The organism is Pseudomonas sp. S30_BP2TU TE3576 (assembly GCF_050436025.1).
Classification (GTDB): domain Bacteria; phylum Pseudomonadota; class Gammaproteobacteria; order Pseudomonadales; family Pseudomonadaceae; genus Aquipseudomonas.
Map to the genome: position 1 here is coordinate 288,357 of NZ_JBNDLK010000001.1, position 56,420 is coordinate 344,776.

General features: G+C 58.9%; 55 protein-coding genes (2 of these 55 cut by a window edge). 33 read left to right on the forward strand and 22 right to left on the reverse strand.

Translation table 11 applies throughout. The features are described from left to right. A protein-coding gene (locus tag ABIA48_RS01155; protein ID WP_429486615.1) for a tetratricopeptide repeat protein crosses the window boundary here: on the forward strand, positions 1-72 show its 3' portion. 984 nt of this gene lie to the left of the window's left edge; the window shows 72 of its 1,056 coding nt (coding positions 985-1,056); its start codon lies off the left edge, out of view; the stop codon is at positions 70-72. 191 nt (positions 73-263) lie between these two features. Here ABIA48_RS01155 and ABIA48_RS01160 read toward each other — a convergent pair whose 3' ends face one another. The 6 genes from ABIA48_RS01160 to ABIA48_RS01185 all read right to left on the reverse strand — a co-directional run bounded on the left by ABIA48_RS01160 (position 264) and on the right by ABIA48_RS01185 (position 9,795). Beyond that, on the reverse strand, positions 264-3,137 hold the full coding sequence (locus ABIA48_RS01160) for an RHS repeat-associated core domain-containing protein (protein WP_429486616.1): 2,874 nt from the start codon (positions 3,135-3,137) through the stop codon (positions 264-266). A 116-nt stretch (positions 3,138-3,253) separates the two neighbouring features. Then, positions 3,254-3,631 (reverse strand): response regulator, encoded by a 378-nt coding sequence (locus ABIA48_RS01165; RefSeq protein WP_007983728.1) that lies wholly within the window; start codon positions 3,629-3,631, stop codon positions 3,254-3,256. A 77-nt stretch (positions 3,632-3,708) separates the two neighbouring features. After that, positions 3,709-4,890, reverse strand: coding sequence for a hybrid sensor histidine kinase/response regulator (locus tag ABIA48_RS01170; protein WP_429486619.1), 1,182 nt, complete (start codon positions 4,888-4,890; stop codon positions 3,709-3,711). After that, complete coding sequence (locus tag ABIA48_RS01175; protein ID WP_429486621.1) at positions 4,884-5,477, reverse strand: chemotaxis protein CheB; 594 nt, start codon at positions 5,475-5,477, stop codon at positions 4,884-4,886. The genes ABIA48_RS01170 and ABIA48_RS01175 overlap by 7 nt, the downstream gene beginning before the upstream one ends. Then, positions 5,474-6,307, reverse strand: coding sequence for a CheR family methyltransferase (locus ABIA48_RS01180; RefSeq protein ID WP_429486623.1), 834 nt, complete (start codon positions 6,305-6,307; stop codon positions 5,474-5,476). Before ABIA48_RS01180 ends, ABIA48_RS01175 begins: the two co-directional genes overlap by 4 nt. Continuing rightward, positions 6,307-9,795 (reverse strand): response regulator, encoded by a 3,489-nt coding sequence (locus tag ABIA48_RS01185; RefSeq protein ID WP_429486625.1) that lies wholly within the window; start codon positions 9,793-9,795, stop codon positions 6,307-6,309. The genes ABIA48_RS01180 and ABIA48_RS01185 overlap by 1 nt, the downstream gene beginning before the upstream one ends. A 257-nt stretch (positions 9,796-10,052) precedes the next feature. On the opposite strand from ABIA48_RS01185, the gene ABIA48_RS01190 reads away from it, so the two are divergent. From ABIA48_RS01190 to ABIA48_RS01250, 13 genes are all read left to right on the forward strand, one after another. Beyond that, positions 10,053-10,415, forward strand: a complete 363-nt coding sequence (locus ABIA48_RS01190) for a response regulator (protein WP_429486627.1) — start codon at positions 10,053-10,055, stop codon at positions 10,413-10,415. 75 nt (positions 10,416-10,490) lie between these two features. Beyond that, positions 10,491-11,783: a glycosyltransferase gene (locus tag ABIA48_RS01195; RefSeq protein ID WP_429486628.1), complete on the forward strand. Its 1,293-nt coding sequence runs from the start codon at positions 10,491-10,493 to the stop codon at positions 11,781-11,783. A 120-nt stretch (positions 11,784-11,903) separates the two neighbouring features. Beyond that, positions 11,904-12,770, forward strand: a complete 867-nt coding sequence (locus ABIA48_RS01200; protein ID WP_429486630.1) for a phospholipase — start codon at positions 11,904-11,906, stop codon at positions 12,768-12,770. Between the two features lie 73 nt (positions 12,771-12,843). After that, a complete protein-coding gene (locus ABIA48_RS01205; protein WP_429486631.1) occupies positions 12,844-13,749 on the forward strand; it encodes an AraC family transcriptional regulator in 906 nt (301 codons plus the stop codon). Between the two features lie 340 nt (positions 13,750-14,089). After that, the gene (locus tag ABIA48_RS01210) at positions 14,090-15,400 is read left to right on the forward strand and encodes an ABC transporter substrate-binding protein (RefSeq protein ID WP_429486633.1); all 1,311 of its coding nucleotides are present in this window, start codon (positions 14,090-14,092) and stop codon (positions 15,398-15,400) included. A 157-nt stretch (positions 15,401-15,557) separates the two neighbouring features. Beyond that, complete coding sequence (locus ABIA48_RS01215) at positions 15,558-16,484, forward strand: carbohydrate ABC transporter permease (RefSeq protein ID WP_429486635.1); 927 nt, start codon at positions 15,558-15,560, stop codon at positions 16,482-16,484. A gap of 8 nt (positions 16,485-16,492) precedes the next feature. Continuing rightward, on the forward strand, positions 16,493-17,323 hold the full coding sequence (locus ABIA48_RS01220; RefSeq protein WP_429486637.1) for a carbohydrate ABC transporter permease: 831 nt from the start codon (positions 16,493-16,495) through the stop codon (positions 17,321-17,323). A gap of 102 nt (positions 17,324-17,425) precedes the next feature. Further along, the gene (locus ABIA48_RS01225; protein ID WP_429486639.1) at positions 17,426-18,529 is read left to right on the forward strand and encodes an ABC transporter ATP-binding protein; all 1,104 of its coding nucleotides are present in this window, start codon (positions 17,426-17,428) and stop codon (positions 18,527-18,529) included. A 16-nt stretch (positions 18,530-18,545) separates the two neighbouring features. Then, positions 18,546-20,018, forward strand: coding sequence for a mannitol dehydrogenase family protein (locus tag ABIA48_RS01230; protein ID WP_429486641.1), 1,473 nt, complete (start codon positions 18,546-18,548; stop codon positions 20,016-20,018). Between the two features lie 165 nt (positions 20,019-20,183). Next, on the forward strand, positions 20,184-21,689 hold the full coding sequence (gene xylB / locus ABIA48_RS01235) for a xylulokinase (protein ID WP_429486643.1): 1,506 nt from the start codon (positions 20,184-20,186) through the stop codon (positions 21,687-21,689). Between the two features lie 6 nt (positions 21,690-21,695). Continuing rightward, complete coding sequence (locus ABIA48_RS01240; RefSeq protein ID WP_429486644.1) at positions 21,696-22,640, forward strand: carbohydrate kinase family protein; 945 nt, start codon at positions 21,696-21,698, stop codon at positions 22,638-22,640. Between the two features lie 295 nt (positions 22,641-22,935). Next, positions 22,936-23,205: a DUF2790 domain-containing protein gene (locus ABIA48_RS01245; protein WP_429486646.1), complete on the forward strand. Its 270-nt coding sequence runs from the start codon at positions 22,936-22,938 to the stop codon at positions 23,203-23,205. Positions 23,206-23,295: 90 nt separating this feature from the next. Beyond that, complete coding sequence (locus ABIA48_RS01250) at positions 23,296-23,691, forward strand: hypothetical protein (RefSeq protein WP_429486648.1); 396 nt, start codon at positions 23,296-23,298, stop codon at positions 23,689-23,691. Here the strand turns inward: ABIA48_RS01250 and ABIA48_RS01255 are convergent. Beyond that, positions 23,688-23,954 (reverse strand): DUF1652 domain-containing protein, encoded by a 267-nt coding sequence (locus ABIA48_RS01255; RefSeq protein WP_429486650.1) that lies wholly within the window; start codon positions 23,952-23,954, stop codon positions 23,688-23,690. The genes ABIA48_RS01250 and ABIA48_RS01255 overlap by 4 nt on opposite strands. 284 nt (positions 23,955-24,238) lie before the next feature. Between ABIA48_RS01255 and eco the strand changes: the two genes are divergently transcribed. Beyond that, a complete protein-coding gene (gene eco, locus ABIA48_RS01260) occupies positions 24,239-24,721 on the forward strand; it encodes a serine protease inhibitor ecotin (RefSeq protein WP_429486652.1) in 483 nt (160 codons plus the stop codon). A gap of 54 nt (positions 24,722-24,775) precedes the next feature. On the opposite strand, the gene ABIA48_RS01265 is transcribed toward eco, so the two are convergent. The 3 genes from ABIA48_RS01265 to lpxO all read right to left on the reverse strand — a co-directional run bounded on the left by ABIA48_RS01265 (position 24,776) and on the right by lpxO (position 27,387). Continuing rightward, complete coding sequence (locus ABIA48_RS01265) at positions 24,776-25,927, reverse strand: PQQ-dependent sugar dehydrogenase (RefSeq protein WP_429486654.1); 1,152 nt, start codon at positions 25,925-25,927, stop codon at positions 24,776-24,778. Positions 25,928-25,992: 65 nt separating this feature from the next. Beyond that, positions 25,993-26,340, reverse strand: coding sequence for a hypothetical protein (locus ABIA48_RS01270; RefSeq protein WP_429486656.1), 348 nt, complete (start codon positions 26,338-26,340; stop codon positions 25,993-25,995). A gap of 147 nt (positions 26,341-26,487) precedes the next feature. Then, complete coding sequence (gene lpxO, locus ABIA48_RS01275; RefSeq protein WP_429486658.1) at positions 26,488-27,387, reverse strand: lipid A hydroxylase LpxO; 900 nt, start codon at positions 27,385-27,387, stop codon at positions 26,488-26,490. 489 nt (positions 27,388-27,876) lie between these two features. Between lpxO and ABIA48_RS01280 the strand changes: the two genes are divergently transcribed. Both ABIA48_RS01280 and ABIA48_RS01285 read left to right on the forward strand, forming a co-directional pair. Continuing rightward, positions 27,877-29,463 (forward strand): ABC-F family ATPase, encoded by a 1,587-nt coding sequence (locus ABIA48_RS01280; protein ID WP_033052720.1) that lies wholly within the window; start codon positions 27,877-27,879, stop codon positions 29,461-29,463. 270 nt (positions 29,464-29,733) lie between these two features. Continuing rightward, on the forward strand, positions 29,734-30,921 hold the full coding sequence (locus ABIA48_RS01285) for an MFS transporter (RefSeq protein ID WP_429486660.1): 1,188 nt from the start codon (positions 29,734-29,736) through the stop codon (positions 30,919-30,921). 105 nt (positions 30,922-31,026) lie between these two features. On the opposite strand, the gene ABIA48_RS01290 is transcribed toward ABIA48_RS01285, so the two are convergent. Further along, positions 31,027-32,064, reverse strand: a complete 1,038-nt coding sequence (locus tag ABIA48_RS01290; protein WP_429486662.1) for an alpha/beta hydrolase family protein — start codon at positions 32,062-32,064, stop codon at positions 31,027-31,029. A gap of 168 nt (positions 32,065-32,232) precedes the next feature. After that, positions 32,233-32,844, reverse strand: a complete 612-nt coding sequence (locus ABIA48_RS01295) for an FMN-dependent NADH-azoreductase (RefSeq protein WP_429486664.1) — start codon at positions 32,842-32,844, stop codon at positions 32,233-32,235. A gap of 131 nt (positions 32,845-32,975) precedes the next feature. On the opposite strand from ABIA48_RS01295, the gene ABIA48_RS01300 reads away from it, so the two are divergent. Continuing rightward, entirely contained in the window at positions 32,976-33,884 is a 909-nt protein-coding gene (locus ABIA48_RS01300) for a LysR substrate-binding domain-containing protein (protein ID WP_204928733.1), read from the forward strand. Further along, positions 33,881-34,240 carry an MmcQ/YjbR family DNA-binding protein gene (locus ABIA48_RS01305; protein WP_429486666.1) on the forward strand — a complete coding sequence of 120 codons (360 nt, stop codon included), beginning with the start codon at positions 33,881-33,883 and terminating at the stop codon, positions 34,238-34,240. The genes ABIA48_RS01300 and ABIA48_RS01305 overlap by 4 nt, the downstream gene beginning before the upstream one ends. 11 nt (positions 34,241-34,251) lie before the next feature. On the opposite strand, the gene ABIA48_RS01310 is transcribed toward ABIA48_RS01305, so the two are convergent. Beyond that, positions 34,252-34,680, reverse strand: a complete 429-nt coding sequence (locus ABIA48_RS01310; RefSeq protein ID WP_429486668.1) for a DUF1294 domain-containing protein — start codon at positions 34,678-34,680, stop codon at positions 34,252-34,254. After that, positions 34,677-35,507: an undecaprenyl-diphosphate phosphatase gene (locus ABIA48_RS01315; RefSeq protein WP_277528805.1), complete on the reverse strand. Its 831-nt coding sequence runs from the start codon at positions 35,505-35,507 to the stop codon at positions 34,677-34,679. The genes ABIA48_RS01310 and ABIA48_RS01315 overlap by 4 nt, the downstream gene beginning before the upstream one ends. Positions 35,508-35,793: 286 nt before the next feature. Here ABIA48_RS01315 and pnuC point away from each other — a divergent pair, with 286 nt between their 5' ends. From pnuC to ABIA48_RS01355, 8 genes are all read left to right on the forward strand, one after another. Next, entirely contained in the window at positions 35,794-36,357 is a 564-nt protein-coding gene (pnuC, locus tag ABIA48_RS01320; RefSeq protein ID WP_429486670.1) for a nicotinamide riboside transporter PnuC, read from the forward strand. After that, positions 36,354-36,878, forward strand: coding sequence for an AAA family ATPase (locus ABIA48_RS01325; protein ID WP_429486672.1), 525 nt, complete (start codon positions 36,354-36,356; stop codon positions 36,876-36,878). The genes pnuC and ABIA48_RS01325 overlap by 4 nt, the downstream gene beginning before the upstream one ends. A 350-nt stretch (positions 36,879-37,228) precedes the next feature. Next, positions 37,229-37,657: a hypothetical protein gene (locus ABIA48_RS01330; protein ID WP_429486674.1), complete on the forward strand. Its 429-nt coding sequence runs from the start codon at positions 37,229-37,231 to the stop codon at positions 37,655-37,657. A 1-nt stretch (position 37,658) separates the two neighbouring features. Then, the gene (locus tag ABIA48_RS01335) at positions 37,659-38,249 is read left to right on the forward strand and encodes an adhesin (protein WP_429486676.1); all 591 of its coding nucleotides are present in this window, start codon (positions 37,659-37,661) and stop codon (positions 38,247-38,249) included. A gap of 65 nt (positions 38,250-38,314) precedes the next feature. Further along, positions 38,315-39,154, forward strand: coding sequence for a heme utilization protein (locus tag ABIA48_RS01340; RefSeq protein WP_429486677.1), 840 nt, complete (start codon positions 38,315-38,317; stop codon positions 39,152-39,154). Positions 39,155-39,215: 61 nt separating this feature from the next. After that, positions 39,216-39,896, forward strand: a complete 681-nt coding sequence (locus ABIA48_RS01345) for a C39 family peptidase (RefSeq protein WP_429486679.1) — start codon at positions 39,216-39,218, stop codon at positions 39,894-39,896. Between the two features lie 26 nt (positions 39,897-39,922). Next, on the forward strand, positions 39,923-40,684 hold the full coding sequence (locus ABIA48_RS01350) for a hypothetical protein (RefSeq protein ID WP_429486680.1): 762 nt from the start codon (positions 39,923-39,925) through the stop codon (positions 40,682-40,684). Between the two features lie 45 nt (positions 40,685-40,729). Then, positions 40,730-42,037, forward strand: coding sequence for a hypothetical protein (locus ABIA48_RS01355; RefSeq protein WP_429486682.1), 1,308 nt, complete (start codon positions 40,730-40,732; stop codon positions 42,035-42,037). A 59-nt stretch (positions 42,038-42,096) separates the two neighbouring features. Here ABIA48_RS01355 and ABIA48_RS01360 read toward each other — a convergent pair whose 3' ends face one another. Further along, complete coding sequence (locus tag ABIA48_RS01360; RefSeq protein WP_429486684.1) at positions 42,097-43,422, reverse strand: sigma 54-interacting transcriptional regulator; 1,326 nt, start codon at positions 43,420-43,422, stop codon at positions 42,097-42,099. 341 nt (positions 43,423-43,763) lie between these two features. Between ABIA48_RS01360 and ABIA48_RS01365 the strand changes: the two genes are divergently transcribed. The 3 genes from ABIA48_RS01365 to nhaB all read left to right on the forward strand — a co-directional run bounded on the left by ABIA48_RS01365 (position 43,764) and on the right by nhaB (position 47,186). After that, positions 43,764-44,030, forward strand: a complete 267-nt coding sequence (locus ABIA48_RS01365; protein ID WP_007983639.1) for a hypothetical protein — start codon at positions 43,764-43,766, stop codon at positions 44,028-44,030. A 285-nt stretch (positions 44,031-44,315) separates the two neighbouring features. Further along, on the forward strand, positions 44,316-45,605 hold the full coding sequence (locus ABIA48_RS01370; RefSeq protein WP_429486686.1) for a hypothetical protein: 1,290 nt from the start codon (positions 44,316-44,318) through the stop codon (positions 45,603-45,605). 78 nt (positions 45,606-45,683) lie between these two features. Next, entirely contained in the window at positions 45,684-47,186 is a 1,503-nt protein-coding gene (nhaB, locus tag ABIA48_RS01375; protein ID WP_429486688.1) for a sodium/proton antiporter NhaB, read from the forward strand. A 115-nt stretch (positions 47,187-47,301) separates the two neighbouring features. Here the strand turns inward: nhaB and zwf are convergent, their stop codons facing one another. Both zwf and gnd read right to left on the reverse strand, forming a co-directional pair. Further along, positions 47,302-48,825, reverse strand: a complete 1,524-nt coding sequence (gene zwf / locus ABIA48_RS01380; RefSeq protein ID WP_429486690.1) for a glucose-6-phosphate dehydrogenase — start codon at positions 48,823-48,825, stop codon at positions 47,302-47,304. Next, positions 48,822-49,802 carry a phosphogluconate dehydrogenase (NAD(+)-dependent, decarboxylating) gene (gene gnd / locus ABIA48_RS01385; protein WP_429486692.1) on the reverse strand — a complete coding sequence of 327 codons (981 nt, stop codon included), beginning with the start codon at positions 49,800-49,802 and terminating at the stop codon, positions 48,822-48,824. The genes zwf and gnd overlap by 4 nt, the downstream gene beginning before the upstream one ends. Positions 49,803-50,075: 273 nt before the next feature. Between gnd and ABIA48_RS01390 the strand changes: the two genes are divergently transcribed. Together ABIA48_RS01390 and ABIA48_RS01395 are read left to right on the forward strand one after the other, a co-directional pair. After that, a complete protein-coding gene (locus ABIA48_RS01390) occupies positions 50,076-50,240 on the forward strand; it encodes a DUF6026 family protein (RefSeq protein WP_007983628.1) in 165 nt (54 codons plus the stop codon). A 418-nt stretch (positions 50,241-50,658) separates the two neighbouring features. Next, complete coding sequence (locus ABIA48_RS01395) at positions 50,659-50,868, forward strand: hypothetical protein (RefSeq protein ID WP_007983626.1); 210 nt, start codon at positions 50,659-50,661, stop codon at positions 50,866-50,868. A gap of 81 nt (positions 50,869-50,949) precedes the next feature. On the opposite strand, the gene ABIA48_RS01400 is transcribed toward ABIA48_RS01395, so the two are convergent. The 3 genes from ABIA48_RS01400 to zapE all read right to left on the reverse strand — a co-directional run bounded on the left by ABIA48_RS01400 (position 50,950) and on the right by zapE (position 53,274). Then, a complete protein-coding gene (locus ABIA48_RS01400; protein WP_108228272.1) occupies positions 50,950-51,441 on the reverse strand; it encodes a GNAT family N-acetyltransferase in 492 nt (163 codons plus the stop codon). 117 nt (positions 51,442-51,558) lie between these two features. Further along, positions 51,559-52,140, reverse strand: coding sequence for a DinB family protein (locus ABIA48_RS01405; protein WP_007983622.1), 582 nt, complete (start codon positions 52,138-52,140; stop codon positions 51,559-51,561). A gap of 15 nt (positions 52,141-52,155) precedes the next feature. Beyond that, complete coding sequence (gene zapE, locus ABIA48_RS01410) at positions 52,156-53,274, reverse strand: cell division protein ZapE (RefSeq protein WP_429486695.1); 1,119 nt, start codon at positions 53,272-53,274, stop codon at positions 52,156-52,158. Between the two features lie 159 nt (positions 53,275-53,433). On the opposite strand from zapE, the gene ABIA48_RS01415 reads away from it, so the two are divergent. Continuing rightward, a complete protein-coding gene (locus ABIA48_RS01415) occupies positions 53,434-54,486 on the forward strand; it encodes an aldo/keto reductase (protein WP_429486696.1) in 1,053 nt (350 codons plus the stop codon). Between the two features lie 115 nt (positions 54,487-54,601). On the opposite strand, the gene speB is transcribed toward ABIA48_RS01415, so the two are convergent. Together speB and ABIA48_RS01425 are read right to left on the reverse strand one after the other, a co-directional pair. Next, entirely contained in the window at positions 54,602-55,561 is a 960-nt protein-coding gene (gene speB / locus ABIA48_RS01420) for an agmatinase (RefSeq protein ID WP_429486698.1), read from the reverse strand. Between the two features lie 16 nt (positions 55,562-55,577). Continuing rightward, positions 55,578-56,420, reverse strand: the 3' portion of a protein-coding gene (locus ABIA48_RS01425; RefSeq protein WP_429486700.1) for a polyamine ABC transporter substrate-binding protein. Its footprint extends 249 nt past the window's final position; 843 of the gene's 1,092 nt are visible here — the last part of the coding sequence; its start codon lies off the right edge, out of view; it ends in the stop codon at positions 55,578-55,580.

Consider the following 56,420-nt stretch of genomic DNA (forward strand, 5'->3'; position numbering starts at 1 on the left):
AACGTGCAGATCCTGTTGGCGCAACTCGAGCAGATGAATCCCGATGATCCGGCGTTGCAACAAGGGCTTTAACCCCGACTGATATAACCGCGCCTTCGCCTAATGCCAGTCAGTCAAGCGTTTGAATACCGCAAACCTTGTGGGAGCGAGCCTGGTCCGGGCGGCGCTCCGACGATGACTGCTGGACAGTCACACAAGGGGTGCCTGAGAGTCCGCCATATCCGGGGGGGATGCAGCACCACGACACCCCAATGTCCCCACAGTCATACCTGCATCGTCGTAGTTGAGCGTTTTTTATGCTCCGTGATCCCCTGCCCGTTTCTCTGCTCGTTGTACAGGTAGGTACCGATAGCTGCGACCTCATTAACTGGTTTCAACTTGCTGACCCCGGCCCGCCATGCCGACTCTGCGGCCTGCGGCCCCAAAACAGCCGTCAGCCCGTTGTCGACTTCGGTATTACCCAGCCTGTAAACCGACTGTACCGCTGCATCGTGAATCAACGATTTCCCCGTTTCTATCAAATCCCCGCCCGTTGGCAATGTCATCAATTCGCGATGCCTGCTTTCCTTGAGTCGAGAGTCCACTCCTCCAACAAAGCGAACCGCGTCGCCCACGGCAATTTTCATTACGACACCGGCAACGGAATTCAATATCGGATGAACGCCGTCAGGCGCTGCCCCGGACCACATGCCCTTAGCCATATTGCCGCTTAAATTGGCAATGGTGTTTACGGCCAGAGCACCTCGGGTGTTGATGCCAGGAGCAATGGAAGGTCCTACTCGGGAAATTACCCGCCCAACCGCTTTCGAACTCATTGATTTAACAACCCCTTCAACAATACCGATTGGGTCGGGTGCTGTTAAACCCAGGGTGAAACCCACACCGAAGCTGAAAATTGCCACACCCGCCACGGCCAGATTCTTGCGGATACCGCTGTCACCCTGGCGATCCAGGACATGGACCATCGTCGAGCCACCGACATAGCCCGCCGCCACACCTGACATGATTGCAGCGGGGTAACTTGCCATTCGCCCCAGCGATGCGTTCAGTGCCTTTTTTACCAGTTGCTTTGCACCATATCCTGCGGCCCGTTTGACAGTTCCGCGACCAATTGCAGCGAGGGTCGCCGTGATGCGTTTCACATTCCCAATCCGGGTTTTGGCCAATCCGAGCCAGTCGACATGTCCGGCCGGATTGCCCCCCACCACCCGATACAGGTTCAACCCATCTATCGCTCCAGCCGGATCGGCACTCAACCAACGCTGTCGCCACGGCATGTAATACCGAAATCCGTAGTAATACAGCCCTGTCGCGTCCCGCTCCTGCCCTGAATAACGAATGGTCTTGTAGCTGGCCTCAACCCTGTCCCGACCTGCCCACCAGGCTGTGCCGCCGTAGGGGTAGTAGCTTTCCTGGCTGATGATCCTGGCGTCTTGATCCAGTTCCAGCGTGCTGGATTCCTGATGATCGGCAAGACAGTAACGCAACTGATGCCGGGCACCGTCCGGTGGCGAGCCCCTTTCCCAGTGCAGGATCCGCACGGTACATCTACCGCTCTGGACACTGATGACATGCAGGGTCTCATCCGGAGTTGTACGAATCTCGACCCCCGGCAAGTAGCGGGTTTCATGGGTCCGGGTCAATGTGCCAGTATCCGCCGTACGGATTTTTCGCACACGCTGGTCATCGCCGTCATAGATATAGATCTCCGAGTCAGCCGGTTCATTCTCCCGCACCACCTGATCGACCTGCCGCAAGCGGTTGCGTGCGTCCCAGTGCAGAGTCTGTCCCCATTGAAGCACGTTGAGATTGCCGCAGGCGTCATAAGCTGCATCAATTTCACTGTTCCCGGGTGATTCGATGCCATCGCCCCAAGGCAAACTTCGGTTGCTCAAGGTTGCAACGGCCGTTCGCTCGGTTCGATTTGCGCTGTCAGCGTGGTGATGCAGAACCTCCAGATTGCCACCGGCGTCGTAGTCGAACGTCTGGAGATAGTTCTCAAGCTGGCCAGGGTCCGGTGGCGAAACGAAGGCCGGCAAATGGGGGCCGCCGGGGGCATTGCATCGCTGTCGGCCGCTGGCTTCGATGAGTTGGCCGAGGGTGTCGTACTGCCAGGTATTGATCGCAGCAACACGTTGATTGCGCGAGTAGCGAATCGACTGGGTGTCGTCAGCACTGCGAATCGGGTTACCGACTGGATCATAGGCATACGTCAGACTCTGCAACGGCGGCTGACTTGCCAGCTGCGCTTGCAGTGTTGCCAGCCGCCCATCCTCGGGATCGAAAACGGCGCGCGTTACCACGCCGTTGCCGGCCGTTTGCTGCACGATTTGTCCGAAGGCGTTGTATTGAATGTCCCCCGCCAGGGTGATTTCATCATCGGTGTTGGCCAGCCTGATGCGGGTTTCGAACAACTCACCGGCAACGGTCTGACGCTGCTTTTGCTCGTTGCCCAAAGCGTCAACATGCCGTACCCACTCACCAACGCTGTTAAAGCTCATTTGCGTGAGCGCTCCTTGAGGCTCGAGCAATTTGTCACGTTCGGTTTCGTCCTCCGGCCAGTCGGGTAACTGAAGGTGCGCCAGAAAACGTCGGGTTTGATGCAGAGGTGCACCGAGCACACCGAACTCGGTGAAGTACTGAGTACCCGCACAGTCATCGTGGCGGATCAATTGACCGCAGCGATTGTGTCTGGCGGACTCCTCCAACCCGTCACCGTATGCAAAACAAGCCGTTTGCCGCTCTTCGCCCATCGCTGACTCAAAACCGCGCGCAGGGCGCAGTGATGAATCGTAGGTCATGCGCAGATAATTACGTTTCTGATCCCAATCTTCCAGCCTTTGCCCGGCAGCACCGTAAAGACTCAACCGCCACCCGGCATCCACGTTGATGGAAAGCAGGGGCAGTCCCGTCAGGGTGCTGAGGGTGGTCTGATTGGCGGGTGTATCCCTATCGTGTTCACGCAGGGCAAAAAGCCGCGGATCGCGGCTATGACTGGTACGGTTGCGGATGCTGTAGATATGTTGGGTGATACGCGCTTGAGGGGTTTGCTGGTCCGAGCGCCGATGATAGGCGACTTCACGAACCACGGCGCGGCGCGGATCAATCACTGAGAGTGTTGGTGTATGTCTGTGCATGACCCCGCTCCGGATTGACATGCAGGGATGAGCCACATGACGTCCGAAACGTTATCTGCTGATACAACACTCCAGTCAACTGTCAGAAATTACAGGTACGAGAACCAACGGCGCACTTACGAAAGCATGTCTTGCATCAGTTCCTGCAATTTATCCAGATCGAACGGCTTTTCGAGAATCGGCGCCTTGCGCGTGATCGGGCTGTCCGTCTCGCGGATTTCCTGGGCGTAGCCGCTGATGAAAATCACCTTGAGTTCCGGTCGCAGCTTCACGGCCGGCTCGGCGATTTGCACGCCGGAGATGCCACCGGGCAGGCGGAAGTCGGTGATCATCATGTCCAGGTGCGGTTTGCTCGCCAGGATTTCAAACGCCTGCTCGCCGTTTTCGGCCTGCAATACGCGGTACCCCTCACCCGACAGATAAGCGGACAGCACCATCAGAATCGAGGGATCGTCCTCGACGACGAGTACTACATCTTGTGCATCTTCGCTCATGGGAAGCCTTTGTTCGGTCAATTGCTGCTGATACGACCGTGGGGTCGATCAGAGGTTGCGTTTATCTGGCTGTTTTCCTACAGCGGCAGACAAACGCGAAACAAGGCGCCTTCGCCAATCCTGCTCTGGACGGTAATAGTACCGCCATGGGCGGTCACAATCTGTTCTGAAATAAACAATCCCAGGCCCAGTCCGGCGACGGCGTGTTTGGCCGATACCCGTTCGAACTGCTGGAATATCCGCTTCTGGTTTTCTTCGCTGATGCCGATCCCCTGGTCCTGCACCTCCACCAGCGCCCGGCCCTCCTCACTGTATACCTTCACCGAGATCGGGCCTTTGGCCCCGTAGCGCAAGGCGTTGGTCAACAGGTTGGACATGACCTGCTCTATACGAAACTCGTCCCAATTTCCGATCACCGGTTGCCCGGCATCGAGTGTGACCGACGACTCGGCGGCGTCGATCTGCTGGGAAAAATTTTGCAACATACCCCGAACCAGCGCCGAAAGATCAAAGCACGTCGGCCGGATCGACAACTTGCCGGTGCGAATGCGCGAGACATCCAGCATGTCTTCGATCAAACGTATGAGGCTTTTGATCTGCCGCTCGTCGCGGTCGACCATGGCGTGCATTTTGTCCAGGGTGAAGGCGGCAGCGTTGTCCCGGGCCAGGTGCATCTTGCGCAACTGGGTTTCAAGGATCAGGCCGTTGAGCGGCGTGCGCACTTCGTGGGCGACGATGGACATGAAATCATCGCGCATACGCACCGCCTGCTCCAGTTCCAGCTGGGTGTCTTGCAGCTGCTTGAGCAGAGCCTCCTGTTCGCGGCGACTGTGCTCCAGGGCCAGCACTTGTTCCTTCATCGCCTTGCTCTGGCGATACAGGTCGACGAACACATTGACCTTGCTCTTGACCGCGTGGATGTCCAGCGGCTTGTGCAGGAAGTCCACGGCACCGCTTTCGTAGCCTTTGAACGCGTAGTTCAGTTCGCGTCCGGCGGCACTGACGAAAACGATCGGGATGTTTTTGGTTTTTTCCATACCACGCATCAACTCGGCCAGCTCGAAACCATTCAGGCCGGGCATCTGCACATCGAGGATGGCCATGGCGAATTCGTGTTGCAACAGCAGGGACAAGGCTTCGTCGGCGGACAGCGCCTTGTACACGATTCGGTCTTCACGCTTGATCAGCGCTTCGAGCGCCAGCAGATTCTCCGGCAGATCGTCGACGATCAGCAGTTTGGCCTGGATATTACTTAGCATGCGATTCGTTCCAGCTCGACAAGCAAACGGCCGATGCCGCGTACAGGAAGTATGTGATCCGGCTGGTGCAGATCCAGCGCAGCCTGGGGCATGGTGGCGACTTGGGCCGATTGCGGGTCTTGCACGATGGTCATGCCTCCGCGCTTTTTGACCTGGGCCAGCCCGCGCGCGCCGTCACGGTTGGCACCGGTGAGCAATACCGCGGCCAGATGGGCTCCGTATGCATCGGCGGCCGATTCGAACAGGTAGTCGATGGCGGGACGCGAATGATGCACTCGAGGCTCCAGGCTCAGGGAGAAGCTGCGGTCCTGCTCCACCGACAGGTGATAACCGGGCGCGGCGAAATACAGCGTGCCGGCCTCGACCGGGGTTTTGTCGCACGCCTCCAGCACCGGCAGGGCAACCCGGCGGGAAAACACCTCCGCCAGTTGGCTGCAGCGCTCATCCGGCAGGTGCAGCACGACAATGACCGGTAGTGCGAAACCCTCGCGCAGCGGGCCGAGGATGTTCAACAGCGCCTCGACGCCACCGGCGGAGGCACCGATCACGATCGCCTCGATCGCCGGCAGGTTCGTTGCACTGTTCATAATTTTCGGTAGATCCGTTCTTGTTTGACCAGCGGCTCGAACTGATTGCCGAAGGCTGAGAAATTCGGGGTTTCCTTACTGCCCAACACCAAAAAACCGCGATGGCAGAGGGACTCATGAAACAGTCCAAGCGCTCGATCCTGAAGTTTTTTATTGAAATAAATCAATACATTACGACATGAAATTAATTGAGTTTCGGAAAATACACTGTCCGTCGCCAGGCTGTGATCGGCAAAGGTCACGTTCTCGCGCAACGTCTTGTCGAAAATGGCGTACCCATAAGCCGCCGTATAGTAGTCGGCAAATGAACTCCGGCCACCGGCCTGCTGGTAATTAGCAGTGTAGGCGCGGACATTCTCCATCGAGAAAATCCCTTGCTTGGCTTTTTCCAGGGAGCGCGGATTGATGTCGGTAGCGTAGATGATCGTGCGGTCGAGCAGGCCCTCTTCGCGCAGCAGAATGGCCATCGAATACACCTCTTCACCGGTGCTGCATCCGGCGATCCAGATCTTGATCGAAGGGTAGGTCCTGAGTAGCGGCACCACTTCCTTGCGAATGGCCAGAAAGTGCGAAGGGTCGCGAAACATCTCACTGACCGGAATGGTCAGCAATTGCAGCAATTGCATGAACGCGGCGGGATCGTGCAAGACCTTTTCCTGCAACGCCGAGATGGTATTGCACTCGAACTGACTCAACGCATGGTTGACCCGGCGCTTGATCGAAGCTGCAGAGTAATCGCGAAAATCGTAGCTGTACTTGAGGTAGATCGCCTCGATCAACAACCGCAATTCGATTTCGCTGTTTCGCTCCCCTGAATAATTGCGCTCCACTAGATACGTTCCATCTTCGGTAACCAGACACGAATCAGCGAAAACAGGCGGTCCAGGTCGATGGGCTTGGCCAGGTAATCGTTGGCGCCAGCCTGCAGGCAGCGCTCCTGATCGTCCTTCATGGCCTTGGCCGTCACCGCAATGATCGGCAACTTGCGCCAACGCGGGTCCTTGCGAATTTCTACGGTAGCTTCAAAGCCATCCATCTGCGGCATCATCACGTCCATCAACACCAGATCGATGTCTTCCACCTCATTCAATCGTTCAATCGCTTCGTGGCCGTTGCGGCCAATGACCACGACCGCGCCCTTTTGCTCCAGCGCGCTGGTGAGGGCGAAGATGTTGCGCACATCGTCATCCACCAGAAGCACCTTGCGGCCCTCGAAGACCTTGTCGCGACTGCGGGCGACCTTGAGCATTTTTTGCCGCTCATGGGACAAGCGTGATTCGACTTTGTGCAGAAAAAGCGTCACCTCGTCCAGCAGCCGCTCCGGCGAACGTGCGCCCTTGATGATGATCGAGCGCGAATATTTGCGCAGTTCGGCCTCTTCATCCCGGGTCAGGTTGCGCCCGGTATAGACGATGACGGGAGGAAAGGAGCAGATGTCTTCGGTGGACATACGCTTGAGCAGGTCATTGCCGAGCATGTCCGGCAGTTTGAGGTCGATGATCATGCAATCGAAGACGCAGGCCCGCAGCAGGTCCAGCGCCTCCTGCGCCAGGCCAACGGCGGTGATTTCGATGTCATCGTCGCCGATCAGGCGGGCAATGCTGTCGCGTTGCAAATCGTCATCTTCGACCAGCAGCACGCGCTTGACCTTTTGGGTCAGCTTGGCCTCAAGGCGGCCGAACACGTCCTTGAGTTCCTCGCGGGTGGTCGGTTTGACCGCATAGCCAATGGCGCCCATGTGCATTGCCGCTTCAACCCGGTCCTCGACCGAAATCACATGCACCGGGATGTGCCGGGTTTCGGCGTGTTCCTTCAAACGTTGCAGCACGGTCAGGCCGGAATGATCCGGAAGCCGCATGTCCAGCAGGATCGCATCGGGAATGAACGCCTTGGCCAGGTCATAACCTTCGTCGGCGCCATGGGCCACCAGGCATTGGTAACCCAGTTCATGGGCAAGGTCGTAGAGGATGTGCGCAAAGTTCGGCTCATCCTCCACCACCAGAATGCAGCGGCTGGTGAACGGACCGTTGTGGCGATCGTCGTCAAAACGCGGAATGTCGACGTCGGCAATCAATGGCGACAACGTGGGCGGCGCTACAGGTGCAGCCGCCACAGGAACGGCTCGCATCGGTTCGACAGGCACTTCGCCCGGTTCCACGTACTGCTGCGGCAAGACCAGAGTAAACACACTGCCCTGCCCCGGCGTGCTGCTCACGCTGATGGAGCCGCCGAGCAAGGCCGCCAGATCACGGGAAATCGACAACCCCAGCCCGGTGCCGCCGTAACGCCGATTGCTGGTGCCATCGGCCTGACGGAACGCTTCGAAGATGCTTTCGTGCTGATCCACCGCAACGCCGATGCCGGAATCGCGCACGGTAAACGCAATGCCCTCGTTTGGCGCCATGGCGACAGCCAGGCTGACGCTGCCTTTTTCAGTGAACTTCACGGCGTTGGACAGCAGGTTCTTGAGGACCTGCTCCAGGCGTTGACGGTCGGTGAACAACATCTGCGGTGCACCGTCCTGCATATCCACCTGGAAATCCAGCTGCTTGTCCGTGGCCAACGGCTGGAACAGGCCACGCAGGCCCTCCACCAGACGCGCCACGCTGGTGCTCTCCGGGCGGATTTCCAGCTTGCCGGCCTCGACTTTGGAAATATCCAGAATGTCGTTGATCAGGTTGAGCAAGTCATTGCCGGCGGAGTAGATCGATTCGGCGAACTTGACCTGCTCGGCGCTGAGGTTTTCCTCCGGGTTTTCCGCCAGCAGCTTGGCCAGGATCAACGAGCTGTTGAGCGGCGTGCGCAGCTCGTGGGACATGTTGGCGAGAAATTCGGACTTGTACTTGCTCGAACGCTGCAATTCCAGCGCGCGCTCTTCGAGCTGGATCCGGGCCTGATTGAGCTCGATATTTTTCAGGTCCATGGCGTCACGTTGCTCGGCCAGTGCTTCTGCCTGCCCGGCGAGTTGTTCGTTGGTCTGCTCCAGCTCCACCTGCTGGGTTTCCAGGTGCGCCTGGGACTCCTTGAGAATCCGCGACTGTTCTTCGAGCTCTTCGTTGGCGGTCTTGAGCTCTTCCTGCTGCACTTGCAGCTCTTCATTGAGCTGCTGGGATTCAGCCAGCACTTCCTGCAAGCGCTGGCGATAGCGTGCGGCCTCGATGGACGTGCCGATATTGCTGGCAATCAATTCCAGCAACGCGACATCGCGGTCGGTCAATGGACGCAGGAAACCCAACTCAATCACGCCATTGACCCGGTCGTCGTCGCTGGTTGGCACCACCAGCACACTGCGCGGCAAACCTTCGCCGAGGCCGGAGCTGACCTTGAAATAATCACCCGGCACCTCGTCCAGGCGAATCAGCCGCGCCTGTTGCGCCACCTGGCCGACAATGCCTTCGTCGCTGTAAATCTGCTGCTCGCGATCTTCCTGCTCACGAGAGAAGCCGTAGGTCGCGATGCGTTTGAGCCCGCCATGGTCTTCACGGACATAAATGGCTGCCACGGCGGAGCCAAGGTACTGCGCGCAAAATTGCAGAATGTTGCGACCCAGCATGTTCAAGCTCAATTGCCCCAGCACTTGCTCAGCCAGTTCGGTCTGGCCGTTGCGCAGCCAGGCCTGCTGCTCCAGACGAAGGGCGCTGGCCTGCTGGGCAGCGAGGTTGACGCTGTAGTTTTGCGAAAGACTGAGCAAATCGCGACGCCCGACATACGCCAGCAACCCACTGACACCGGCAATGAACAACAGATAGAGGCTGATGCTCATGACCGTGGTACGTCGCACTTCTTCATTGCGCGATGTGCGCAATTGTTGTTCGGCGTCGATCAGGTCCTCGAATTGCTTGCGAATTTCATCGGTCAGTCGCTTGCCACGGCCGGCCTTGACCACGGCGCGAAAGTCACCGCTGCTGCGCTGCAAATCGATCAGCGATTGCGCGTAATGGACCCACTCCTGTTGCAGTGCCTGCAACCGCAGCAAACGGTCGGCCTGCACCGGGTTGTCGGCGGTCAGTTCGAGCAAGGTATTGAGCGCCACGGCAATTCGCGGCTTGGCGGTTTCGTAGGGATCGAGGAAATGTTCGTCGCCACTGAGCAGGAAACCACGCATCCCGGTTTCCAGGTCCACGGTCAGCTTGACCGCTTCATTGGCGTTATTGATCACCCGGTCGGTGTGTTCCACCCACTGGATCGTCGACAGTAAATAGGTGATCAGCGAAACGAAAAACACTGCACTGATGAGGCCCAGACCCAAGGGCAGGCTGATGTTGCGGCTCAGGAGTTTACGAAATCGTTGCTCATCAACCGAGGACGCAGGGGTCATGGGGAAGGCCTTGTCGAACTGTCAGAGTGCAAGGAGTTTGCCCCAAAAATCGCACACTGATCCAATTTTCTGACATGTTATCGCGCAAGGTCCTACATTCCACCGCGCTCCCCAAAGCAGCGGGTTATCCTTGCCTGACCTGCGCCGCTATTCTTTTTTCCATCGCGTTGGGAACTTGTCGGGATCCGTCACTTACTCATGCAAGAGGCCGCTGATTTCGAGCGATCGGCAACGCCAATTTTTTCGGGAATCTCACTATGTCATCCGACCATGCCTCCATCATCCTCGTCGTCGAAGACGATGCCATCGTGCGCATGCTGATCGTCGACGTGCTGGAGGAACTGAAATTCCACGTACTGGAAGCCGATGGCAGTGAACAGGCGCTGGAGAGGCTCAAGGACTTGAGCCAACCCATTGATCTGATGATGACGGATGTGGGCCTGCCGATCATGGACGGCCGCGAACTGGCCAATGAAGCACGTGCTTTGCGTCCAACCCTTCCGGTCCTTTTTGCCAGCGGGTATGCCGAAAGCATCGATGCACCGGCAGGAATGCATGTGATCGGTAAACCGTTCTCCATCGATCAGTTGCGCGACAAAGTTAAAAGCATTCTCGGCTAACCCTGCGCCCTGCTGTGGTTTAATGCGCACCGTTTTTCATCCCTGCCCTGTATCCGCTTCAAGGAATTCCCGTCAATGATTCAACCCCGCGCAACCAAAGTCCTGGTCATTGGTTACGTCTGGCCCGAGCCCCGCTCTTCGGCAGCCGGTGGGCATATGATGCAAATCCTTGAAACGTTCCTGCAAAAAGGCTGGGACATCACCTTCAGCAGCCCCGCCGGTACCGGCGAGCACCGCGCCGACCTGGCGCCGCTGGGCATTCGCGAAGTGCCCATCGAGTTGAACAACAGCAGTTTCGACACGTTCATCAGCGAGCTCGCCCCGGATGTGGTGCTGTTCGATCGCTTCATGATGGAAGAACAATTCGGCTGGCGCGTCGAAAAACACTGCCCGAATGCCATGCGGGTGCTGGAATCTTCCGACCTGCAAAGCTTGCGAGACGCCCGTCATCAGCGCCTCAAGGACCGCCTGAAGGCCAGCGACGACAACAACGACTTCAGCGAAATGTTTGCGCCCGCGTTACGCGAAGAGTTCGAATTCATGGCTGATACCGACCTGGCCAAACGGGAGATCGCGGCGATATATCGATGCGACTTGACCCTGATGGTTTCGCAGGTGGAAATCGAATTGCTGGTCGAGCAGTTCAAAGTGCCGCGCAACCTGTTGCACTGGTGCCCGCTGATGGTCGAACTGCCGACCCGGTCGCCCGTTCCATTCGAAGACCGGGCGAACTTTCTGCACATCGGCAATTTTCGCCATGCACCGAACTGGGATGCCGTGCTCTGGCTGAAAACCACGATCTGGCCGTTGATCCGCGCACAGCTGCCCACGGCGCAACTGCACATCTACGGCGCATACACGCCGCCCAAGGCCACCGCGTTGCACAACGCAGCCCAGGGGTTTCACATCATGAACTGGGCCGAAGATGCGTTGCAAGTCATGTCGGCCACGCGGGTGTGCCTGGCGCCGTTGCGTTTCGGCGCCGGTATCAAAGGCAAAATCGTCGATGCGATGCTCTGCGGCACGCCCAATGTCACGACCCCCATAGGCGCCGAAAGCATGTGCGGTGAGATGGCATGGCCCGGTCATGTGGCCCGCTCTGCTCAAGCCCTGGCAGATGCGGCCATCAAGCTGAACCAGGATAAGTTGCAGTGGACTCAGGCCCAGCAGGCGGGTGTTGAGTTATTGAACAAGCGTTATCGTCAAAATATCCACGGCCCGGCATTAATAGAACGTTTAGAGCACTGCCGTAAAAACTTGCAAAGTTTGCGCAACGGAAACTTTACCGGCAGCATGTTGCGTCATCACCTGCACAAGAGCACGCAATACATGTCGCAATGGATAGAGGCGAAAAACAGCCAGCAATAACAATATCCCGAAAACACTAATTGCTTGTGCAGCCCCTGACCTGCAACCAAGAATAAATCGCCCGATATCAACTCTGATATTCGGGCGTTTCTTTATTCTTAAATAGCAACGGACTGCACAATGACAAATACTTACCCCCATAAAAACTGGATGTCGGCGACACCTTCCATTGACAAGTTAACCCTCTTGGAGCTGGTCTGGCCCGGCGCCCATAACGCGGGAGTGGATTATGACTTCTCATACCCAATCGACGTTCAACCGGCCAGTCACTGGTTCGTCTGCCAGGATGGGCCATTTATCCAGCAGCTCAACGAGGGCGTCCGGGTACTCGACCTGCGTTTTCTTTCAGAAGAGCGCTGGCTGGGTGTAAGGAAATTTCATACTTTTCACGGCTACAAACACCTCAAAGGCCGATCTTTGAGTGAACTGTTCAAGAGCCTGGACTTTTTCCTCAATGAAAACCCGGATGAATTCGTCGTGCTGGATATGCACGAACTCAAAGGCATTGATGAAAAAAGTTTCGACTACAAAGGCTTTCATGAGGCCATCACCAGTGAATTGGGCACGCGACTGATTCCGCTAAAAAACCGTTATCTGACACTGGGTGCACTAAAGAAAATGAGTCCCCTGCAAAGAATCGTGCTAGCCAGCGACTGGCATCCGGACTTCAGTTCACCCCTGTACTGGCCGAAAATCAGAAGCGAATGGAGCGGCAGCGACATTACGTCACCTGAAGAGTTAAGACAGCATATTGAAAGAACACTGAATAATCCGCCCGAGAAAAACACGCTCTGGTCATTATCCGCCACCAGTTATGGAGAACTGGCCGGTGTAAAACGAATCACCCGGGAATTGAACGAGTGGTTTGGTCCGGACTCTGGATGGGCGCCGAAGTGCAGCATCATCAGTGCCGACTTTATTGGAGCGACACAACTGATCAGCTATTGCAGGGAAATCAACTTTTCCAGGGGACTGCGCAAGACGTAAGGCCGGCGAACTGGAACTGTCTTGGGCGGGGGTGCATGATTGGCATCTGAAAAACAAAAAGACCCCACTGGACATGACCCGCACCGCCAGAGTCACCGATCCTTCCTATGAATTGATGGACGACCACAACGGCCTGTCCATCATCTACCGCCAGCACGGTTTCCCCTGCCCGTTGGTGCGCTGGCATTTCCACAAGGAATACGAGTTGCACCTGATCGTCGCCAGTTCCGGCAAGGTGTTCATTGGCGATTACATCGGCAACTTCTATCCGCAAACCCTGTTCCTGACCGGCCCCAACCTGCCCCACAACTGGATCAGCCAGGTGGCCGAGGACGAAGTGGTGCCCAAGCGTGACATGCTGGTCAATTTCACCGACGAGTTGTTCGACAGCGGCTATCAGGTATTCGCCGAGCTCAAGACCCTGGCGCCGCTGCTCGAACGCGCGCAGTACGGCATTGAGTTTCGCTGCAAACACACCATCGCCCGGGCCATGGACTTGATGCAGCGTATTGCCGATACCAGCGGTGCCACCCGGCTCGGGCACTTTTTCATCCTGCTGGAATTGCTCGCGGCCACCGACGATTACCAACTGCTCTCCGGCGCGACAACACCGCAGTTGGCCGACGAGCACAACATCGACCGTACCAACCGCGCAGTGGATTACATCTTCGCCCATTACGCCCGGGACTTGCCGCTGGAAGAGGTCGCCGGGCACCTGGGCATGAAACCCACGTATTTCAGCCGCGTGTTCAAGCAGGCCACCGGGCGCAACTTCATCGAATTCGTCAATCGCCTGCGTATCAGCAAGTCCTGCGAGTTGCTCGCTGATGGCGACAAACCGGTGACGGACGTGTGTTTCGAGTCGGGGTTCAACAATATTTCCAACTTCAACCGGCGCTTCCAGCAACTCAAGGGCATGACGCCTTCGCATTACCGGCGTTTGGTGGTGCAGCGGTTGACTGAGCAAAACCTCGGCTAGATGCGATCAAATGTGGGAGCGGGCTTGCTCGCGAAAGCGGAGTGTCAGGCGACATTTCTCAACCTGACACACCGCTTTCGCGAGCAAGCCCGCTCCCACAGGTACAGCGTCAAGCCCTGAAACCTGTACGGTTTCAATGCCGCCCCATCGCTGAAAAGCCCTTCCTTGTGTCTAACCCCCCTAAAGTTCAGTGCAAAAAAGTATCGATTCAAGTGCGATGGATGATTTGTATCGCTCTCCATTGAAGGATGTAATCAGTGCACATTCTTCCTGCCTTCGGAAGACACAAAAACAATAACTGTCCTTCTGTATCCCGCCGGGTGCAGAAAAGGAGTGCACGATGCAACCTTCGGTAAAAGCTCTGCTTACCCTCACCTGCATGACCCTCAGCAGCGTCAGCCTTGGCGCCCAGACCCTGACCATCGCCACCGTCAACAACAGCGACATGATTCGCATGCAGAAGCTCTCGAAAACTTTCGAGGCCGCGCACCCGGACATCAAGCTCAATTGGGTGGTCCTCGAAGAAAACGTCCTGCGTCAGCGCCTGACCACCGACATCGCCACCCAGGGCGGGCAGTTCGATGTGCTGACCATCGGCATGTACGAAGCCGCACTCTGGGGCGCCAAGGGCTGGCTGGAGCCGATGAAGGATTTGCCGGCCAGTTATGCCCTCGACGACGTGTTTCCATCGGTGCGTGAAGGCCTGTCGGTGAAGGGGGCGCTGTATGCCCTGCCGTTCTACGCCGAAAGCTCGATTACCTATTACCGTACCGATCTGTTCAATGACGCCGGCCTGAACATGCCCGAGCACCCGAGCTGGGAGCAGATCGGTGAGTTCGCCGCCAAACTGAACAAACCCGAGCAGGAACAGTACGGCATCTGCCTGCGCGGCAAGGCCGGCTGGGGCGAGAACATGGCGCTGATCACCACCGTCGCCAACGCCTATGGCGCGCGCTGGTTCGATGAAAAATGGCAAGCGGAATTCAACGCTCCCGAGTGGAAAAATGCGCTGAATTTCTACGTCGACACCATGAAGAAATCCGGCCCGCCGGGTGCGTCGAGCAACGGTTTCAATGAAAACCTGGCGTTGTTCAACAGCGGTAAATGCGCGATCTGGGTCGACGCCAGCGTCGCCGGCTCGTTCGTCACCGACAAGGCCCAGAGCAAGGTCGCCGATCACGTCGGTTTCACCTATGCGCCGCACCAGGTCACTGACAAGGGCTCGGCCTGGTTGTACTCCTGGGCTTTGGCCATTCCGGCCAGTTCCAAGGCCAAGGACGCCGCGAAAACCTTCAGCGCCTGGGCCACCTCCAGGGAGTACAGCGCACTGGTCGCGGAAAAGGACGGCATCGCCAACGTGCCGCCGGGAACCCGTGCCTCGACCTACAGCGAGGCGTACTTGAGTGCGGCACCATTCGCCAAAGTTACGCTGGAATCGCTCAAGGCCGCGGACCCGGGCAAGCCAGGTGCCAGGCCCGTGCCGTACATCGGCATCCAGTTGGTGACCATTCCCGAGTTCCAGGGCATTGGTACCCAGGTCGGCAAATCCTTCTCCGCGGCGCTGATCGGCCAGACCACGGTCGACCAGGCATTGGCGGCGGCCCAGCAAACCACCGAGCGCGAAATGAAGCGCGCGGGTTATCCCAAGTAACCCCCCGCACTTCCCCGCTCTTGCCTTGTGTGGGAGCGGGCTTGCTCGCGAAGAGGCCGGTGCATCCACCGAATATTCGTGACTGAACCATCGCCTTCGCGAGCAAGCCCGCTCCCACATTGGATCTTCATAGGTCTGAATGAATCGGTTTAATGCCATGAATACATCAACTGCCAAAGCTCACATGGACATTGTCCAACCGCAACACAAAAGCCGCGTGGCCAATCCCGGCTGGTTTCTGGTCAGCCCTTCGGTGGCATTGTTGCTGCTGTGGATGATCGTGCCGCTGGGCATGACCCTCTACTTCTCGATGATCCGCTACAACCTGCTCAATCCGGGTGAAAACGAATTTGTCGGGCTGGAGAACTTCACCTACTTCCTGACGGATTCGGGTTTCCTGCCCGGCGCCAGCAACACGCTGTTGCTGGTGGGCAGCGTGCTGCTGATCAGCGTGGTATTCGGGGTGCTGATCAGTGCGCTACTGGAGGCCAGTGAGTTCTTCGGTCGTGGCATCGTGCGGGTGATGCTGATCTCGCCGTTCTTCATCATGCCCACCGTCGGTGCGCTGATCTGGAAGAACCTGATTTTCCACCCGGTGTCGGGGATTCTCGCCTACGTCTGGAAGCTGTTCGGCGCGCAGCCGGTGGACTGGCTGGCGCACTATCCGCTGCTGTCGATCATCATCATTGTCTCGTGGCAATGGCTGCCGTTCGCGATCCTGATCCTGATGACGGCCATGCAGTCCCTCGACCAGGAACAGAAAGAAGCCGCGCGCCTCGATGGCGCCGGGCCGATCGCGATTTTCTGGCACCTGACCTTGCCGCATCTGGCGCGGCCGATTGCGGTGGTGGTGATGATCGAAACCATCTTCCTGCTCTCGGTGTTCGCCGAAATCTTCACCACCACCAACGGCGGCCCCGGCTACGCCTCGACCAACCTCGCCTACCTGATCTACAACCAGGCACTGGTGCAGTTCGACGTCGGCATGGCCTCGGCCGGCGGTTTGATCGCCGTGATCATCGCCAACATCGCCGCGATCATCCTGGTGCGGATGATCGGCAAAAACCTGACCGACAAAGCCTGAGGCCTGCCATGACTCTTCAACAATCCCGTCGCCTGCAAAGCCTGCTGCTCGGTACGTTGGCCTGGGCCATCGCGATCCTGATTTTCTTCCCGATCTTCTGGATGGTCATGACCAGTTTCAAGACCGAAATCGATGCCTTCGCCACACCGCCGCAGTTCATTTTCATGCCCACGCTGGAGAACTACCTGCATATCAACGAACGCAGCGACTATTTCAGCTTCGCCTGGAACTCGGTGGTGATTTCCTTCAGCGCCACGGCCCTGTGCCTGCTGATCGCGGTGCCGGCGGCCTACTCCATGGCGTTCTACGAAACCCAGCGCACCAAAGGCACCCTGCTGTGGATGCTCTCGACCAAAATGCTGCCGCCGGTGGGCGTGCTGATGCCGATCTACCTGCTGGCCAAGAGTTTCGGCCTGCTCGACACGCGGATCGCACTGATCGTCATCTACACCCTGATCAACCTGCCGATCGTGGTCTGGATGATTTACACCTACTTCAAGGACATCCCCAGGGACATCCTTGAAGCCGCACGCCTGGACGGTGCAACGCTGACGCAGGAGATGCTCCGGGTGTTGCTGCCCATCGCCAAGGGCGGCCTGGCGTCCACGGTGCTGCTGTCGCTGATCCTGTGCTGGAACGAGGCGTTCTGGTCGCTGAACCTGACCTCGTCGAAAGCCGCGCCACTGACCGCGTTGATCGCCTCGTATTCGAGCCCCGAAGGGTTGTTCTGGGCCAAGTTGTCAGCGGTCTCGACCCTGGCCTGCGCACCGATCCTGATCTTCGGCTGGATCAGCCAGAAACAACTGGTGCGCGGCCTGTCGTTCGGCGCTGTGAAATGAAGATCGCTGACCGAATGCGATTCCTGTGGGAGCGAGCTTGCTCGCTCCCACAACAAAGCCCACCCGGTTCAATCGAATAACAGCAAGCGGAGGCCCATCACCATGGCCAACCTGAAAATCAAGAATCTGCACAAAGGCTTCGAAGGCTTTTCCATCATCAAGGGCATTGACCTTGAAGTGAACAACAAGGAATTCGTGGTCTTCGTCGGCCCGTCGGGCTGCGGTAAATCCACGCTGCTGCGGCTGATCGCGGGGCTCGAAGAAGTCAGCGGCGGCACCATCGAGCTCGATGGCCGCGACATCACCGAAGTGAGCCCGGCCAAGCGCGACCTGGCGATGGTGTTCCAGACCTACGCCCTGTACCCGCACATGAGCGTGCGCAAGAACATGTCGTTCGCCCTCGACCTGGCTGGCGTGGCGAAAGCCGAAGTGGAGAAAAAGGTCAGCGAAGCGGCGCGCATCCTCGAGCTGGGGCCGATGCTGGAGCGCAAGCCCAAGCAACTGTCCGGCGGCCAGCGCCAGCGCGTGGCGATTGGCCGGGCCATCGTGCGCAACCCGAAAATCTTCCTGTTCGACGAACCGTTGTCCAACCTCGATGCCGCCCTGCGGGTGCAGATGCGCCTGGAACTGTTGCGCCTGCACAAAGAACTGCAAGCCACGATGATCTACGTCACACACGATCAGGTCGAAGCCATGACCATGGCCGACAAAGTCGTCGTACTCAATGGCGGCAAGATCGAACAAGTCGGCTCGCCGCTGGATCTCTATCACCAGCCTGCCAACCTGTTCGTCGCCGGTTTCCTGGGCACGCCGAAAATGGGCTTCCTCAAGGGCAAGGTCAGCCGCGTCGACAGCCACGGCTGCGAAGTGCAACTGGACGCCGGAACCCGCATCAACCTGCCCTTGAGCGGATCCCATCTGAGCGTCGGGGGGGCAGTGACGCTGGGCATTCGCCCGGAGCATCTGGAACTGGCCAAACCGGGCGACTGCACCTTGCAGGTCACCGCCGATGTCAGCGAACGCCTGGGCAGCGACACGTTCTGCCACGTCCTGACGTCGTCCGGCGAAGCCCTGACCATGCGTGTTCGCGGCGATCTGGCCAGCCGCTACGGCGAGTCCCTGAGCCTGCACCTGGAGGCGCAACACTGCCATTTGTTCGATGCCGATGGCGTGGCGTTGACCCGCCCGTTGCGCGTTGCTGCCTGACTTCAGAGTGCCTGCGATGAAACTGAACAAACAGAACCTCAACCGCCTCGCTCCCGAAGTGGTCCTGCCCGCCTACGCGTTGGGTGATACCCGCCAAGGCATCGCGCACATCGGCGTTGGTGGTTTCCATCGCGCCCATCAGGCGTTTTACACCGATGCACTGATGAACACCGGAGAAGGCCTGGACTGGGCGATTTGTGGTGTCGGCCTGCGCGCCGAGGACCGCCGCGCCCGTGACGATCTCAAGGATCAGGACTACCTGTTCACCCTGTTCGAACTCGGCGATGGCGACGACACCGAGGTGCGGGTGATCGGCGCCCTTCGCGACATGCTGCTGGCCGAGGACGATGCCCAGGCATTGATCGACAAACTGGCCAGCCCCGAGATCCGTATCGTCTCTCTGACCATCACCGAAGGCGGTTACTGCATCGACGACAGCAACGGCGAGTTCATGGCGCACTTGCCGCAGATCCAGCATGACCTGGCGCACCCCGACTCCCCGAAAACCGTATTCGGCTTCCTCTGTGCCGCACTGGCCAAGCGCCGCGCTGCCGGCAGCGCGGCCTTCACCCTGATGTCCTGCGATAACCTGCCGCACAACGGCGTCGTCACCCGCAAGGCCCTGCTGGCCTTCGCCGCCTTGCACGACAGCGAACTGCGCGACTGGATCGACGCCAACGTCAGCTTCCCCAACGCCATGGTCGACCGCATCACGCCGATGACCAGCACCCGGCACCGTCTGCAACTGGCGGACCAGCATGGGCTGGACGATGCCTGGCCGGTGGTCTGCGAGCCTTTTGTGCAATGGGTGCTGGAAGACAAGTTCGTCAACGGGCGCCCGGCCTGGGAAAAGGTCGGCGTGCAATTCACCGATGACGTCACGCCCTACGAAGAAATGAAGATCAAGCTGCTCAACGGCAGTCATCTGGCGCTGACGTACCTGGGATTCCTCAAGGGTTACCGCTTCGTCCACGAGACCATGAACGATCCGTTGTTCGTACGCTACATGCACGCCTACATGGACCTGGACGTGACGCCGCAACTGGCCCCGGTGCCGGGAATCGACCTGAGCGAGTACAAAAACACCCTGGTGGCGCGTTTTTCCAACCAGGCGATTGCCGATCAGCTTGAACGGGTGTGTTCGGATGGTTCGTCAAAGTTTCCGAAATTCACCATACCGACCATCAACCGCCTGATCGCCGATGGCCGCGAGACCAAGCGTGCGGCACTGGTGGTGGCGGCGTGGGCGTTGTACCTCAAAGGCGTGGATGAGCATGGCGAGACCTACACGATTGCGGACCCGCGTGCAGCATTCTGCCAGGCGTTGGTGGCCGATGATGTGCTGATTACCCAGCGATTGCTGGCGGTCGAGGAGATTTTTGGTACGGCGATTGCGCGCTCGGCGGAGTTTGTCGCGGCGTTCGAGTGGTGTTGCAACAGTTTGCGCGAGGTGGGGGTGTCGCGGACGCTGGAGCGGGTGTTGGCGTAAGTCCTGCGGTGGAGCTGCTGCCGTCTTCGCGAGCAAGCCCGCTCCCACACTGAAGCGCTGTCGAACACAAATACCGTGTTCACTACAAATCTACTGTGGGAGCGGGCTTGCTCGCGAAGGCGGCCTGACAGGCGACATTTATGTTGAATGATCCAAGGATCCACTATGCCAAACCAACAACTCTTCCTCGGCATCGACTGCGGCACCCAAGGCACCAAAGCCATCATCCTCGACACGGTCAATGGTGAAGTGCTTGGCCAGGGAGCCGCCAGCCACAGCCTGATCAGCGGCCCCAATGGCCGCCGCGAACAGGACACCCAGCAGTGGCTGGAAGCCTTCACCACCGCCACCCGCCGCGCTTTGCTCGCGGCCAAAGTCGATGGCCAGTCGATCCTCGGCATTGGCGTGTCCGGCCAACAACATGGCCTGGTGCTGCTCGACGATCACGGCCAGGTGCTGCGTCCGGCCAAACTCTGGTGCGACACCGAAACCACGCCGGAGAATGACCGACTGCTGGCCCATCTGGGTGGCGAAAAGGCTTCGCTGGAGCGCCTCGGCGTGGTCATCGCGCCGGGCTACACCGTGTCCAAATTGTTATGGACCAAAGAGCAGCATCCCGATGTGTTTTCCCGGATCGCCCACATTTTGCTGCCCCACGACTACCTCAACCATTGGCTCACTGGCCGCAGTTGCAGCGAATACGGTGATGCCTCGGGCACCGGGTATTTCAATGTGCGTACTCGTCAGTGGGATCTGCAACTGTTGCGCGACATCGACCCAAGCGGACGCCTGCAAGCCGCGCTGCCGGAGCTGATCGATGCCCGCCAGGCAGTCGGCACGATTCTGCCGGGCATTGCCGAACACCTGGGTATCAATCCGCGGGCACTGGTGTCCAGTGGCGGCGGCGACAACATGATGGGGGCTATCGGCACCGGCAACATCCAGCCCGGCGCAATCACCATGAGCCTCGGCTCCTCGGGCACGGTGTACGCCTATTCAGACAGGCCGAACGTCGCCCCGGATGCTGCGGTCGCCACCTTCTGTTCTTCCAGTGGCGGCTGGCTGCCATTGATCTGCACCATGAACCTGACCAATGCCACCGGCCTGATCCGCGACCTGCTGGACCTCGACATCGATCAGTTCAACGAACTCGTTGCCAAAGCGCCGATCGGTGCTGAAGGTGTGAGCATGCTGCCGTTCTTCAACGGCGAGCGGGTGCCCGCCCTGCCCCATGCCAGCGCCAGCCTGTCGGGCCTGACCATGAGCAACCTGACCCGGGCCAACCTGTGCCGCGCGGTGGTCGAAGGCACGACGTTCGGTCTGCGTTACGGACTGGACCTGCTGCGCCGCAATGGCTTACAAAGCCGCAACATTTGCCTGATCGGTGGCGGATCGAAAAGCCCGGTCTGGCGGCAGATTGTCGCCGACACCATGAACACACCCGTGATCTGCACCGAACAAAGTGAGGCTGCGGCTCTGGGTGCAGCGATTCAGGCAGCCTGGTGCGTATCCCGGGAAAACGGGCACGAACACAACCTGGCGGACTTGTGCGAGCGCTGTGTGAAACTCGACCCGGCCAGTGCAACCCTGCCGGTCGCCGACAATGTGCAAGCCTGTCAGCAGGCGTATGAACGCTATCAACAGCATGTCGCAACCCTATTTAAAGAGTGAACAACTATGTACCTGGTGTGTGGCGAAGCGCTGTTCGATTTTTTCAGTGAAAACGACGCCAGCGGTCTGGCGTCCAAAGTGAATTTCAAGGCCATCGCCGGTGGCTCGCCGTTCAACGTGGCGGTGGGATTGCGCCGGTTGGGCGTGGACGCGGCGCTGTTGGCCGGGTTGTCCACCGACTACCTGGGCCGGCGCCTGTTGCAGGTGCTGCAGGATGAAGGTGTGTGCCAGGATTACCTGCTGGATTTCGCCGCGCCAACCACCCTGGCGATGGTTGCCGTGGGGGCCAATGGATCGCCGCAGTACAGCTTCCGTGGCGAAGGCTGCGCGGATCGACAATTGCAACCGGAGCACCTGCCGGCACTCGGGCCTGAGGTACGCGGCCTGCATATCGGCTCGTTTTCCCTGGTGGTACAGCCGATTGCCGACACCCTATTGGCATTGGTGCGCCGGGAAAGCGGCAAACGCCTGATCAGCCTCGACCCGAACGTGCGCCTGAACCCGCAGCCGGACATTGAGCTGTGGCGTAAACGGATCGCGACGCTGGTTGAGCTGGTCGACCTGATCAAGGTCAGCGACGAGGATTTGCATCTGTTGTATCCCGGCCAGGACCCGGTGCGGGTGATCGAAGGCTGGTTGCAGCACCGCTGTCAGCTGGTGTTCCTGACCCGGGGTGGCGAAGGCGCGAGTGTGTTCAGCCGGGTTCACGGCTCGTGGTCGGCTCCCGCCCGTCCGGTGAAAATCGCCGACACCGTAGGCGCGGGCGATACCTTTCAGGCGGCGCTGATTGCCTGGCTGACCGAGCAGCAACTGGACTCGGTCGAAGGCGTGAAGCAACTTGGCCGCGAGCAGATCGACAGCATGCTGAAGTTCGCGGTGCAGGCGGCGGCGCTGACGTGCAGCAAGACCGGGCCGGACTTGCCTTATCGGCAGCAATTGGAGTTGTACTGAAACTGATGCCCTCATCGCGAGCAAGCTCGCTCCCACAGTAGATTGATGCCCGACAGTGATCCAATGTGGGAGCGAGCTTGCTCGCGATGACTGTCTATCAGGCGCCCGATGGTCTTAACTTATACCCAAGACCACGCAGTCGCGACAGGCGGCGCTCAGCCGGGTTAACCCTCGCTTAACTGTGCGGTCCAACACTTCACTGGACCGCACGCCCTCAGACAGTTCTGACGCCCAGTGCGGCAAGTTCGACAGGCAACACATCGAACTGACTTTCCGTCCGCACCGGAGATCGCTAATGAATACTCGCACCCTGCTGGTTACCGCCGCCCTCGCCTGCACCGCGTTTGCCGGTCTGGCTCAAGCCAGTGACAACACCACAACCTCTGAAGCCGTGCCGTATCACTACGGCATGCCATTGCATGTCAGCAAAGTGATCTCACTCACCGAGCCGAGCACCCTGGAGTGCAAAGTGGTGAGCGCCGACATGAAGTACATCGATGACACGGGAAAACCCGCCGAAATCACCTACCGTAAACTTTCCGACGCCTGCGAGAACCAAAGCTGACTGAAACGTCTGATTTGACACTTGGCGGTATTCCTTTGAGGGCTGCGGCGCTATGCTCTAGCGCCCCCTCACTGCCCGCAAGGATTGGCCATGCAGTTTTCGTTTCGCACGTTGTCGATGTTTACCGCCGTCTTGTGTCTTTTACTGAGCCTGCTCTGGGGCTTGACGCCTCAATGGCTACTGGCGTTCTGGGGTATTGAATTTTCGTTCGCGGCGGGATTGGTCGCACGCCGCACCGCCGTGCTGTTTACGGCGTTTAGCGTGATCTCTTTTCTGGTTCGCAACGCCCCCCCTTGTGCAACCCGCAATGCGCTGAGCCTCGGCTTCGTCGTCGGCTGTTGGGGATTGGCCGTGTTGGGTTTTGCCGAATGGCTCGCCGGCCATGTCGGGCCTGGCATGTTGCTGGCGGTCGGGGTTGAACTGGCGCTGGGCCTGGCGTTCTTCCAGACCCGGCGCGTGTCGGTGGAACTCGAAACCGCAGGCTAAAGCGCTTTACCCAGTATCGAGTGGGGCTCGACTTCTACGTGATGCTGTCTGGCGCGCAGTTGGCCAATCAAATCGTTTATTTCCCGACAACCATTGAGCCCGGAGGCATCGATGCCGGTGACCAATAGATCGAGGTGATCGGTTTGCCCGTCGGCATAGACCTTGACGGTCATCATCAGATCCGGTGACAACGTGCACTCGCAACGTTCGGGTAAAAAGCTGCTTTCGATGATTTTGCGAAGTTCCAAGGCAGAAAGAAACATGACGACCTTCTCCTTTGTGAGACTGCCAATCAACTATCAACGCTCACTCATATGAAATCCCGGCAAGCTTCTAGGGCACCTACAGCATAAAGCATGTCCCGGATTTCGCTGTGCAGCTCATCGGCAATTTAAGGGTTTCGGCAAGTCACCGGTAAAACCTGCCATGCGGTTTGCAATGAACGCCCCTGGGGCGACCCTGCCATTTGCATATTGGGCGGCGCAGGTTTGCATTCACTGCACACGACAGTGAAAATGCCGCCCTTCACTTCAAGCAAGGAGGCATCATGAGTTCTTTGACTGTTAACGCGAGCGCAGCGCTGTTTGCACTGGGGCTTGCCGGCGTGGCGCACGCCGCCAAACTTGAAGCAACCGCGCCCTATCCGAAGGCCGAAAGCGGATTTACCCGCCAGGTGATTCACCTCGCACCACAGACTCGGGAAGGCGACTTCCAGGTCGAGATCCTGGCCGGCAAGACGATGACTGTAGACTGCAACCACCCCCGCCTGGGTGGCATTCTCGAGGAGAAAAACCTCGAGGGTTGGGGCTACTCGTTCTATCGCCTGGAAAAAGTCATTGGCCCGATGAGCACACTGATGGCCTGCCCCGACGGCACAAGCAAACAGGATTTCGTACCGGTGGTCGGCGATGGCTTCCTGCTGCGTTACAACAGCAAACTCCCGCTCGTGCTGTACGTGCCCAAGGACATCGAAGTGCGCTACCGGATCTGGTCGGCATCGAACAAGGTTGAGAAAGCCATTCAGGAATAACCCGGCCATCCAGCGCGGCGCGCTCGGCCACATGCCCCAGGCTCTTGATTACTGCTATTTCAAGCCGACTTTATACAACCCGCCGTCTTCCTCATCGGTCAATACATACAAATAACCGTCCGGCCCCTGCCGCACATCGCGAATGCGCTTGCTCAGCTCCCCGAGCAAGCGCTCCTCGTGCACCACCTTGTCACCGTCGAACTCCAGGCGAATCAGCTCCTGGCTGACCAACGCGCCGATAAATACGTTGTGCTGCCAGGCCTTGAAACGGTCGGCATCGTAGAACGCCATGCCGCTCAGGCCCGGGGATTTTTCCCAGACATGGTTCGGGGCAACGGTGCCTTCAACGGTATTGCCCCTGGCTTCGGGAATCGGCAGACCGGAGTAGTTGATGCCATGGGTCGCCAGCGGCCAGCCGTAATTCTTGCCACGCTCGATGATGTTGATTTCGTCGCCGCCCCGTGGGCCGTGTTCGTTTTCCCACAGTGTGCCGTTCCACGGGTTGAGCGCCGCGCCTTGCGGGTTACGTTGCCCGTAGGACCAGATCTCCGGGCGCACGCTGGCCTGGCCGACAAAGGGGTTGTCCTTGGGCACCGTGCCGTCCGGGTAGATTCGCACCACTTTGCCTTGCAGCTTGTCGAGGTCCTGGGCGGTCGGACGGTCGTTGTTTTCCCCCAGCGTCACGAACAGATAGCCGTCGCGGTCGAACACCAGCCGCGAACCAAAATGGTTGCCGACCGAGAGCTTTGGCTCCTGGCGCAGGATCACCTGAAAATCCTTGATCGCCGTCCTGTCTTCGGAGAGCCGGCCGCGCCCCACCGCTGTACCGGCCTTGTCGCCCTGAGCGTCACCCTCGGCATAGGACAGATAGACCATGTGGTCCTGCTTGAAATCCGGCGACAGCGCCACATCCAGCAAACCGCCCTGCCCCTTGGCCCAGACCTTGGGCACGCCACTGAGCGGTGCCGACAGCTTGCCGTCGGCGGTCACCAACCGCAGGTTGCCGGGTCGCTCCGTCACCAGCATGTCTTTACTATCCGGCAAGAATGCCAGGGCCCAAGGGTGCTCCAGTCCCGTCACGACGGGGGTGACCTCCAGGGTGCCTTCCTCACTCTTCATCGCCTGAGCCGGCGCTGCAAGCACGGGGGCCGTAGTGGCGATCAATACGCTGGCACAGAAGGTGGCCAGTAAAGTTTTTCGCAACATGCAGGATCCCTTTTCTGGTGAACATAGGTCTGTTGAAAGTGCCAGGCAAAACGACATGCCGGCCCTCAACGGTTGCTGGTGTCGGCGTCTCGCTGGGGAGGATTGGGAACGAATTTCGGTGGGCTGGCGGGAGCAGTCCGGTCGGGATAGCGATTACCGATGCCACCGTTGTCCAGCGTTGGCGAGCGTGTCACCGGCACGGTATTCGGCCCGCGTATTACCGGGGCACTGGGTTGCGTGCCTTGCATGCTGTTGGGATTGGCCCGGCGAATCGGACTGTTGTATGGGTTGTTGTTGGTGCTGCCCGGCAGGTTCTGGGCCAATTGCAACGAAGCACAGGCATCGGCCCGGGCCAGTGGGCCCAGTACGCCACTCAAGGCCAGCGCAATGGCGCCAATAACGTATCGGTTCATGGGGTGCCTCTCAACGTCGCGTGGATAAGGACTTCGATACCACGCTACGCCCGGGGTTCGGATTTGTTAACCAAAACCTCCCCGGCAAGATGTAACACGACGTTGATCCGGCCTGTTCGCGAAGGCACGGTACGCCACACCGAAAAATCAGAGCAAAATGAAGACCAGCAGCAACCCGGCAAAGACCGACCACTTTTCAAGGTAGTAAAGCTTGCGGTTGCGTTTTTTCAGTTTTTTGCCGTGCAGGCGGATCTTGTAGATCTTGCCGAACAGTCGGTTGAGTCCGCCCGTCCGGTCCCCAACCTCGTTCGGCGCACCTGCCGCCGACATGACATTGCGGCTGAACCAGCGATTGAATGCCGCCGCCCAGCGATACTTCATCGGCCGTTCGACGTCGCAAAACAGGATGATGCGATTCTGCTGCGTGGTGTTTTCTGCGTAATGAATGTAGGTCTCATCGAACATCACCGCTTCGCCATCGCGCCAATGGTAGTCCTGGCCATCGACATTGATGTAGCAACCGGCAGCGTTGGGAGTTTCGAGCCCGAGGTGATAACGGTACGAACCGGCGTACGGGTCGCGATGGCGCACCAGTCTGGAGCCCGGTGGCAACTCGGCGAACATCGCCGCCTTGATCGAGCCAATGCCTTGCACCAGTTCGGTGGTCCGTGGGCAAAGTTTCATGGCCGACGGATGGCTATCGCCGTACCACTTGAGGTAGAAGCGCTTCCAGCCGCTCTTGAAAAACGAGTTGAAACCCAGGTCATCGTATTGGTTCGAACGCTTGATCGCCCCGGAGTGGAGCAGGCTCTGGCCTTCAGCGCGGATTTCCTCCCAATGCGCCTGCAACGGACTCAGGTCGGGGAAGTCGGCCGGGTCGAGAAACGGCTTGTTCGGGACTTTCGAAAACAGATAAAGAAAACAATTGATTGGCGCCAGAAACGTCGAGTGATCACTCAACTGGCGACCCAGCTTATGGCGCACTTGACCACGCAGATGGACATACGCAATAGAGACAACGTAGACAACGGCAATGATGAGTTTCACGGAAATCGTCACAGATCGGAAGTAAACAAACTGCGCCCTTTACCGGCATACCGGTCCCTGGGTCTTGTGCAGCGACTGAATACGAAACAGCGGCCCCGTAGTGCCTTCAGGCCATGCCGATGGTTGGCAGACAATTGATGGATGGCATTTTAGCCACAGTTTGTAACCAATAGTTAACCTGCAACGGTGAAAATGTGTCCGTAAAAACGCCCAAAGCGTTGCAGTAGCCTCAACGCCCTATCGTTTAAAGAGCCAGACCAGTACAATCGCCGCCAAACTTTACGCGCCCCCCAGGTTGAAAGCGGGAACCATCCCCTTTCAGCGCACGTTGACTCGGGCCAAGCGCTCCACATGCTGCTGTCCACTTAATGCCAGATGGATCTTCCACTGCTGATCGGGATGAATGTCCCGGGGTCCGAACAGTGGAACGGGTACTGAACCGGTACTGCCGCAACCCTAGCTACTCTGAATGCTTCGCAGGAAAAACCTTTGATTTCTACAGCTAACATCACGATGCAGTTCGGCGCCAAGCCGCTCTTCGAAAACGTTTCGGTCAAATTCAACGGTGGCAACCGTTACGGTCTGATCGGCGCCAACGGTTGCGGCAAGTCGACCTTCATGAAGATCCTCGGCGGCGACCTCGAGCCGTCCGGCGGCCAGGTCATGCTGGAGCCGAACGTGCGTCTGGGTAAATTGCGCCAGGACCAGTTCGCCTACGAAGAATTCACCGTGATCGACACCGTGATCATGGGGCACGAAGAGCTGTGGAAGGTCAAGGCCGAACGCGACCGCATCTATTCGCTGCCGGAAATGAGCGAAGCAGACGGCATGGCCGTGGCCGAGCTGGAAACCGAATTCGCCGAAATGGACGGCTACACCGCCGAATCCCGCGCCGGTGAGCTGCTGCTGGGCCTGGGTATTCCACTGGAACAGCATTTCGGCCCGATGTCCGAAGTCGCTCCTGGCTGGAAACTGCGCGTATTGCTGGCTCAGGCGCTGTTTTCCGATCCGGAAGTGCTGTTGCTCGACGAACCGACCAACCACCTGGACATCAACACCATTCGCTGGCTGGAATCCATTCTCACGGTGCGCAACAGCACCATGATTATCATTTCCCACGACCGTCACTTCCTCAACAGCGTCTGCACCCACATGGCCGACCTGGACTACGGTGAGCTGCGTCTGTTCCCGGGCAACTACGACGAATACATGACCGCGGCGACCCAGTCCCGCGAGCAACTGCTGTCGGACAACGCCAAGAAGAAAGCCCAGATTGCCGAACTGCAAACGTTCGTCAGCCGCTTCTCGGCCAACGCCTCGAAAGCCAAGCAGGCCACTTCCCGCGCCAAGCAGATCGACAAGATCCAGCTGGCCGAAGTCAAGCCATCGAGCCGCGTGAGCCCGTTCATCCGCTTCGAACAGACCAAGAAGCTGCACCGCCAGGCCGTGACCATCGAACAGATGTCCAAGGGCTTCGACGGCAAGACCCTGTTCAAGAACTTCAGCTTCACCGTCGAAGCCGGCGAGCGCGTGGCGATCATCGGCCCGAACGGTATCGGCAAGACCACCCTGCTGCGCACCTTGATGGGTGAGCTGACCCCGGACGCCGGTTCCGTGAAGTGGACCGAAAGCGCTGAGCTGGGCTACTACGCCCAGGACCACGCCCATGACTTCGAAGACGACGTCAGTCTGTTCGACTGGATGGGCCAGTGGACTCAGGGCGAGCAGATCATTCGCGGCACGCTGGGTCGCATGCTGTTCTCCAACGACGAGATCCTCAAGTCGGTCAAGGTCATCTCCGGTGGTGAGCAAGGCCGCATGCTGTTCGGCAAGCTGATCCTGCAAAAGCCGAACGTACTGGTGATGGACGAACCGACCAACCACCTGGACATGGAATCCATCGAGGCGCTTAACCTGGCGCTGGAAAACTACCCGGGCACGCTGATCTTCGTCAGCCACGACCGTGAGTTCGTTTCGTCCCTGGCCACCCGCATCATCGAGTTGAGCCCTAACGGCGTGACCGACTTCAGCGGCACCTACGACGACTACCTGCGTAGCCAGGGTGTGGTGTTCTAAGGGCAGCTATTGGTTTCAAGCTGCAAGCTGCAAGTTAAAAGCCCTGTCCATGTGACGGGGCTTTTTGCATTTCATTGTCCAGGATTTTGTTGGGTGCCGAATCCTTCGCGAGCAAGCCCGCTCCCACATTTGGAGTGCATTCCCCCTGTGGGAGCGGGCTTGCTCGCGAAGAGGCCCTCAAGACCAGCAATAATTAGTTAGCCTGCTTCCTTTTATCACTGTCCCGCGCCATGATGCAGTTCTCCCACCGCCGCCCGCGAACGAGCCCTCATGTCTGTGCAGCAAGTCGCTCCGCAAAGCTCCATGGCGATCACCCTGCAGATCGTCTCCATCGTTTTTTATACCTTCATTGCCTTCCTCTGCATTGGTTTGCCGATTGCGGTATTGCCGGGTTATGTCCACGAGCAACTCGGGTTCAGCGCCATCGTGGCCGGGCTGACCATCGGCTCGCAATACCTCGCCACCCTGCTCAGCCGGCCCATGGCCGGGCGAATGTCGGACAGCGTTGGCACCAAACGCGCAATCATTTATGGCTTGTCCGGGATTGTGCTCAGTGGCCTGCTGACCTTGCTGTCGACCCTGTTGCAAGACTTTCCCTTGCTCAGCCTGCTGATTTTGATCGCCGGCCGCCTGTTGCTGGGTATCGCCCAAGGGTTGATCGGCGTCGGCACTATCAGTTGGTGCATGGGCCAGGTCGGCGCCGAACACACTGCGCGGTCGATCTCCTGGAACGGCATTGCGTCCTATGGTGCGATTGCCATTGGTGCACCGCTGGGCGTGGTGATGGTCCAACAACTCGGTTTCACCAGTCTGGGCATCGCCCTGTCGCTGCTGGCCCTGGCCGCACTGTTGCTGATTCGCAACAAGCCCTCGGTACCCGTGGTGCGCGGTGAGCGATTGCCGTTCTGGGCGGTATTTGGACGCATTGCGCCGTTTGGCGCGAGCCTGAGCCTGGCGTCCATTGGCTACGGCACCCTGACCACCTTTATCACCTTGTATTACGTCAATCGCGGCTGGACCGGCGCGGCCTACTGCCTGACCGTATTTGGTGTGTGTTTCATCCTGTCGCGACTGCTGTTCATTTCCGCCATCAGTCGTTTCGGCGGGTTCATGTCGGCCATTGCCTGCATGTGCATCGAGACGGTTGGCCTGGTGCTGCTGTGGCTGGCACCGTCGACCGGGTACGCGCTGATTGGCGCCGGGCTGACCGGATTCGGTCTGTCCCTAGTGTACCCGGCACTGGGTGTCGAGGCCATCAAACAGGTGCCTGACTCCAGCCGGGGCGCGGGCTTGAGTGCTTATGCGGTGTTTTTCGACCTGGCGCTGGCAATCGCCGGCCCGTTGATGGGCGCCGTGGCGTTGAACCTGGGTTATGCGTGGATTTTCTTCAGTGCGGCGTTGTTGTCGGTGACGGGCCTGGGGCTGACCCTGCTGCTCAAGCGCCGGGCGATGGCTTAATGTGGGAGCGGGCTTGCTCGCGAACGCGGTGTGACAGTAGGCATATGTATTGCCTGACACACCGCCTTCGCGAGCAAGCCCGCTCCCACAGAGGGTCGAGGAAACTTACTGATCGGCGGTCTGCATCCCGGCCCGGGTCGCTCTGCCCAGGGTGCGCGAGAAAAAACTTCCAGCCTCGGAAATCAGGTTGCGGTGAATATCTTGCCGGTCGACGCCATCGGCATCGGTGCACAGCGCGGGCATGATCACGATCTGTTCGTCATTGCACGGCGCCATGAACACGAAGTGCCCTGCCCCGGCCAGTAACCTGAAGTCAGGCGCCGTCGGCAGTTTGCGTGCCAGGGCTGCGGCGTTCTTGTCGACAGCCACCAGTTTGTCGCCATCACCGCTGTACAGCAGCACCGGCACATGCACATCGGCCAGGGTGTGGCGGCCGAACTTCAGGCTCAGCGGCGCCATCAGCATCAAGGCGTGGACGCGAGGATCAGCGACCGGTTGCAGGTCATCGCGGTCAACAATCAATTCGCCCTGGGTGTTGCAGGCATCGCGGTCATCCGGACGCTCCTGGCAGTAACGGCGCAGGCGATCCAGATCCGGGGTCGCGCCGGACAGAATCAATGCGGTCTCGCCACCGGCCGAATAGCCGATGACCCCCACCTGGTCGGCATTGACGAACGGCGACAGCATACGGTCGCCCAAGGTGGCGGTGATGGCTTCGGAAATCTGGATCGGCCGGCCGTACAGGTTACTCAAAGTACCGAGACGGCTGTGATCTTTGGAGTTGTCACCGGGGTGAATCACCGCCACCACGACAAAACCTTTACGCGCCAGCGACGTGGCAAGGTCGTGCAGGGCCAGCGGGGTGCCGGTGTTACCGTGGGATAGCATCAGCATCGGGAACCGGCCAATGGCGACTTTGGTATCTTCCCCGGCTTCGACGGTGTAACCCTCAAGTTTGCTGGTGTGCTCCCAGTCACTGGAAGGATAGAAGGCGATGGCGCGCATCGGCTGCAGGTCCAGTGGATCGAGAAAAGTCATCTCATGGAAGCCGACGCTCCAGTGAGGATGCGGTGCAGGCGCGGCGTGCACTGTATTCAGGCTGCTGAGCAGACAAATCAGTAAAGTTGCACAAAGACGCATCATGGGATGCCCCACCTTGTTACCGGACTTGAGACGTGAACCCTTGACTGCATAAGTCAGGCCACAAACTGCAATGACCAGAAACAAAAAACTCCGTATCTGGTACTTGCGTAACCAGAATACAGAGTTTTTTTTGCTTTACCTGAACGCTTGCCTACTTTTACGCAAGCCTTACGCGGCGGCGAACAACTGCTCGCTGATTTGCGCGTGAGCAGCGCTCATGGCTTTGTTGCGAACATCGTCACCGTAGGCCAAGCCTTCGGCGCGGACGATTTCGATGTCGGTGATGCCGATGAAACCGAACAGCAGCTTCAAATATTCTTCGTGGGCAACACCGGTGGCCTGACCGGCGTGAATGCCGCCGGAAGTCGAGACGATCACGACTTTCTTGCCACCGCACAGGCCTTCAGGGCCGGCTTCGGTGTAACGGAAGGTCTGACCGGCAACGGCGATGCGGTCAATCCACGCCTTCAGTTGAGTCGGGATGGTGAAGTTGTACATCGGTGCGGCAATCACCACGGCATCGGCGGCAAGGAATTCGGCCAGGGTCGAGGCGCTCAGTTCGGCTTCGTGCTGTTGTGCGGCGTTGCGCAGTTCAGCGGTGGTGCCGGCAGCAACCAGGGTGGTGGCAGAGAAGTGGCTGATCGCGTCGGCGGCCAGGTCGCGGTAGGTCACCACGGCGGTTGGCTCGGCGGCTTGCCAGGCTTTGACGACTTCGCCGCTCAGCTGACGGGAGGCCGAGTTGTCGCCCAGAATGCTCGAATCGATATGCAGCAGTTTCATGTGGGATCTCCAAGTGAGGATCGCCCACAAGGGCGATCTGATGGGACTAATCCTACAGACGAAACCAATAGCTGATTAGTCGGCAACAATGCGATAGTTCGTCTCACAGATAGAACAATCAGGCTCACATCATGCAAGACCTCAACGACCTGTATTACTTCGCCAAAGTCGTGGAAGCCGATGGTTTCGCGGCGGCCGGGCGTTTGCTGGGCATCCCCAAGTCACGACTGTCCCGCCGCATTGCCGAACTGGAAGAACGCCTGGGCGCACGATTGCTGCAACGCACGACCCGACAGCTGAAGCTGACCGCCGTGGGTGAGCGTTACCTCAGGCACTGCCAGGCGATGCTGTTGGAGGCGGAAATGGCCGACGAGGCCGTGGCCAGCATGTCCAGCGAACCCCGTGGGCGATTACGGGTGTCCTGCCCGGTTGGGCTGGCCCACGAAATATTGCCGGGAGTAATCAGCGACTTTCTCGAACGGTTTCCGCAAGTCCAGTTGGAGGTCATGTTGCTCAACCGGCGGGTCGACCTGGTAAACGAAGGCATTGACGTAGCCCTGCGTGTGCGGGAACTGGGCGACGAAGACCCGCTGCTGGTCACCCGCCGCCTGCGTCAGGCGCAGATGCTGATGGTCGCCAGCCCCGGTTTCCTCGTTGGCCGTGAGATCAACCATCCCGAGGATCTGAAAAGCCTGCCGGTACTCGGTGCCCTGGAAGCCGACCGCATGGTGCACATCCGCATGCTGGATCAAAAAGGCAAAAGTTGTGAACTCGCGCTTGAGGCCCGGCTGGGCATCGATGACTTTATCGTGCGCAAGGCCAGTACCCTCTCCGGTCTGGGCTTCACGATGCTGCCCATGATGTATTGCGAGCAGGAACTGGAAAACGGCTCACTGGTGCAGTTGTTGCCCGAGTGGTCGCTGCCCGGTGGCTGGTTGCAAGCGGTCTATCCTCATCGACGAGGGGTGATGCCGGCGGTGCGCGCCTGGATTGACCATTTGGTCGAATCCTTCAATGCCTGTGGGGAACGATTGTTATGAAAGCTGGACGGATGAGCGAAGAGGATGTCGCGAAATTTTGCCTCGCCCTGCCCGGAGCGCGGGAAGACTATAAATGGGGAGGCGTACGGGTGTTTTCGATTGCCGGGAACAAGATGTTCGCCTTACAGGGCCTGCGGGGTGACTCCCTGGCCCTCAAGGTCGACAAGGATTTGTTTCTCGGTCACTGCGACCGCCCGGGGATTCATCCGGCGCCTTATCTGGCGCGCGCCCAGTGGATCATCATGGAAACGCCCTACCCGCTCGGAGGCGAAGAACTACAGGGATTACTGCGGCGCTCCCACCAATTGGTGGTGAGCAAACTGCCCAAGCGCACTCAAGTCGGCCTGTTGCTTTAGGGCGTTCTTTATTAGAACAAGGCGAACAGGTGTGCACCGAGAAACAGGTGATCGATCCAGAACACCTGGTGCAACAGCACGATGATCCAGAACACCAACTGGAACGAGACTTTGCGGGTTTTGTGCCGAAACGCTTGCTGGGCCAACAAGGCGCCGGGCCAGCCTCCGGCGAACTCCAGCGCATGCAAGACGTTTTCCGGCGTCCGCCATTGATCGGCGCGCGCCTTGCGCTTGTCGTTCCAGTACAGGAAAAACGTCACGACGCTGACGGTGCCATAGGCCGCGAGGGGAATCAACGACTCCCCGTGCAGCCATGTCGACACCGAACCCGACAGCGGCAACGCGCACAGGATGGCAAACACCAGCCACTTCAGCCGCGAATGGCGGATCTGTCCCCCGGACTGGCGCCCGGGGTTGTTGCGCGAGCGCGAATCACTCACGGCTTGGCCGCGCTCCAGTCGACCCAGCCAAATTGCCAGGTCGCCAGGATGATCAGGCCGAACACAATGCGGTACCAGGCAAACGCCGCATAGCTGTGGTTGGCGATGAACTTGAGCAGCCCACGGACCGCAATCATCGCGAAGACGAATGCCGTGACGAAGCCGATTGCGAACACCGGGAAATCCGCCGGGACAAACAGGTGACGGTATTTATAGCCCGAGTACACTGCCGCGCCGACCATGGTGGGCATTGCCAGGAAGAACGAGAACTCGGTAGCCGTCTTGCGCGACAGGCCGAACAGTAACCCGCCGATGATCGTCGAGCCCGAACGCGACGTGCCCGGAATCATGGCCAGGCATTGGGCGAAGCCAACTTTCAGGGCATCTTTCCAGGTGATGTCATCCACCGTTTCGGCGTGTACTTCATGCTGACGGCGCTCGGCCCACAACATGATGAACCCGCCCACTACCAGCGCCGTTGCCACGGTGATCGGATTGAACAGGTACTGGTGGATCAGGTCGGCGAAGATGACGCCCAACACCACGGCCGGCAAGAACGCGATCAACAGGTTCGCGGTAAACCGTCGAGCGCCCGGCTGGGTCGGCAGACCGATGACCACGTCGAAGATCTTGCGTCGAAACTCCCACACCACTGCCAGGATTGCACCCAACTGAATAATGATGTTGAACGCCATCGCCCGCTCGCCCCCGAAGCCGAGCAAGTCGGCCACGATGATCTGGTGGCCGGTACTGGAAATGGGCAGGAACTCGGTCAGCCCTTCTACAACCCCAAGAATCAATGCCTGAAAGGCGGTCCAAAAATCCATCAATCCCCCAAAAGGCTATGCGCACCGGCATGCCCCGTTAGTATTTTTCAAAAGCTTTCATCGCGATCAGCGTAACTGAAGCCCCGCGCATCAAGGATTACCACAGAACCGTAAAAATCCTGTGAAAAAACAACCCTGATTCGGGTTTATCCGTACGGGGCCGAAATCCTATCAGACAAGTCCGATTGGCGCTGCCGCGTTATCGGAGCACGGCCCTTCGCCACAGGATTCCTGATGCCAATCCGGGTACAATCCGCCCCCTCTTCGATTTCTCCAAGGAACCTCCATGTCCGGGCTTGAACTGTTTGCCGCCGCCCTCGGTGTCATTGCCGTCTGGCTGACGGTCAAACAGAATGCCTGGTGCTGGCCCATCGGCCTGGTCATGGTGCTGCTTTATAGCTGGATCTTTTTTGAGGTGAAGCTGTATTCGGACATGCTGCTGCAAGTCGTCTATGCCGCTTTGCAGCTTTACGGCTGGTGGCAGTGGACGCAGGTTGGCGAAACCACCCATGGCCGCGAAGTCAGTCGGCTCGATACCCGGTCTGTGGCGTTGAGCCTTGCTATTGGCGCACTCGGCAGTCTGTTGCTGGGGGCGGCCATGGCCCACTGGACCGACGCTGCGCAACCCTGGCTCGATGCAGCGCTGACCGGGTTCAGCCTGGTGGCGCAGGTCTGGATGGCGCAAAAACGTGTCCAGTGCTGGCCGTTGTGGATCGCCCTGGATGTGATTTTCGTCGGGTTGTTCATCTATAAGGGCCTGTACCTGACCGCCACCCTGTACGGGTTATTCACCGTTATCGCCGTGCAGGGCTGGCGCGAATGGCGCGCCGATCCGGCATTGCGCGCATGAAAGTTCTGGTACTCACCGGCCCCGAATCCAGCGGTAAAAGCTGGCTGGCGGCCGAGTTGCAACAGCGTTTCGGCGGGATTCTGGTCGACGAGTATGTGCGCCGATTCATTGAGCAGAATCCTCGGGACACCACATTGGCCGACATTCCGGAGATTGCCCGCGGTCAATTGGCATGGGAAGACGCAGCGCGGGCGCAACAACCGTCTTTGCTCATCCTCGACACGCACCTGCTGAGCAACATCCTCTGGAGCCAGACCCTGTTTGGCGATTGTTCTGCCTGGATTGAACAAGCACTACTGGCCCGGCATTACGACTTGCACCTGCTGTTGTCGCCGGAACACGTCGAATGGACAGACGACGGCCAGCGTTGCCAACCCCGATTGAGTGAGCGCCAGGCATTTTTCGATCAGACGCTCGACTGGCTTGAACATCACGCACAGCCCGTTGAAGTATTGCACGGAGATTGGGCAGAACGCCGATCCCAGGCACTCAACGCCGTAACCCGTTTGCTCGACGCCTGAACGGCGTTTGGGGCAATTCCCCCTCCCTTTAGGGAAAAATGTCCGACTCTGAAACACCCTCCCTGTCTCAAACGGCCCGTTTCAGCGCCCTTCATCGTTTGCTCACCGGACTTGTAAAGGCATTGATACAACATCAATGAAACCCTTGTTCCAGAGCGGTTTACCCACATTTCCGGGCTGCCAGCGAATGGTTTTGTCTCACCGTTGAAACATCCTCGGCAAAGGGTTCCCGTGCAACATCCGTAAGCTATTGAATTAACAAGATATTCAAAAGCCGGCACAGCTTTCGCTCGCTCCTTTATACAGCTGACCAGGGCCAGCCCAAAAATGAAGGAATGACCGTCGTGAGGATGTTCAATAAAAAAGGCCTGACGTGCCTCCTGCTTATTGCGGGCGCGGGCAGCATTTTGCTCAGTTTCAACGTACAAGCCGAAGGCAACGGTGTCATTGTGCTTGATCGTACCCTCCACTCAACTTCCATCGGTCGCAGCGGCGGCAGAGATCCGAACCCGGCCACCATCAATGCCAACCCGTCGGCCCGCGTCATCGGCGAACTCAGCGACGCCGATATTGCCGGGGTAACCACCGGAACGACCCTTCGCAACAATGGGCAAAACCTGGGTGGCATGCAGGGTTTCAATGTCGTCACCAACCCCAACGGTTTGCCCGGCATGTCCGTTGGCCACGGTGGTGGCAGTGGCAGCGCAATCTCCGGAACCATCAATCGCGCCATGAACAGCGGCCTCGGCTCACTGGGCAAAATGGCGGGAGGCCAATGAGATGGATCGTTCCCTTCTTTTACCTGCCCTGTTACTTGCCCTGTTCGGCTGCACCGGCGTGATGGCCGATTCGGGCGTCAGCTCGGTGAATACCGCCACCATCCACGATTCCGGTACTCAATACCGGGGCAACTTCAATGTCAACCAGGCAGCCGGTGATCAACAGCAGCAGGTCAACGTCCGCGCGCTCGCCATTGGTACCGAAGCCGACGCGACCACCAGCGTCAAGCAGACAATCACTACGCCCGCCAATCCGTCGATGGACTCGACGGCCAATATCGGCGGAACGTCCTTCAGCAATGGCATTGGCGTACTGGGCGTCAACCAGGGCGCCGGGACCAACAACCAGATGACCAATGCGATGCGCATCAGCATCGGTGCGGCACCGCAAGCCGTTGACGATAGTGCCCTTTCTCAACAGAACGTGGCGTTGTTACCGAACTCCGGAGCAACTGGCACCCCAACCGGCAGTCGCCAGGTCGTGACAAGCGACCAGGCCTTCACCGGCAGCCGGGGAGTGATCCAGGTGAACCAGAGTGCCGGGGTGGGGAACCGAATGGCTAACACCCTGAGCATCCGGGTCACTGACTGACCCCCGATACAGTGCGATCAGGGAAGCACCAAGACTTGACTGACTAATGAGTACGGAGAAACACCATGAACCCGACAACGGCTCTCAAACCACTGGCTTTCGCTCTGGCAGCTGTGATGGCATTCGCAGCACAAGCAGGTGGTCTTGATGATCACGCGCAGGGCAATGGACAAGGCAACAACGATCAGCCCAAAGGCCCGACGCTGGAACAAATCATGCAGATAACAGCAGGCGCCGGGGCCGCCGTGCTGGACTCGCAGGAAAGCAGTGACAGCGGGGTAGTGAACCGGGGCACCAAAAACGACGCCAAAATCGATAACTCCCTGAACAACTCCAACGGCAACATAGGCGCCAACGTTGCAGCCGGTAACGGCAACCAGCAAGACAACGCCGCCGCCCTTGCCACGGCGGACGAAGCCTTTATCTTCGGCTCCGCCGTCACCGTCTCCAGCGCGACTCAGAAGAGCAACGGCAACACCGCCAGGAACCACTCCAACACCAACAACACAACGCTCAATAACGCTGGCAACAGCGGTTCCGGCAACATCGGCATCAATGTGACCACCGGCGACTTCAACCAACAGAAAAACAACCTGGCGATTGCCGTTTCGGGCGGCCGTGTAGCAGTAGCCGCGGCGGCGGCTAACCAAAGCACGTCCGGGCTGAACGTCACCAACAACGCCAGGACTGATTTCGTACCCGTGGGTGTACTCGGTCTGTCCGGCATATCCACTCAACAAGTGATGACGCCAGAAGGCTGGAGACCTCCCGTAACCAACAATGCTTCGATCACGGGCTCGATGAACAACTTCTCCGGCAACGGCGGAGCCAACGTATCGTCCGGCGTCGGCAACCAGCAAAGCAACTCGCTGTCGATCGCCGCAGGCTGCAAATCATGCCCATAATCGCGGCCGCCATGAAAGCCTCGGCAACGGCACTTTTCCTCGGTCTGAAGGCGTATCGTCCATGTGCAAGACGGCCCTTTTCGCTCTGCTCTGCCTGTCTGGCCTGACCCAGGCTGCACAGATGCCGGTTGCCGCCCTGCCGGGCGGCGTGCTGGTGTACAAGCACGTACAGAGTTTGCGTGAGCGCAAGTTCAGCGACATCGTCGAACAGAAAACCGATTTCAGCTGCGGCGCCGCCGCGCTTGCAACGATACTCCGCCAGGCCTATTGGCTCGACGTCGATGAGGAGCACATCATCAAAGGCATGCTGGTCTACGCCGACCAGGACCTTGTACGTACCCAGGGTTTTTCCATGCTGGACATGAAGCGCTACATAGAAAGCATCGGCATGCGCGCCCGGGGCTACAAGATCCCGCCTGAAAGACTCGATGCCGTAACGATTCCGGTGGTAGTACTGATGGAAATTCGCGGCTACAAGCACTTCGTGGTGTTGCAGCGGGCGGACAAGAACTGGGTCTACATCGGCGACCCGGTGCTCGGTCACAAACGCTACTCCCATGATGACTTTGTCAAAGGCTGGAATGGCATTGTCTTCGCTATCATCGGTCCCGGTTACGACAAAACCAATGCGTTACGCAGTCCACCGGAACCGTTGACTGCCAAAAACAAGATGGATAATTTCCACCCGGTCAAAGATGCTGAATTGATGGAATTTGGTTTCATACAGAGCGACTTCTTTTAATCGCCAATAAGATGACAGGGGGCAGGATGCTCCGGGAGCAGCAAATGAAAACCTCGTATTGGGTGGTCACTGCCTGTCTGGCAGCGACCACTTCAGGTTTTGCTGATGAGTTCAGACCCATCGAAATCAAGGACCAGGAGCTGGCCGAGTTGCGTGGCCGGTATGTGATGCCGGGGCGGATCATCAGCTTCGGCGTTGTCATGAGCAGTACCTGGCGCAACGCCAGTGGTGATCTGATCGGGGCAACCACCTCGATGCGTCTTCAAGCCGAAACGGTCAAGCCCGAGTTCTACGTTTCAACCATCAAACACAACGGTAAAGGCGGTTCGCCCAACTCGGGTACCGGTCATGTAACGGGTGGCGCCGGGCTGAGCACCTCTCAAGGCATCACCCAGGTCACACGGGCTGCAGGCGATGGCAACAGTTCAAACAACAAGATCGCCATCAACGTCAAAGAGGCCAGCACGGCCCCTGCGCCGGTGCCGAGCCGGGGCCAGGCGCTGATAGCCGGTCAAACCATCACCGGCAGCAATGCTGCAGGCAGTGTCGCTGTGTCCGCGACCGGCGGCGGTGTTCAGGTGGCCATTACCGCCAACAACAACCAGGGCTCAAGCCTGCAACAAATCGCCCAAGGCGGGTTACTGCAAGACACCCGGTTGCTGGGCAACAGCAATGTGGTCAACAACATGACTCGACTCAATGTAGTGCTCGACAATAAAGGCCCGAGAGCTGGTGGATTGGGCTACAACCTGAACCAACTCGCTGCATTACGGACCTTGGGGTATTGAGCTACGCTAAATCACGACCATTGGGCACAAATGGACGGCTTTTTCATGTACCGATCGGTATCACTGCATGCAGTTTTATGTTTGAGCACTCTACTTCCGGCGGCGATGTTACAGGCAGCACCAGACGCGGAACTGCAGGCTCTCAAACAAGAACTGCTGGAGTTGAAACAACGATACGAAGTCCAGCAAAAAGCCCTGGCGGTTCTCGAACAACGGGTCCGCCAGGTCGAAGACCAGCCCGCTTCGCCCCCTCCCAAACGCCTGGCCAAGTCGCCAGCGGATCTCAAGGGCAATCAAAATGTCGCCACTGGCACCGGTGCCGCAGCGGCTTCAGGGGGCGCCGCCGGGGGCAGCGGCAGCTCCTATGGACAATCGCTGGCCGATGACTCACAACCGGCGCAAAGCGTTTCAAACCTGTATGACGAGGCCAGCGGGTTCTTCGGCGGTGGCAAGTTCAGCGTCGAAACCGGGATAACCTACTCCCGATACGATACCCGCCAACTGGTCCTCAACGGTTTTCTCGCCCTGGACTCGATCTTTCTCGGTGCCATCAACCTGGACCGGATCAAGGCCGACACCTGGACGCTGGACCTCACCGGCCGCTACAACTTCAACAATCGCTGGCAGTTCGACCTGAACGTGCCGGTGGTCTACCGTCAGTCCACCTATCAGTCCGGTGGTGGCAATAACGGCACGGCAAACGTCACCAGCGAAGATACCGTCAAAGAAGACCCGACCATTGGTGACGTCAACTTTGGTATCGCCTACAAATTCCTCGACGAATCGGCCAACACCCCGGATGCCGTGGTGACCTTGCGCGTCAAGGCGCCGACCGGCAAAGACCCGTTCGGCATCAAACTGGTTCGGGTGGACGACAACTCCAACCTGGCCGTGCCTGAGTCCTTGCCTACCGGTAATGGCGTCTGGTCGATTACACCGGGGATCTCGCTGGTCAAGACGTTCGATCCGGCCGTGCTGTTCGGCAGCCTGTCCTACACGCACAACCTGGAAGACTCTTTCGACGACATCAGCTCCAACCCGGCGGTCAAGACACCTGGCAAAGTACGCATTGGCGACAGCTTCCAGATTGGCGCCGGTATTGCGTTCGCCTTGAACGAAAAGATGAGTATGTCGTTCTCGGTCTCTGACCTGGTGCAACGCAAAAGCCAGCTCAAGGAAGATGGCGGGGATTGGCAATCGGTGGTATCCAGCGATGCCAACGCCGGTTACTTCAATATCGGCATGACCATCGCGGCCACCGACAACCTGACCATCGTACCGAACCTGTCCATCGGCATGACGGACGATGCCCCGGACTTCCAGTTCAGCCTGAAATTCCCTTACTACTTCTGACCCGAACAAAAAAACGCTGCGATTTCAATCGCAGTGTTTTTTTTGTTTCAGGCTGGGGTTTAGCGAATCTGGTGCTTGTGCAACAACCGGTAGAAGGTCGGTCGCGACACACCCAATACTTTGGCGGCGACACTCAGGTTGTCGCTGTGGCGGTTCAATACATCGCACAACGCCTGGCGTTCAGCCCGGGCCTTGTATTCTTCGAGGGTGCCCATCGGCGCGGCGATTGCCTGCTGGCTGATCAATCCCAGATCACGGGCCTCGATCTGCCTGCCTTCGGCCAACACCAGCCCGCGACGAACACGATTCGCCAATTCGCGAACATTGCCTGGCCAGTCGTGTTTGCCCATGGCAATCAACGCGTCTTCGCTGAAACTGCGTGGGCGACGCCCGGTTTCATGGCTATAGAAATGGGAGAAGTGGTTGGCCAGCGTCGCCAGGTCGCCATAGCGCTCGCGCAGCGGAACGGTCACCACTTGCAATACGTTCAAGCGGTAATACAAGTCTTCGCGAAAGCGTCTCTTCTCGATGGCGGCCTCAAGGTCGACGTGCGTCGCCGCCAAAACCCGCACGTCCACCGGAATCGGCTGACTGCCGCCCACCCGCTCTATGTGCTTTTCCTGGAGGAACCGCAACAGGTTGGACTGCAACTCCAGTGGCAGGTCACCGATCTCGTCGAGAAACAGGGTGCCACCGTTGGCGGCTTCTATCCGTCCGACCTTGCGCTGGTGCGCACCGGTAAATGCCCCTTTCTCATGGCCAAACAACTCGGACTGGATCAAATGCTCGGGAATTGCACAACAATTGATCGCAATAAAGGGTTTGCTGTGACGCTGGGACTGACGATGCAGGGTTCGTGCGACCAGTTCTTTGCCAGTACCGCTCTCCCCCCGAATCAACACCGGAGATTCGGTCGGAGCCAGTTTGCTCAACAATTTTCGCAGTTCACGGATAGGTTTGCTGTCGCCCAGCAACTCGTGCTCGGGCTGGTCAATATGGACCGTGCCCTGCCCGCGCAACCGCGCCATTCCAAACGCCCGGCCCAGCGTTACCTGAACCCGGGACACATCGAATGGCAAGGTATGAAAGTCAAAAAACCACTCACAGACGAAGTCACCGACATTTTGCAGTCGCAGCACTTCCTGATTGAGTACGGCTATCCACTCGGTGCCACTGCGGCTGATCAACTCCTTGACGGCGTCAGGGTGCTCAAGGTGAAAGGGCTGCAAGCGTAACAAGCCCACGTCACAGGTTCGGTCAGCGGCGTTCTCCAGCGTGCAGCTGTCAACGTCCCAACCTGCAGAGCGCAATCCTGGGATCAGACGATAGCAATCGTCGCAAGGGTCCACCACTAATAGACGTCGTAAAGCAGGCGCATTACTCATGACTGTTCCTTGGCGCCAAATTTAAGAAATTTTATTAAAAACAGTCGTTTGGCAGACCTGACTGTAACATTAGCAAGAATTTGACAGGCTCTTGTACCGTTTAACTATAGAGGGGCTATACAAGCAGTTATAAGATGCGACTTTGTTAGTTACCTAACGACTCTTTCCTTTCATTCAGCTTTCAATGCCAGGCTCATTCTTGAGCATTTGAAATAAAGTGGAAATTTTTTTTGATTGTGTGTGACCCACACCCCGGTTGCGGGCATCAGTACAAGTAACCAGCCGAACGGTAAGCCCAACCGTCGGCACATCACTTGATTGGGCATGCAGAGGAAGACCCCATGAACGCCCCGCTCCGTATCAACGAAGCACTTCTGATTGCCGACCGCGCATTTAAACCATTCAAATGCGTGGCCTGGGCTCCACAGGACGGTAATGGCGAACTCAGCCTGACCGTTATCGACCGCACCAGCACCAGCATTGGCCGCAAGCAGATCCCAAGCAGCGCTTACTCCGATCCCGCACAACTCGAACTGCTGCTGGAACAGGCCCGCGCCGAATTGAGCCAGGAAGGCTACACGCTGCAGTCGTGGTCGATGCCGCACTAATTGTTATGCGGATTGCTCCGGGGTAATCCGCACCCTCCTCCAGTCATTAGTTCGCTGGTTTTTCTGGCCATGCGCACTTCTTGACGCCGTTTATTTCGAACTTTGCATACGCCTGATACTTTGCAGGCTTGCCAATGGTTCGAAAAGACACTGTTGTGGCACACAACGACCCTCCGTCTGTTAGTTCTTGCCGTTGTGCATCCCTTGATTCAGGGATTGAATATTTTCCTTATAAGTCGCCACCCAAACTTCTGGACCGTGACGACGCGCAAGGAGATGCGGTGCATGTCAATCCAGCCGGCCTTTGCCTACCCCGCCACCCGGAACAACGCCGGGACCCTCGATACGACGTTTGCCGCCAACGGCAAGACCCAAGTGTATTTCGCCGACAGCCTTTCCAGCCAGGCCAATGGCATTGCGATCGATGCGCAGGGTCGCTTGCTGGTAGCCGCAAAAGTCGTCATGGCCGATGGCAGTCGCTTTGGCCTGGCCCGCCTGCTGAAGGATGGTTCCGCAGACCTCGCATTCGGCCAACAAGGCAGTGTCATCGGGCAATTCGAGCCTGGGTTCGAAGCCATGGGCACAAAGGTCCTGGTCATGCCCGACGGCACTATCCTGTTGGCCGGCCTGCAATACGAAAACGCACGCCGCACGCTCCCGGCCCTGGCGTTGCTGGATCAAGAGGGTCGCCTGATTCGCCGCTTTGGTGATAATGGCTGCCGTGTCGTGCGATTGCCGGGTGGTCTGTCCCTGGGCATGCGCAATGCCTGTCTCCCGCCCGGTGTGCCGGGCGCCGAAGCCTGCGATGTCGGCGTGCAACAAGACGGTCGAATCCTGATTCTGGCCAACCATCACTACGAACCGGCTGATCACGCCGGTATGTTGATACGGCTGGATGTCGAAGGCTCGCTGGACTACTCGTTCAACGACCGCGGCTTTGTCGTGGTCAGGCACCTGCTGATGAACACCTGGCTCAGCAGCCTGACGCTACAACGTGATGGCCGGATTCTGGTCGGTGGATCGATCAACTTCCCTGAAGAAGGCTTGCTGGCACGCTATCACCCTGACGGGCGCCTCGACGACAAGTTTGCCGTGGATGGATTCATGGCCTTCAAGGCGCAAGGGCATGGTGCCCGGGTCAGTCAGGTGGTCCAGCAAAACGAAGGTGACATCCTGTGTTTTGGCAGCAGTCGCGAGCCGATGCACTGCCTGACCTTTAAAATGCACAGCAACGGCCGCCCCGACACTCATTGCAACGGCGGAAAACCGCAGCGGCTGGTAATCGGTCACAGCGGATGCCAGTGGAACGCCGCGCAGTTACAGCCCGATGGCGGTGTGCTGACGGCGGGCGCCACCATCGGCGGCGTTGAAGCAGACTTCATTCTGGGGCGATACCTGCCCAACGGCCGTCCCGATCGCCACTTTGGCAAAGGCTGCGGCTGTACGCGTACCCGCCTCGGCCCCCACCGGGATACCGCCACGTGTGTCGCCGTGCAGGCCGATGGAAACATCGTTGCGGGAGGCTATTCACTGCACGGCAATTACAAGGCGGTCATCGCACGCTATTTGGGATAAACACCTGCGTTTTTCCCGTGCTTGATCTTCTCGCCCGCTTGCGGCAAGTTGCGCGCTTCTTAAAACAAGGAGCAGCCGATGTCCGGTTCAATGGCCCATGCGTTCGCGCACAACTTTCTCGGGCACTCGCCCCGTTGGTATAAGGCCTGCATCGTCGGCTTCCTCATCCTCAATGCCCTGGTGCTGTGGACCGCAGGCCCGGTGGCTGCCGGCTGGCTGCTGGTGCTGGAGTTCATCTTCACCCTGGCCATGGCGCTCAAATGCTATCCGCTGATGCCCGGCGGCCTGCTGATGATTGAAGCCCTGTTGCTGAAGATGACCACGCCCCAGGCGCTATACGACGAGTTGCTGCACAACTTCCCGGTGATCCTGCTGCTGATGTTCATGGTAGCCGGCATCTACTTCATGAAGGACTTGTTGCTGTACCTGTTCTCGCGCTTGCTGCTCGGGGTTCGTTCCAAGGCCCTGCTGGCGCTGATGTTCTGTTTTTTATCGGCCTTTCTGTCGGCGTTTCTCGATGCCTTGACCGTGACCGCCGTGATCATCAGTGCCGCCGTGGGTTTTTACTCGGTGTATCACCGTGTCGCCTCCGGTAACGATCCGCGTCAGGACAGCGAGTTCAACGACGACCAACATCTGCCCACCCTGCATCACGACGATCTCGAACAGTTCCGCGCTTTTCTGCGCAGCCTGCTGATGCACGGTGCCGTGGGCACCGCACTGGGTGGCGTTTGCACGCTGGTCGGCGAGCCGCAGAACCTGCTGATCGGCCATGAAATGGGTTGGCACTTCTCCGAGTTCTTTTCCAAGGTTGCGCCGGTATCCCTGCCGGTGCTGGGAGCCGGATTGGTGACATGCGTCCTGCTGGAAAAGTTGCGCTGGTTCGGATACGGCACGTTGCTGCCGGACAACGTCCGAGCGGTGCTGGCCAACTACGCCGCCGAAGACAACGCCGCGCGCACCTCTCGCCAGCGTGCAGCGCTCCTGGTCCAGGGCTTTGCCGCATTGATCCTGATTGCCGGGCTGGCGTTTCACATTGCCGAAGTGGGCTTGATCGGCTTGATGGTGATCGTATTGATCACGGCCTTTACCGGCATCACCGACGAACACCGCCTCGGCACCGCGTTCAAGGACGCCATGCCGTTCACCGCCTTGCTGGTGGTGTTTTTCGCCGTGGTCGCGGTGATTCATGACCAGCAACTGTTCACACCGTTGATCCAGTGGGTACTGGCACTACCAGCGGACCAACAACCGGGCATGCTGTTCATTGCCAACGGCCTGTTGTCCGCCATCAGCGACAACGTGTTCGTGGCAACCATTTACATCACTGAAGTGAAGCGTGCATTCATGGCGGGTGAGATGACTCGCGAGCATTTCGAAACGCTGGCCATTGCGATCAATACCGGCACCAACCTGCCGAGCGTGGCGACACCCAATGGTCAGGCGGCGTTCCTGTTTTTGCTGACCTCGGCGATTGCACCGCTGGTGCGCCTGTCTTATGGGCGGATGGTCTGGATGGCGTTGCCGTACACCGTGGTGATGGGGATATTGGGCTGGTATGCGGTGAGTTACTGGCTGTAACTCACCAACCACAATGTGGGAGCGGGCTTGCTCGCGAAAGCGGCAGGTCAGTCGACATCAATATTGACCGAAGAACCGCCATCGCGAGCAAGCTCGCTCCCACAGGAAATCCGTGTTATCCGAGGCGATGCCAGACGCGACCATCGCGGGTCAGCAATTCTTCACCGGCTTTGGGGCCGTTCTCCCCGGCGGCATAATTCTGCACGCTGGGGTCCTGCTGCCACGCATCCAGGAACGGCTGCACGGCGCGCCAGCCGTTCTCGATGTTGTCGGCACGCTGGAACAGCGTCTGGTCGCCGGTCAGGCAATCGTAAATCAAGGTTTCGTAGCCGGTGGACGGCTGCATCTCGAAGAAATCCTTGTAGGCAAACCCGAGCTCAATGTTGTCCATCTTCAGAGCCTGGCCGGGACGCTTGGCCAGCAGGTCGAACCACATGCCTTCGTTGGGCTGGATCTGAATGCGCAGATAGGTCGGTTGCAACTCATCGACCTCGGTGTCGCGGAACTGCGCATAAGGCGCCGGCTTGAAACAGATGACAATCTCGGTGTCACGCACACTCATGCGTTTGCCGGTACGCAGGTAGAACGGCACGCCGACCCACCGCCAGTTATCGATCATCACCTTGAGGGCCACATAGGTTTCGGTATTGCTGTCGGGCGCCACGTTGTTTTCCTGGCGATAGCCCGGCAGTGCCTTGCCGTCGATCTCACCCGCGACGTATTGGCCGCGCACCGAGTTGACGCGGGCCTCCTCCACCGTCCAGGGCCGGATCGCACCGACGACCTTGGCTTTCTCGCCGCGTACCGCATCGGCGCCAAACGCAGCGGGTGGCTCCATTGCCACCATCGCCAGCAACTGGAACAGGTGATTGGGCACCATGTCCCGTAGCGCGCCGGTGTGCTCGTAAAAACTGCCACGGGTTTCCACGCCGACGGTTTCGGCGGCGGTGATCTGCACGTGGTCGATGTAGTGATTGTTCCAGAACGCCTCGAACAGGCTGTTGGAGAACCGGCTGACCAGGATGTTCTGCACGGTCTCCTTGCCCAGGTAATGGTCGATCCGATAGATCTGCTTTTCCGTCATCACCTTGAGCAGGCAAGCGTTCAAGGCCTCGGCCGTATGCAGGTCGGAGCCGAAAGGCTTTTCGATCACCACCCTTCTGAACGCCTCGGGGGTTTCTTCCAGCAAACCGGCCGAACCGAGGCGGCGCACCACTTCACTGAAGAATCGCGGCGCGGTGGCCAGGTAGAACACCGCATTGCCGGTACCGCTGTCGGCGATTTTTGCCGCCAGCGCTTGATAAGTGCTGTCGTCCAGGAAATCGCCCTGGACGTAGCTGATGCCTTTGGCGAGCTTGGCCCACACCGCCGGATCAAGGGCCTGATCGCCCTTGCCGGTCTTGGTGGCCACCTCGTTGCGGATGAAGTCTTCGAGTTTTTTCGCGAAGCCTTCATCGCTGATGGCATTGTGGTCAACGCCGATGATCCGCAGTCCATCCCCGAGTAAACCGTCACGACTGAGGTTGTACAGCGCCGGCATCAGCAGGCGCTTGACCAGATCGCCGTGGGCGCCGAACAGGAACAGCGTGGTCGGCGGCGCGGGTTCAGCCTTGGATTTTCTGTGGATCGTGTGGGTCATTTTTTCGCAGTCTCCACGTGGCCGCCGAAGCCAAAGCGCTGGGCCGAGAGGATCTTGTCGCCAAAGGTGCCTTGGCCACGCGAACGGTAGCGGGAGAACAGCGAGTTCGACAGCACCGGCACCGGCACCGCTTGCTCCATGGCGGCTTCGATGGTCCAGCGACCTTCACCGCTGTCGGCCACCGAGCCGGAGAAACCGTCGAGTTTCGGATCGCTGGCCAGGGCGTCGGCAGTCAGGTCGAGCAACCACGACGACACCACGCTGCCACGACGCCAGACTTCGGCGATGTCCGCCACGTTCAGGTCGAAACGCTGATCTTGCGGCAGGTTCTCGCTGTTTTTGGTTTGCAGAATGTCGAAGCCTTCGGCAAACGCCTGCATCATTCCGTATTCGATGCCGTTGTGGATCATCTTGACGAAATGCCCGGCGCCTGCAGGGCCTGCATGGATATAGCCACGCTCGGCACGATCGTCGTCGGACCTGCGGTCCTTGGTACGCGGGATGTCGCCCATGCCAGGGGCCAGGGTAGCGAACAGCGGGTCAAGACGCTTAACGGTCGCGGCATCGCCGCCGATCATCATGCAGTAACCACGCTCCAGGCCCCAGACGCCGCCAGACGTGCCGACGTCGATGTAATGCAGGCCTTTTTCCGACAGGGTTTTGGCCCGGCGGATATCGTCCTTATAGAAGGTGTTGCCGCCGTCGATGATGGTGTCGCCGGCTTCGAGCAAGGTGCTCAGGGTGTCGATGGTTTCTTCGGTCGGTGCGCCTGCCGGCAGCATGACCCACACCGCACGCGGCTTGGCCAGACCAGCGACCAGGGCCGGCAGATCGGTGACGCCGGTGGAGCCCTCAGCGGACAAGGCTTCGACAAAGGCGGTATTGCGGTCGTAAACAACGGTGGTGTGCCCGTTGAGCATCAGGCGCCGCGCAATATTGCCGCCCATGCGGCCCAGTCCAATAATCCCGAGTTGCATGTGCTGATGCTCCCTACTACAAATAAAAGGTGTGTCAAAGGTTATAGCCCAACGCGACTCATGAGGTTAGTCCAGAGCGTTGGCGTGAAGTTTCCGGGCATTGTGCCCGATCCTGATGGATAACGTCGGCAATCAAGCCGAAGACACAACGACAATCAAAAATAAAAAAGTTCCCTTCAGGGGCAAAAGAAATCAAAATTGGCGCCGATAGTAGATCAGCCGTTGATTTCGAGGCGGACCTACAGTTGAGACACGCCATTTGCGAGGTGAGCAATGGGCACAGTACACACCGCACTGCCAGCACAAACTCTTTATGTCACTATCCGCCGCGATGAATTGCGTCAGTTGAAAGACGAACGCGATCAATTGAAACAGGAGCTGGCGCAATTGCGGCTGCTGCTGCAAGCCAGTCAGACGCAACCCCTGGCTGTGACGTAACGCGCCCCACTCGCCTGTCACCCTCCTTTCAAGCGGGAGCAGTCTGCACTGCTTCACTCGCGGTCGTTCAGCAGTAATTCTTTGTAGCAGCTGCCGAGCCCGCGAGGCTGCGTTCGGCTGCAAAGCAGTCGTGAGTCCAGCTGACGTGGTCTGCCTGACATACCGCAATTATTGATTTTTACGACTGCTTCGCAGCCGAACGCAGCCTCGCGGGCTCGGCAGCTGCTACAGGTCTCACTACAGCTTAACTGACTGGCATCAGGCCGATTCCCGCCCCTTTTTCATGCTCCCGTCGCAGCCATCAAGGCCGTGGTGAAGTTAATTCCCATTTAGCCGAATCGGCGGATAATGTCATTTCGACACTGATTCATTGATTCATGGACGAAAGGCATCCGACATCTGTGGTGGGAGGCAAACCATGAAACGCACTGCATTGATCCTCGCCGGCCTGATGGCCTTGGGCGCAACCAGCGCTTTTGCCGAAGGCGGAGCCGAACGCATGCGCTATTACTACGAAAGTCTGCGACTGGCCCAGCAACAAGCCCTGGGCCACCCCATCCAAAGCACCGAGCTGCGGGTTCCGGACGATCAAACCGCACAAATGACTGAAACCTACAGACCGAAATGATCCATGGGCCTCTGACTGCGGCTCTACAGTCGGAGAAGATTGTTGGGCGTCCTGATGGACGCCCTTGTTTTGCCTGTTGAGTCAGAGACTCTTGGTCCAGAACAACATCCGTCCATGGGCAGGGTCGAACATGCCGGCGGCGAAACCGGCTTTTTCATAAGAGCCCTGCGCCACGGCATTGCCTTCCAGCACTTCCAGGGTGAGCTTGCAGCAGCCACGCTGACGGGCGATGTCCTCGACCTTTTGCAGCATCTTCTGGCTCAAGCCCAGGCCGCGAAACTTTTTCACCACAGACACATCGTGCACATTGACCAACGGCCGGCAGGCAAAGGTGGAGAACCCTTCGAAGCAATTGACCAGCCCGGCCGGCTCGCCACCGACAAAGGCCAGCACGCTGAAAGCGTGGGGACGCCTGGCAAGCTCAGCCGGGAGTTGCGCAAGCACACCGGCCGGTAACGGCTGGCCACCCCCCATCGGGTCCTCGGCGTAGTGGTTCAACACCAGGCAAATAGCCTCGGCATGCACCGGATTGGTGTAGCTGGCCTGAAGCACAAGAATTTCTGCGGAGTCCATTTCCATCCTCGATCACACATGAAGTAGCCCCCAGCATGTATTTCACGCTGAAGTGCCGGCAGACCATAGCGCGAGCACCGGGGTAACGACAATCGCAACCGAGGAAATCTTTGGCGCTCAAGCGCCCCAGATCAAAGCTTCCGTCCATCCCAGCTCGGCAAAGTCCTCGGCCCGCAAGTGCGACTCACCGGCACAGAAAAATTCGTCGAGTTGCGGTGGCTTGACCGAGGTGCCGCTGAGCATGGCGTGAACCTGGCCGCGGTGATGGATCTGGTGTTCAAACAAATGGGACAGCAGACGCAGTCGGCTGTCGTGTTGCGGGGTGTCACGGGCGATGGTCACGATTTTGCCGAGGTCGGCGTCGCGCATCTGCTCACAGTAGGCGATCAGCCGGCGGTCGACGTGGGCCTGTTCGCCGACGAGGTCCGTCGCCAGGAGGCAGGGCTCGTCTTCCTTGAAAAACCTATGACAATCGGGATGCGGATCATCGCCGCGCAATTCGCGCTCCAGGGCGTCCACATAGAACCAGTCACAGGTGAGGATGTGGTTGAGCGTGGCGCGAATAGTGGGGAAGAAGCTGACCCGGGGTGCGGTCAGCTCCTGCGGGCTCAACTGCCGCCAGGCTTTGGCCAGTCGGTGATTGGCCCAGGCGTTCTGATAGGCCATGGTCAGCAAATGGTGCGACAGGGGCTGATTCATGTTCGCTGCTCCCGATCAAACTTCGGCAAACCGTTGCAGTTGCATTTCCTGTAGGCGGCTGAGGGTACGGCGGAACGGGAATTCCAGATAACCCTCGGTGTAAAGCGACGCCATTGGCACTTGCGCTTCAAGGTACAGCGGCACCTTGCGGTCGTAGCACTCGTCCACCAGCGCGATGAAACGTCTTACGCCGTCGTCATGCACCGACAATTGCGGCAGCTCGCGGTCCCCCGCTTCCACCCGCTCGACACCGTCCTCTGTACCTCGGGCGATGCGCCCGGCACGTTTTTGCGCACTGAGGTTGGGTACGTCCCCCAACAGAATAGCGCCGTAGGTATCGCACAGGGCGATGAAATCCATGGCCGCGAAGGGTTGCTCGCATAGCGCGGCGTAACGGGTCCAGAGCACAGTCGGGCTGGCCTTGACCACCTCAAGGGCGCGGTAACCGACCTTGACCGGCTCGCTCGATACCGCCTGGTCCACAGTCAACCCCGCGAACACCTCGGCGAATTTGCCGGGCTGGCCGGGCTCGGCCACCCAATAGCGTTGCGAACCGGCACCCGGATGCAGGCGATGGTCTTCCCCGCCATCCACCGCAATCACCTGCATGTGTTGCTTGATCGCCGCGATGGCGGGCATGAAACGGTCGCGATTGAAACCGTCGGCGTACAACTGGTCCGGCGGCAGATTGGACGTGCAGACCACCACCACGCCCTGCTCGAACATCACCTGGAACAGGCGCCCGAGAATGATCGCGTCACCGATGTCATTAACGAACAACTCGTCAAAACACAGTACGCGCACTTCTTCGGCCAATTCGCGGGCCAACGCCTTGAGTGGATCGGCGGTGCCGGTCAGTTGAAACGAGCGCTGGTGCACCCAGCCCATGAAATGGTGAAAGTGCTGGCGCCGCGCCGGGACTCGCAGGCTTTGGTAGAACTGGTCCATCAGCCAGGTTTTGCCCCGCCCGACCGGGCCCCACAAGTACACCCCGGAAATGCGCGAACGGCCTTCGTGCAGCGCTTCGTGGCATTTTTGCAGCGCCCACACGGCATATTCCTGAGCCTCGTCCTGGACAAAGCCCTTGTGTTCGATGGCGTGCTGCCAGGCGTTTAAGGGGGATTCGATAGTCATGGGCGGCAGTATGCCATTGCGCGTCGATGTCGCGACCAGTGATCGGCGGTTTTATGCAGGAAGGAAAAGCACCTTGACGCATTAAATTACTGACATCATATTTAATAGATGCTTCTTGTAATCTATTAAACCTTGTCGCCATCCCTCTGGAGTCATCCCATGCATTACAAAGTTTTCGGTCGTAAAACCGGCTTGCGTGTTTCCGAACTGGCGTTGGGCGCCGGCAATTTCGGCACCGGTTGGGGGCATGGCGCCGAGCGTGACGAAGCCAGGCGCATTTTTGATGGCTACCTGGAGGCCGGTGGTAACTTCATCGATACCGCCAATGGTTACCAGGGCGGGCAGTCCGAGGCCATGCTCAGCGAATTCATCAACGCGGAACGGGATAGCCTGGTCATCGCCACCAAATACACCCTCGGGACGACACCGGCGGCCGGCATTTCCCACACTGGCAACAGCCGCAAGAACATGGTGCGCGCCGTCGAGGAAAGCCTGAAACGCCTGAAGACCGATCATATCGATCTGTTCTGGGCCCATATGAGCGACGGTGTCACACCGATGGAAGAGATCCTGCGCGGCTTCGACGATCTGGTCAGTGCCGGCAAGATTCATTACGCCGGGCTGTCGAACTTCCCCGCGTGGCGCATCGCCCGTGCCGACCTGCTGGCCGAGGTACGCGGTTTTGCACCGATTGCCGCGATCCAGGTCGAGTACAGCCTCGCCGAACGCACCGCTGAGCGTGAACAACTGCCGATGGCCGAAGCCCTGGGCCTGGCCGCGACATTGTGGTCGCCGCTGGGTGGCGGCTTCCTCACCGGCAAGTATCGCAACAGTGAAGGCGACAATCGCGCGAACAAGCTCGGCGTGCTGATTCATACCGAAAAAAGCGCCCGCGAAACCGCCCTGCTCGACACCTTGATCGGCGTCGCCGCAGAACTGGACGCCAGCCCGACCCACGTGGCCATTGCCTGGCTGCGGGAAAAGGCCAAGCGTTCGACCACGGCGCTGATTCCGATCCTCGGCTCCCGGACCCGCGAGCAATTGGACGCGACATTGGGGGCACTGAATGTGCAGTTGAATGCTGAGCAATTGGCGCGACTCGATGGCGTCAGTGACGTGGCCAAAGGCGTGCCGCACGAATCCATCAGCGGGTCATTGGCACGCTTCAGCGGTGGTCGGGTCCTCGATCTGCCGAGCATTCCAGTGGCCTGACACAAATCACAATTGTGGGAGCGGGCTTGCTCGCGAAGGCGTCGTATCAGTCGACATAGTTGTTGAATGACACACCGCTTTCGCGAGCAAGCCCGCTCCCACAGGGGTTCAGCGTTTACCGATCGACCTTGTGCCTGGCCGCATACAGACACAGCATCTCCATCGCCAGCGTCGCCGCCGCCAGTGACGTGATCTCTGCGCTGTCATAGGCCGGGGCCACTTCCACCACGTCCATGCCCACCAGATTGATCCCGCGTAATCCGCCGAGAATCTCCAGTGCCTGCACCGTGCTCAAGCCGCCGCAGACTGGCGTTCCCGTACCGGGCGCGAACGCCGGATCGAGGCAGTCGATGTCGAAGGTCAGGTACACCGGGTTATCGCCGACCCGCGCCCGAATCGCCTCGACAATCGCTTCGCAGCCACGACGATGCACTTGCCGCGCGTCCAGCACTTCAAAGCCCTGATGATCGTCATTGGTGGTGCGCAAACCGATTTGCACCGAGCGCGACGGGTCGACCAGCCCTTCCCTGGCCGCGTGCCAGAACATGGTGCCGTGGTCGATGCGCTTGCCCTCTTCGTCCGGCCAGGTGTCGCTGTGGGCGTCGAAATGGATCAGCGACAACGTCCCGTGCTTGCGCGCATGGGCCTTGAGCAGCGGATAGGTGATGAAGTGATCGCCGCCGAACGTCAGCATCGCGCTGCCGGCATTGAGAATGTGCTCAGCGTGGGCCTCAATCATTTCGGGCGTCGACTGCGGCGAACCGTAGTCGAAATCGCAATCGCCATAATCGATCACCGCCAGATGGTCGAACGGGTCAAACGTCCACGGCCAGTGCCGTTCCCAGGCAATCCCGGCAGAGGCGGCACGAATGCCGCGTGGCCCGAAGCGTGCGCCGGGGCGGTTGCTGGTGGCGGTGTCGAACGGCACGCCACTGACAGCCACATCAACACCACGCAGGTCGCGGCTGTAGCGGCGACGCATGAAACTGGTAATGCCGGCGTAGGTGCTTTCGGCGGCCGTGCCGTAAAGGCTGTCACGGGTAAGGGCTTGATCGTTCTGCATCGGGGTGTCCATTGAAGGCTCCTTTTTATTATTGGCGGCTACGGAAAGTGGTCCACAGACGGGTGCGCTGACGCATGTCCTTGAGGTTCATGCTGCGGTCGGCATACAGCCGCTCACGCACGTCAGCCAGTGGATAGATGTCCGGGTCGGTGCGCACCGCTTCATCCACCAGCGGCGTGGCGGCCTGGTTCGCCGTGGCGAAGAACAACGTATTAGTCAGTGCCGCCACGGACTCGGGGCGCAACATGAACTCGATAAAGGCGCGAGCGGCTTCGGGGTGCGGCGCGTCCTTGGGAATGGCCAGGTTGTCCTGCCACACGAGGGTGCCTTCCTTGGGAATCCGGTAGGCAATTTCATAGGGTTTGTTGGCTTTGCGCGCCTGATCGGCGGCCATGCTCGCGTCACCGTTGTAGGTCAATGCCAGACAAACGCTGCCATTGGCCAGGTCGCTGATCTGCCGTCCAGTGGCGACGTACAGCACATTCGGCTGCAACTGATGCAGCAACACCTCGGCGGCTGACAGATCGTTCTTGTCGGTGCTGTAGGGATCTTTACCCAGGTAATGCAGCGCCAGCCCGATCACTTCCTGAGGCGAGTCGAGAATGGCGATGCCGCAATCCTTCAACTTGCTCGCGTACTCGGGCTTGAACAGCATATCCAGACTGTTGAGTGGCACGTCCGGCAAGCGCTGCTTCACCGCCTCGACGTTCATGCCCAATCCCAATGTGCCCCAGGTATAAGGCACGCCGTAGCGGTTGCCCGGATCGACAGCGGCGAGTTTTTCCAGCAAATCCGGATCGAGGTTGGCGTAACCCTTGAGGCCTTCGTGGGGGATCGGTTTCAGCGCCCCGGCAGCAAGGCCCCGGGCCAG

What these genes read in the sequence shown, in the direction of transcription:
- ABIA48_RS01160 (WP_429486616.1), bottom strand. Translation starts at nt 3,137, where the DNA reads ATGCACAGACATACACCAACACTCTCAGTGATTGATCCGCGCCGCGCC.
- ABIA48_RS01165 (WP_007983728.1), bottom strand. Translation starts at nt 3,631, where the DNA reads ATGAGCGAAGATGCACAAGATGTAGTACTCGTCGTCGAGGACGATCCC.
- ABIA48_RS01170 (WP_429486619.1), bottom strand. Translation starts at nt 4,890, where the DNA reads ATGCTAAGTAATATCCAGGCCAAACTGCTGATCGTCGACGATCTGCCG.
- ABIA48_RS01175 (WP_429486621.1), bottom strand. Translation starts at nt 5,477, where the DNA reads ATGAACAGTGCAACGAACCTGCCGGCGATCGAGGCGATCGTGATCGGT.
- ABIA48_RS01185 (WP_429486625.1), bottom strand. Translation starts at nt 9,795, where the DNA reads ATGACCCCTGCGTCCTCGGTTGATGAGCAACGATTTCGTAAACTCCTG.
- ABIA48_RS01190 (WP_429486627.1), top strand. Translation starts at nt 10,053, where the DNA reads ATGTCATCCGACCATGCCTCCATCATCCTCGTCGTCGAAGACGATGCC.
- ABIA48_RS01195 (WP_429486628.1), top strand. Translation starts at nt 10,491, where the DNA reads ATGATTCAACCCCGCGCAACCAAAGTCCTGGTCATTGGTTACGTCTGG.
- ABIA48_RS01200 (WP_429486630.1), top strand. Translation starts at nt 11,904, where the DNA reads ATGACAAATACTTACCCCCATAAAAACTGGATGTCGGCGACACCTTCC.
- ABIA48_RS01205 (WP_429486631.1), top strand. Translation starts at nt 12,844, where the DNA reads ATGACCCGCACCGCCAGAGTCACCGATCCTTCCTATGAATTGATGGAC.
- ABIA48_RS01210 (WP_429486633.1), top strand. Translation starts at nt 14,090, where the DNA reads ATGCAACCTTCGGTAAAAGCTCTGCTTACCCTCACCTGCATGACCCTC.
- ABIA48_RS01215 (WP_429486635.1), top strand. Translation starts at nt 15,558, where the DNA reads ATGAATACATCAACTGCCAAAGCTCACATGGACATTGTCCAACCGCAA.
- ABIA48_RS01220 (WP_429486637.1), top strand. Translation starts at nt 16,493, where the DNA reads ATGACTCTTCAACAATCCCGTCGCCTGCAAAGCCTGCTGCTCGGTACG.
- ABIA48_RS01225 (WP_429486639.1), top strand. Translation starts at nt 17,426, where the DNA reads ATGGCCAACCTGAAAATCAAGAATCTGCACAAAGGCTTCGAAGGCTTT.
- ABIA48_RS01230 (WP_429486641.1), top strand. Translation starts at nt 18,546, where the DNA reads ATGAAACTGAACAAACAGAACCTCAACCGCCTCGCTCCCGAAGTGGTC.
- xylB (WP_429486643.1), top strand. Translation starts at nt 20,184, where the DNA reads ATGCCAAACCAACAACTCTTCCTCGGCATCGACTGCGGCACCCAAGGC.
- ABIA48_RS01240 (WP_429486644.1), top strand. Translation starts at nt 21,696, where the DNA reads ATGTACCTGGTGTGTGGCGAAGCGCTGTTCGATTTTTTCAGTGAAAAC.
- ABIA48_RS01245 (WP_429486646.1), top strand. Translation starts at nt 22,936, where the DNA reads ATGAATACTCGCACCCTGCTGGTTACCGCCGCCCTCGCCTGCACCGCG.
- ABIA48_RS01250 (WP_429486648.1), top strand. Translation starts at nt 23,296, where the DNA reads ATGCAGTTTTCGTTTCGCACGTTGTCGATGTTTACCGCCGTCTTGTGT.
- ABIA48_RS01255 (WP_429486650.1), bottom strand. Translation starts at nt 23,954, where the DNA reads ATGTTTCTTTCTGCCTTGGAACTTCGCAAAATCATCGAAAGCAGCTTT.
- eco (WP_429486652.1), top strand. Translation starts at nt 24,239, where the DNA reads ATGAGTTCTTTGACTGTTAACGCGAGCGCAGCGCTGTTTGCACTGGGG.
- ABIA48_RS01265 (WP_429486654.1), bottom strand. Translation starts at nt 25,927, where the DNA reads ATGTTGCGAAAAACTTTACTGGCCACCTTCTGTGCCAGCGTATTGATC.
- ABIA48_RS01270 (WP_429486656.1), bottom strand. Translation starts at nt 26,340, where the DNA reads ATGAACCGATACGTTATTGGCGCCATTGCGCTGGCCTTGAGTGGCGTA.
- ABIA48_RS01285 (WP_429486660.1), top strand. Translation starts at nt 29,734, where the DNA reads ATGTCTGTGCAGCAAGTCGCTCCGCAAAGCTCCATGGCGATCACCCTG.
- ABIA48_RS01290 (WP_429486662.1), bottom strand. Translation starts at nt 32,064, where the DNA reads ATGATGCGTCTTTGTGCAACTTTACTGATTTGTCTGCTCAGCAGCCTG.
- ABIA48_RS01295 (WP_429486664.1), bottom strand. Translation starts at nt 32,844, where the DNA reads ATGAAACTGCTGCATATCGATTCGAGCATTCTGGGCGACAACTCGGCC.
- ABIA48_RS01300 (WP_204928733.1), top strand. Translation starts at nt 32,976, where the DNA reads ATGCAAGACCTCAACGACCTGTATTACTTCGCCAAAGTCGTGGAAGCC.
- ABIA48_RS01305 (WP_429486666.1), top strand. Translation starts at nt 33,881, where the DNA reads ATGAAAGCTGGACGGATGAGCGAAGAGGATGTCGCGAAATTTTGCCTC.
- ABIA48_RS01315 (WP_277528805.1), bottom strand. Translation starts at nt 35,507, where the DNA reads ATGGATTTTTGGACCGCCTTTCAGGCATTGATTCTTGGGGTTGTAGAA.
- pnuC (WP_429486670.1), top strand. Translation starts at nt 35,794, where the DNA reads ATGTCCGGGCTTGAACTGTTTGCCGCCGCCCTCGGTGTCATTGCCGTC.
- ABIA48_RS01325 (WP_429486672.1), top strand. Translation starts at nt 36,354, where the DNA reads ATGAAAGTTCTGGTACTCACCGGCCCCGAATCCAGCGGTAAAAGCTGG.
- ABIA48_RS01330 (WP_429486674.1), top strand. Translation starts at nt 37,229, where the DNA reads ATGTTCAATAAAAAAGGCCTGACGTGCCTCCTGCTTATTGCGGGCGCG.
- ABIA48_RS01335 (WP_429486676.1), top strand. Translation starts at nt 37,659, where the DNA reads ATGGATCGTTCCCTTCTTTTACCTGCCCTGTTACTTGCCCTGTTCGGC.
- ABIA48_RS01340 (WP_429486677.1), top strand. Translation starts at nt 38,315, where the DNA reads ATGAACCCGACAACGGCTCTCAAACCACTGGCTTTCGCTCTGGCAGCT.
- ABIA48_RS01345 (WP_429486679.1), top strand. Translation starts at nt 39,216, where the DNA reads ATGTGCAAGACGGCCCTTTTCGCTCTGCTCTGCCTGTCTGGCCTGACC.
- ABIA48_RS01350 (WP_429486680.1), top strand. Translation starts at nt 39,923, where the DNA reads ATGCTCCGGGAGCAGCAAATGAAAACCTCGTATTGGGTGGTCACTGCC.
- ABIA48_RS01355 (WP_429486682.1), top strand. Translation starts at nt 40,730, where the DNA reads ATGTACCGATCGGTATCACTGCATGCAGTTTTATGTTTGAGCACTCTA.
- ABIA48_RS01360 (WP_429486684.1), bottom strand. Translation starts at nt 43,422, where the DNA reads ATGAGTAATGCGCCTGCTTTACGACGTCTATTAGTGGTGGACCCTTGC.
- ABIA48_RS01365 (WP_007983639.1), top strand. Translation starts at nt 43,764, where the DNA reads ATGAACGCCCCGCTCCGTATCAACGAAGCACTTCTGATTGCCGACCGC.
- ABIA48_RS01370 (WP_429486686.1), top strand. Translation starts at nt 44,316, where the DNA reads ATGTCAATCCAGCCGGCCTTTGCCTACCCCGCCACCCGGAACAACGCC.
- nhaB (WP_429486688.1), top strand. Translation starts at nt 45,684, where the DNA reads ATGTCCGGTTCAATGGCCCATGCGTTCGCGCACAACTTTCTCGGGCAC.
- zwf (WP_429486690.1), bottom strand. Translation starts at nt 48,825, where the DNA reads ATGACCCACACGATCCACAGAAAATCCAAGGCTGAACCCGCGCCGCCG.
- gnd (WP_429486692.1), bottom strand. Translation starts at nt 49,802, where the DNA reads ATGCAACTCGGGATTATTGGACTGGGCCGCATGGGCGGCAATATTGCG.
- ABIA48_RS01390 (WP_007983628.1), top strand. Translation starts at nt 50,076, where the DNA reads ATGGGCACAGTACACACCGCACTGCCAGCACAAACTCTTTATGTCACT.
- ABIA48_RS01395 (WP_007983626.1), top strand. Translation starts at nt 50,659, where the DNA reads ATGAAACGCACTGCATTGATCCTCGCCGGCCTGATGGCCTTGGGCGCA.
- ABIA48_RS01400 (WP_108228272.1), bottom strand. Translation starts at nt 51,441, where the DNA reads ATGGACTCCGCAGAAATTCTTGTGCTTCAGGCCAGCTACACCAATCCG.
- ABIA48_RS01405 (WP_007983622.1), bottom strand. Translation starts at nt 52,140, where the DNA reads ATGAATCAGCCCCTGTCGCACCATTTGCTGACCATGGCCTATCAGAAC.
- zapE (WP_429486695.1), bottom strand. Translation starts at nt 53,274, where the DNA reads ATGACTATCGAATCCCCCTTAAACGCCTGGCAGCACGCCATCGAACAC.
- ABIA48_RS01415 (WP_429486696.1), top strand. Translation starts at nt 53,434, where the DNA reads ATGCATTACAAAGTTTTCGGTCGTAAAACCGGCTTGCGTGTTTCCGAA.
- speB (WP_429486698.1), bottom strand. Translation starts at nt 55,561, where the DNA reads ATGGACACCCCGATGCAGAACGATCAAGCCCTTACCCGTGACAGCCTT.